Below are 57671 nucleotides of genomic sequence, written 5' to 3'. Positions count from 1 at the left end.
GGCCTTTACGTAATCAAATTGCTATTCAACAGGGTGCTCTTGAACAGTCTAATGTTGATATGGCAAAGGAAATGACCGAATTAATTAACCTCCAACGATCCTATCAATTTCAGTCTAGATCCATTTCAATAGCCGATCAAATGATGGGACTTGTCAACGGAATTCGTTAAAGGGGAAATCGAAATATGGCTTTGAACAATAATAATCAAGAAGCAGCAAAATCGCGTGAGCAATTTAAAAAAGAACAAACCGTTAAAGAAGGGACAAAACGCAATCGCCGTATTCGCGTGCGTTTGATTCCTATTTGGCTGCGGATTATCATTGTTGCTGTATTAATTTCCCTAAGTGCAATTGCGGGAGCCGCTTTCGGATATGGAGTCGTAGGCGACGGGGATGCTAAGGATATTTTTAAAAAATCAACATGGACGCATATCAAGGACCTTGTTGAAAATGAATAAGTGCAAATGTGAAGGAAGGGGAGACCCTTCCTTTTTTTTAGCTAAAAGGAAAGATAAAGTTTATTAATGTACTAAAGTAAAGTGTGTGTTCAATTAAATATCTGCTAATAAGATCGCATAAGAAAAACTAAGGCATTCGTCATAACGAACTTGGCGAATGCCAAGTTTTTCTAATTAAAGAATGTGCAGCATGATAGCTTCCGTTAGATCAGGGCTACAGAAATCAGGATTTCCTGCACAATTCCATTTACGGTAGGCGGAGATATTGCGATTTTCTAGTTGTCAATCTCTTCGATTGAGATTATAATTATGCTAGTTTTTACATAGAAAATAATTACATCATAACCTATTTTTAGAAAAGGTGGAGCAGCAGATGGAGAAAAAAATGAGTAAGGCTGTCCAAATAATAGCGGCAACAACCGTTGCTACTTCAGGCTTTGTTGCATTTAGCCCAGTTCAAACGGAGGCAGCAACTTCAGCAGAAACACTTGTAAAAAAATCAGAAGAAAGTAAAGTTGCTTTGATGCGTGCTATTTCAGTTGACTACAGCGCAAGTGTAAAGATTCAGCCTATTAAAGAATATAACAAGGCAAAAGACGATTATTTAGCTGCAAAGAAAGCGGTTAATCAGTTATCAGGAAAGCAAAAGCAAATCCTGAGTGCCCGTCTTGACGTCGTAAAGCAATGGTTGGATCGCGGCGCAGGTTACATCGATGCGATCTCCTCAGGAAAAAAATTGATTACGCTTCAAGCTGCTCTGCAAAAGCACCTAAAAGCAGGAAATCCGAAAGAAGCAACCGAAGCTTACCACAAACTTTCTAATGAAATAAATAAGCAAGCAAAAATTCTTTACCGTGTACATGGAAAATCAACCCGTCAAGCCATGCTAGAATACTATAAGGTACCAGCAGAAGAAGCGAAAGAAAAAGCTCGTTTCCCAGTCAGCATTCATATTGAGCTAGAACGGCTAGCAAAAGAGCTTGAAAAAGGCGACGACAGCAAGTATATGCAACGCATGTCTAATATTGAAGAATGGTTCGAATTCGTAGAAGAGGATGCACTTTTTGATGCATTATTGGAACGATATTATGAGGTTGATAGTTTATATGTTCCAGAGGTTGCCGAAGTTACTCTTGCCAATGTAGTCATTCCTACTGATGCTAACGACCTTGACATATTTTTAGCATTTTTATTTTTTGATAAGCATGGAAATGAGCTAGACATTGATCCTTATAAATACGGATATATTATCAAAGATGATAAAGGCTACTTCAAAGAAGATGGTACCCTTGTTGATGCTTATGTAAAGACAGGTTTAACGAAATTTGAAAAGGTGAAAATAGAGCTTATTGATGCAAAGACAAAAAAAGTTGTAAAAGAAGCGAATCTTGATGTAATTGATGGAAATAAACTATATTATCTCGATCAAGGCAATCTGACAGATGAATCAGGTAAAGATCCAGAAAACCTTATCGTCGGAAAAACATACCAATTTAAACCAACATTGGCCGTAACCTATAATGGAAAAGAAATTGGCAATGATCCAGGAGAAAGTGTCTCTTTAGCCGATCTGCCAGGAATAACATTTAGCTCCACTAATGAAAAGGTATTTACAGTAAGTCCAACAGGAAAAGTTACAGCAGTTGGTGCCGGTGAAGCGTCTCTAATCGTTTCTTGGAATGGTTATGAACTTGATTACTATTATGAAGTAAAAGCAAAATAATCGGTTTGATTTTTTTTTAAAAGGGCTAGGTCGTGAACTGCAATTGTTGTATGCTATTGCAATTCAGATGACCTAAGCTTTTTTTATTTATAAGGAAAATAATATATTTTTGTCGCTTTTTCACTACCTACCCAATAACCCTTTTTCGCGAATATCTTTAAATTTGGAAACTAACGAATCTTTGTTTCCGCTTTTCCACGATTTTTTTTAAAAATGGGAAACTAGGCGGCTATTATTTCCATTATTTTGCTAATATCTTTAAATTTGGAAACTAACGAATCTTTGTTTCCGCTTTTCCATGATTTTTTAAAAAAATGGGAAACTAAGCGGCTCTTGTTTCCATTATTTTCGCGAATATCTTTAAATTTGGAAACTAACGAGTCTTTGTTTCCACTTTTCCATGATTTTTTAAAAAAATGGGAAACTAAGCGGCAATTATTTCCATTATTTTCGCGAATATCTTTAAATTTGGAAACTAACGAATCTTTGTTTTCACTTTTCCACGATTTTTTAAAAAAATGGGAAACTAGGCAGCTCTTATTTCCATTATTTTTGCGAATATCTTTAAATTTGGAAACTAACGAATCTTTGTTTTCACTTTTCCATGATTTTTTTAAAAAAATGGGAAACTAGGCAGCTCTTGCCTCCATTTTTTTCACGAATATCTTTAAATTTGGAAACTAACGAATCTTTGTTTCCACTTTTCCATGATTTTTTAAAAAAATGGGAAACTAAGCGGCTCTTGTTTCCATTTTTTTTTGCGAATATCTTTAAATTTGGAAACTAACGAGTCTTTGTTTCCACTTTTCCATGATTTTTTTAGAAAATGGGAAGCTATGTGGCTCTAGTTTCCATTTTTTTTTTGTGAATATCTTTAAATATGGAAACTAACGAATCATTGTTTCCACTTTTCCATGATTTTTTAAAAAAATGGGAAACTAAGTGGCTCTTGTTTCCATCATTTTCGCGAATATTTTTTAATTTGGAAACTAACGAATCTTTGTTTCCGCTTTTCCACTATTTTTTTAAAAAAATGGGAAACAAGGCGGCTCTTGTTTCCACTTTGTAAAACTTTAATTTAATATAATTTGAAATATATAGGAAATTTATGCGTAATTCGTTTTATGCTTTTCTCGATAGACAGTGATGATGGAGTTCTAACAAACCTACCTATGTTCTCATGTGTATCCAGCTTCTCATAAAGAAGTATGGGATAGAGTATAAGTTAACGAATAAAAGGACAAGGTGAGGTTTGATATATTTCCTACTTTTGAAAGAAGTTTTTGACGAAAATGAAATCCCTTTGCGAATGCCGATTTTTTTAGTAAAATAATAATATTACACCTAATATTAGGAGGAGGTACTAAATATGTTGGATATTCAGCAAATTAAAGAAATCATTCCCCACCGTTATCCATTTTTACTTATTGATAGAATTCTTGAAGTTGAGGAAGGGCACAAAGCAATTGGCATCAAAAATGTAACCGCGAATGAGGAATTTTTTAACGGTCATTTTCCAGATTATCCTGTAATGCCAGGGGTGCTTATCGTCGAAGCATTAGCGCAAGTTGGTGCAGTCGCCATGTTAAAAAAGGAAGAAAACCGAGGCCGCCTAGCCTTTTTTACTGGAATTGATAAATGCCGATTTAAAAGGCAGGTAAAGCCTGGAGATCAGCTCCGTCTTGAAGTTGAGATGATTCGAATTAAAGGACCAATTGGTAAAGGTAAAGGCATTGCAACTGTTGATGGTGAGCTTGTGTGTGAAACGGAAATTATGTTTGCATTACAGTAAACCTTTATCGAAAAATATTTAGTGAAAGCCAGCATATAAATTGCTGGCTTTATTTTTTTGCTAATAGGGTATGCTAATTTTTATTCGATATTTAAGTTAATATGAGGCTTCGATATAGTATCTGCAAAAAAGATCGTATAAAACTAAGGCATTCGTTGGAAAAAGTTGACGAATGCTAAGTTTTTCTAATGCAAGTTGCAAACGAATTAGGGAATTATAACAGAAGACCAAATAAAAAAAGGTCACCATAAATTGATTGAAAGGAGTTATTTCTTATGAGTAAAAAGCTTTTAAGCATCATTGGAGGAACCTTCCTTACAGCAATGCTTTTTGCTGGATGTGCGACAACTGACCAGGAACCGCCTCCGGAAAATAAAAATAATAACGTCAATACCCCAGGAGTAAATGATAATAATGGAAACAATGGAAACAATGGTGTGAATGACGATTTAGACCGAAACAATGATATTCAAAATAACAATAACGACATTAATACGGATAACGATGGGGACATGATGAAAGATCATAACGATCCTGGTGAAGAACCAATTGAAGATAAAAGAGACCGGAATGACAAAGATAATGTAGATAGATAATTTATTTAGATTGGCTGGAAATAACAATTAATAACCATAAAACTCCCAACAGGATGTGGGAGTTTTATTCGTTTTTTGCGGCTGTCATCTGAGGCTTGCTTCGAACAAGAGTTTTAAATTCTTTTAAGAGCTCTTCTCCTGAAAGTCCTTGGCTAATGAGCCTCTTTAAAACAATTTCTGCATAATCATAATTCGTTTTCATAAGCTTTCCTTCAAAAAGAATACTGATATGATCTGTTAGCTGTTTTATTGTAACTATCTTTGTTAGAAATGCAGCGGGGCTGTTTTCCTTTTTTGTAATAACAACTTGAACAGTAATATCATCACCTTTATTACTAAGTTGTTGGAAGTAGTTAAGATAGGAGTTATTAATGTAAGCCTCAAGCAGCCATTTGCTTATATCGTCCTCTTGATTGATAATCAACCCGTCTTCAAGCTCGATATCCACCAATGAATCATCTTCAACAACCTGTAACGAGACCAATTTAAAAGTCTTCATCCTATTCTCCTTTCGAAATTTATCGTTATTGTAAGATCCTAAACGCTTCTCATTACAAAAATTATAACATAGACACGTAAACGAATCGAAATTTCATGTTAAATGTATACATGTCGAAAATTATTTATTGTATTGTCAAAATATGAATTATCTAATCATATTTCATCACCAACAATACCTTTTGCCTATAAAAATTCCATTTTTTATAAATGTAATCCGTTGAAAATTTTGTTTTTCGCTTTTTACGAGTACATCTTGTAGAAGCTATGATAATGGCATCAAGTAGAGAGGAGATATACTCATGATTAATCAAGTAACATTAGTTGGTAGACTGACAAAAGACCCTGAACTAAAAAGAACACCTGAAGGTACTCCCGTAACCAATGTAACCCTAGCTGTGAATCGTCACTTCCGCAATCAGCAAGGGGAAATTGGAGCAGACTTTGTCCAATGCACACTTTGGAAAAAAACCGCGGAAAATACTTCTCGCTATTGCCGAAAGGGCTCATTAATTGGTATCACCGGTCGAATTCAAACGAGACATTATGATAATCCAGAAGGCACAAGAGTCTATGTGACCGAAGTACTGGCAGATTCAGTAAGATTTCTTGATCAAAAAAAGCAAGAAGAAACTTGGATTGCAGCAGGGAGGGAGGCATGACGAATTGAATGTCGGACGAGAGAAGGAATTAGAAAATTTAGTTGAGGCCTTAATAAGAATGCTCGGAAAATCGAATGAAAGGGTGAATGACTTAAATAAACGGGTTAATCAAATGGAAGTTATCCTACGTGAATCGATATTGCAGGGCTGCAACCCAATTCAAGCAGGAGAGGAAGATAGAAATTCTCCTAACTATACTTCATGAAAATATCCTCGGGTTTTTCCATCTCCCTTTCCTACCATAGAGAAAAACAATCGACTCCCCAAACATCCTCATTATTACCGGCGCTATAAGCGCCGGATTTTTATTAATGAAGAAAAAAGACATATAGAGGCTGAACGAAATCAGGACAAATTCACAAGATCCCGCAGCTCATTCGTTGACAATTCAGTAATCCAGCTTTCACTTTGGATGATCTGATCATTAAGCGATTGCTTCTTCTCAAGCATGGCATCAATTTTTTCCTCCAGTGTGCCAGTGCTGATGAATTTATGAACATGGACAAAGCGATTTTGTCCGATACGGTATGCCCGGTCGGTGGCCTGGTTTTCAACAGCCGGATTCCACCAGCGATCATAATGGATAACATGATTAGCTGCTGTTAAATTCAATCCCGTACCCCCGGCTTTTAAGGATAAAAGGAAAATAGGAAATTCTTGATTTTGGAACCGGGTGATCATTTGATCCCGTTCATTTTTTGGTACACTTCCGTTTAAAAATGGAACATCCAGTCCAAATTTCTTTTTAATCGTCTGTCGGATGATATTCCCCATCTCAATATATTGGGTGAAAATCAAACAGCTTTCCCCTTGATCAAGGACAGAATCCACAAGCTCGTTTAGCTTCTCAAGCTTGGCGGACCTCTCGATCGTGTGCGTTGGCTTCTCTTCCTTTAAATAGAGAGCAGGGTGGTTGCAAAGCTGCTTCAAACGGCTCAGCATTTGCAGAATTAAGCCTTTGCGCTCAAAGGCGGACAGCTTTTCAATTTGCTCAAATGTATCCTTCACAAGCTGCTCATAAAGGGAAGCTTGTTCTGCTGTTAATGGGCAGTATTCCTTCTGCTCGAGCTTATCTGGGAGATTGAGCGCGACTTCTTCGTCCTTTTTCGTGCGGCGCAGAAGGAAAGGGCGAATAAAGGCTTGGAGCTGCTGAACCTTTTCCTTATCATCATCCTTTTCAATCGGCAGGACAAACCGCTTTTGAAATTGGCCCATACTGCCGAGATAGCCATGGTTTGTAAAATCAAAAATCGACCAAAGCTCCGATAAGCGGTTTTCCATTGGTGTTCCGGTTAGGGCGATATGGTGCTTTCCCTTCAATTTCCGGACAGCCTTTGACTGCTTCGTTTGTGCATTTTTAATATTTTGTGCTTCATCGATGCTGATGGAGCTCCATTCGATGCCCTCGAAATGCTCCGCATCCAAGTGGGTAAGTCCGAATGAAGTGAGGACAATATCACTGGCTGTTGCCTTTTGTGAAAATTCATCACCCTTAGACCGATTTCCTCCGTAATGGAGATACACATTAAGATCGGGAGCAAACCGCTCAATTTCCTTTTGCCAATTGCCTAGAACAGAGGTTGGACAAATAATAAGAGCGGGGCCACCGTCTTTCTCTAGCTCTCTCACTTTTAATAGATAGCTTAGGAGCTGAATCGTTTTCCCAAGTCCCATATCATCTGCCAGGCAAGCCCCGAATCCGTACTGACGTAAGAATAACATCCAGCTCATACCAAGTTGTTGATACGGACGAAGCTCACCTTGAAACGTGTCAGGAACCTCTACAAGAGGGATATCCTTAATATCTCGAAGTTGCTTCACCATTTGCTTCCATTGGCGGTTCAATTCAATTTGAATGCGGGCAAACGCCTTCGGATTCTCTAGTTCATCTTCCGAGGAGGATTCCTCTGAAAGAAGCTCTTGTTCAATTAAATCACGGACATGAAGTCCTTCTTTTTCGGCCTTTTTCATTAAATCTTGAATTTGGCGGACGAAGGCAGGATCCAGCTTAATCCATCTGCCGCGGATATAAACAAGCCGTCTTTTTTCTTCGACCATGCTGCGGAACTCATCCTCTGATAAATCCACGCCGTTCATGGATATCCGCCAGTCATAATCAAGCATCGCCTGCAGCCCGACGAATGACGGTCGATGGCTTGCAGATTGCCCTTTTACACGTGCCTTTACCTTCAAGCTGGCGTTTTTCATCGCCTGCCACCAGGAAGGCAGCAATATTTCCACTCCGAGAGAGAGAAGGGTTTCACTCGCTTCTGTCAAAAAGGTCCATGCCTCATCCTCTGTCAGACGAGTGGCCATTCCTTTATCTCCAGCAAGCCAAGGAAAAACCTTAAGCCATCTCTGCTGTTCCTTTAAAATCGCTTCATCATATTTCTTCCAACCGCGAGGGTAATTAGCAAAATCATTCACATCAATGAGCAAATCAGGCTGATTTTTCCCACGAAGGAAGATTCCCAGATCCCATAATCCGTCTAAATCAGCAGGCTCTTCCAATTTAAGGCCGATCGTAAAAGGAACTTCACTTTCCTTAAGTCCGATCCATTCCTGAAAGCTTTCCTCATCGAAGTATGCTGCAAGATCACGTGGTGAGAGCTGTTCATTCCGTAAAGTGTTCAATTTACTGCTTAAATCCTTTTTCAACTTGCTGTTTCGGAGGAAAAAGCCGTCGAGTGCATGATGAAACCACTCGTGGATAAAGTCTTTTACAGACGTGTCCCCAATCATTTGCTCCCAAAAGGAAGAATTGAATTCATAAAGGACGCTGTCAGGCAATGCCCAGCGAAATTGCCCTTTTTCCCATGCTGAAAAGTCAGGAATCCATTCCTTTTCCGTGATCGCCTCGTAAATGGGAAGGGAGGACGCTAAACACACCTGCGCTAATTCATCCCAATCCCAATCGATAAGCTGGTTGAATCGTTCTTTCGCAAGCAAGGTGACAAGCTGCCAGCCGTTAAGAGGGATCTCCGTTTTATCCACAGACTTATCTGCATGAAAAAGAGTTCCGTAGAAGCTTTCCTCATGGTGATGGAAAAGAAGCTTGCTCCAGAAATCCGTATCTAAATAATCCCCATCCTCATCAAGGGCAGAGATACAATAAAGATCAGAATGTAGATGTCGTATGTTAATTTTTATATATCTAGTATCAAGCATCGATCAGCTTTCCCCTTTTACATTCTTCCTGAAAGGCGCGAAGCCGCTTTGTTTTTTCCATCAAGGCTTCTAAGAAAAACTCCCAGTCCTCTTGTCGTTTCAGCTTTTTATATAAAGTGCGGAGCTTTTTCAGTTTCCGAACTGCCTCTCGGTAATGGTCCCTGCCTTTATGAGCAATATGGCTGTGAATGGAATGATGGTAGAGCGGCAGCAGCAGCGTAGGCTCTCTTTTTTCGATTGCTTTAATGCGTTCATTCGACAGCATATCAATATCTTGATTCATAAAGGCCTGCAAGTCTGCCCACTTATCATAGGCTTCGTTTTCGAAAAGAATATATTCATATTCACCATAGCTATATGGAAGCGTCTCACTGAGTGCTTTCTCAAATAATTCCTGCCTGCCCGTTTCTGAAAAATAGGGCTTGATGGATCGAATGACTAAATTTGTGTAGTTTCTCTTTGCGTAATAATCATCCGAAACGCTGAGATATTCACGTAGTTTTTTTATAAATTCCTCCACGTATGGGCCCATTCTCTTCCATTCCCTTTGAATAGTAAATAGTTCAATCCAATAAAGGAAATAAGGTGTCATCCACTTATCAGGGAGAGACAAATATTCAAGAGCAGTTTCATCTTCACCTAGAAGGATATGCAGATGTAGAATGCCCACCAAGATGGGACAATTTTTATTATCTATCGCACGAAGCTTTTTAATCTCTTCCGTACACCAAGCCTTTTTTTTGAAAAATTTTGTCCATAATAACCGATATAATTGAGTTCGTTCGTATTCAAGTGCAAAGTCAACTGTCAGTAAGTCGGACGAATCCTCTTTCAATTTCTCAATAAATTCATCAAAGGCAAAGGGGAGAGAGTGGACCGATAGCTTATTCATCACTTCAACGGTATCTTGCATCAAATCCTGAAAGAGGTGAATGTAGTATCGATTAATGATATCTCCTGAATGCCCAAGCTCTATACTTAATTCCATCAATTTTTTAAACGAAAAAAAGGAGGCTACTAGCTGATAAAGGAGCTTCCATTCCTGCTCGAAGGGAGTATTCGCTTTCCAGCGCCTTGTGTATACATGATAGAGCTCAGGGATGACGTAAGGCTTTGGCGCTCCGTTCCCAGTCATTATGGTGTCAAAGCTTTCATTAAAAGCTGCAATCCATCGATCATAATCTGGCTTTTGCCGGCCTGCTGTCTTTAATAAATCTTTGGCTCTTTGTATTCCTAATTGTTTGGCAACCTTCTTCTCCTTCAATGGCTGTCTCCATTCTTCTACCCACGCCGTCACACTTTTAGCATGTGAAAGGAGCTGGAAAAACACGGCAAGCTGATGGCGACAAAATCCATCTGCTGGACACGAGCATTCGCTTAAATGGATGAAATCAAGATTTAGCTGAACCTTTACAGGTGTTACATCCTGAACAGCGGCCGTAATCTTGTCCCCATCAAACCGCACTTGATAAACAAGCCTCTGCCGAAAAAGCAGCAGGCCCTTCTGTACAAGCCGCTCATCCTCCTCCACATCCGCACGTAATAACCCCATCAACTCCTTCGCCGCGAACTCCAATGGCTCAAGAAACCGCTCCGGGATCGTAGACATACAAAGACCTCCTTAATTTATTGGTGTCATTTTTCGGTGATTAGCGGTGTTAGGCACCGCTTGTGGACATTTGTATTTCAGCGGTGTCAGACACCGCGCGTGGACACTTCAGGTGTATTTGTTCGTTTGGTAACGGACAAATAGGCTTTGTTGCCTTTTACACCGCGTAATCATCTATTGAACATCTATAAAATTTCTTCGTGTTTATATCTGAAAAATACATTCCTTTATTATACCATTTGTGTAGGGATCATTGTAGGGCAACAGCGAATAGGGTATTAGCTTACATCTGAATTCGAGGAAAGTCGAAATGAAAAAGAAAGGACCTTGAAGAAAAAAGATCTTCAAGGTCCTTCAAGTAAAACATTATTTATATACTTTTATCTTAATGGTCTTGTTGCCCCATTGTAATGCTTGCTGTTTAGATGGGATAAATACATCAATTTTGTTCCCTTTCACAGCACCACCTGTGTCAGCGGCAATGGCTTCCCCATATCCAGGTACAAACACTTTTGAACCAAGTGGAATCACTTTTGGATCGACCGAGATGACCTTCGCTTTTGGATTCTTTTTTAAGTTGACGCCTGTATATGTAATACCGCTGCAACTTTTACAGTTTGCCGTATAAGCAGTGGCTTTGACAGTAATTTCTTTAAAGCTGGCAGTTTTTACAGGAGGTGCAGGTTTGTTTTCTGTCTTAGTAGCTGATGCTACCTTTAACACTTGATTAGTTTTAATGGTATCTGATTTTAAGTTGTTCCAAGACTTTAATTGTTGAACAGAAATATGGTTCTCTTTAGCAATTGACCAAAGAGTATCTCCTTTTTTTACTTGATATGTATTCGCAGCTGCAAAAGTATTGTTAGAGTATCCGAATAGTAGAAAAACACAAGTGCTTACAAATAGTAGTATTTTTTTCAAAATAGTATTCTCCTTTAAGTTGCTTGTACAAAGTATGATAGCAGAGGAAGATAACAAGAATGTTTCAGAGATTTACTATTTGTATTACAAAATAAATTGATATTGTAATATAAGTGGCTTCATTATCACAGCTAGCACGGTAGAATGATTGAGCTATAGTGATGACAAAACAATCTGAATCGAAAAAAGAGACCGGCTGCATTTGTGCAAGCCGATCTCTTTAAGATTATCGTAGATTAACGGGCTGTGAGTCTCACGCTAATTGTAGTTTTACTTTATCGCAGATTAACGGGCAGTAAGACCCCCACTTCAAGGATTCGCGTATACAAAGAAGAGTAAGTGGGGATCAACTGCCCGTAAATGCCCGATTGGTTCAACTAACCATCAGTGGGGGATGAAGGCCGACTAAGAACGCCACGTCCTGTGGCAACGTCGGCACTAGCACGTCCTGTGCGTCGAAAAACCCCCACTGATGGAAGTTTCACTTTATGCTAATGCATATTCAGTCACATTTCGTTCAATGACCCTTGCTTCCTTTGCTGAAGCAAAACTGCCGTTATTCGTTTGAAAAATATCAGCAGCGACGATTTGATCCATTGCCAGTTTAACAGCAGCTGGATCAATCGGTTCCTTCGGGTTATCGATAGAAATTCTCGATAACTTTCCCATATCTGTTAAAAACGTCAGCTCCAAAGATTTTGTCATCGATTTCATCCTCCTTTTATTTGATTTAATCTTTACTCATTGTTTGAGGCTAATCAGCTTTTAGCTTCAAATTAACCAACAATATCAAAGCTATCGTTCCTTACAACTGCTGCTAATGGGTCATTGCTAAGTGCTGCTATTGCCTGTGCCACTTGGTGAAGCTGATCAGCAGTAGCCGTATTCTTCACATTTCCGAAAGTTTTTGATTTGAAAATCGGTTCACCCTTTTCGTTTAAACCCGTTTCAAAGCTAAGACGAAGCTTCGTATCAAACATCCGCGCTTGTGCCATTCTGTTCACCTCCCTTCACTCCCTATATATAAAGAAAGGGAGGGAAAGGACAGGGGTGGGGGAAAAAACTTTGAGGAGTGCTTTCATAGAATAATCTTGTTTCACATGAGGGTTTACTTGAAGAGGAGCGGGGGATTTGCCGTTATATATGGCAAAAAATCGATAAGAAAATGCACAAAAAAAGCGGGTGACTATGTAATCACCCGCTTTTTATTAATTAATGTTGAGTAGGGTATCCTAATAATTCAACGCCATGCTGAGTAGGATATCCTTGTAATTCAACACCGTGCTGAGTAGGATATCCTTGTAATTCAACACCATGTTGAGTAGGGTATCCTTGTAATTCAACACCATGTTGAGTAGGGTATCCAGCTAAGTCAGTAGAATTTGAGCTAAATGCGCTCATACCAAGAATAGTTAGTGCTAGAGCCGTACCAGCTAGTAACTTTTTCATTTTTTCACCAACTTTCTCAAAATTTTATAATTTCTGTAATTTATTGTATCAAGAATTTAGTAGTTTTTCAATCTCTCCCTCTATAATCTTTTGAATTTTTGTTTTTCTTTCTAACTTTAAGAGGTGGAGGCACTCCTCTAAGTATTCTTTTCCTTTTTCAATTTCACCCATTTTGATGTTGTTTTCACCAATTTGATAATGAAATTCATTTAAAAGATAAAGTAATTCCTCATTAATACAAAGATTAAGCCCCTTATGGCAATAAGTAAGTGATTCTTTATATTCCCCTATTTCTGTTAATGCTTGTGATAACCCAAATAATATTCTTAATTTCCCTTTCATATTTTTGATGTATGGCAGCTTCTCTATGTTATTTAATGCTTCCAAAAAAATGGTAATTGCACTTCGGTAATTTTGTGTTTCATAAAAGATAATTCCGATACTAATCAATATCTCTATCTCCCTTTCTGAAAGGGAACTTCTTCTAGGATTCGTTATGGCTATTGCCTTGCTTAGGGTATCAAATGCTTTATCTGGATTTCCATCTAAATAAAATGCACAAATCCCTTGATTCCACATCAAATACTGCTTTAATGGTTTTTGATTGAATAGAGGATTGCTCTTCTCTTGCTGAACGATCGTGTTGATAGCTTCATAATTGCGTTCTCTTTTATATTTTTCAATGATTTGGATAACGGCATTTGGATAGCTAACCGTTGATTTTGATGCAATATCAAGGAAGTGTGTTAACTCCACCTCGAGCTTGATAGCAATTTTGTAAAGAACATCGAGAGTTGGATATGCTCTCTCTTTCTCAAAAGATATTAATTCTTCCTCTGTACAAATACCTTCTGCTAATTCTTCTACAGTCAAATTTTTAAACTGGCGAAAGGATTGAAGCATCTCACCGAATAAATATCCATCTAGTTTCATAATATCCCTCTTTTCAACTCTCTCTACAATGATATTATCACAAATAATTTATTTAGGTGAAATTGCATGAGTTTTCAAAAAACTACGATTTTAACGATATTTATTATTAATAAATTCGCATTATTTTTCGAATATCCTCTATAAAATCAAAAATTTTCTTAATTGAATCAGCCACACTTATTCATCATGCACATTGAGCAGTAGGTGTCCAATGTACGCAGGGCTTTACTCTACAGTTACTTCATCTACTATTATTATTTGATTGGAAGAATAATATATGAGGAGGTTTAATTGTACAAGCAATCCTACATTATTATGTAAAAGTAGAACAAGCTCCTCAGGCCTTTGGTGAATAATTCTTTGTATGAGTCTTATAATATAATCTGTTACAGATAACCTTCTTTGTTCAAAGAATTAGGTTCAACTCCTAATTCTATATGGCTAAGGAGGTTTTATTTTTGTGTAAAAAAATTTGTCGTCGGAAATGATCTTTTCATCAGTCCATTGAAATTGAAGTGAAAAAGAGATAATGTAAGTAAAGTAATTATCAAAATTATAAAAAAACAAAATGAGACTTATAAATAGATGGACGGCGGTGGAGAACCAAATGCAAAAGGACAAAATATTAACTATCTTAGAAAAAGAGTTAGTAGTGGCACTTGGCTGTACGGAGCCAGTAGCGATTGCGCTAGCAGCTGCGACAGCGAAGAGCTATGTGAGCGGAGTCATACAAGAAATTCAAGTAAAGGCAAGCGGGAATATTATTAAAAACGCAAAATCAGTCGGCATTCCTGGGATGACTGGTAAAGGCTTAGATTTCTCTGCTGCACTTGGAGCAGTTGCAGGCAACTCGGAGAAAAAACTAGAAGTGCTGCATGGTCTTACAAAGGAAGATGAGCTTTTAGCCTTTAAGTTGATTGAAGAGGGAAAGGTTAAAGCAAGTCAAGCGGATTCACCGAAAAGGCTTTATATTGAGGTGATCGTTCAGACGGACCAACAGAATGCGAAGGTTGTGATCTCTGATAATCATAGTAATATCACATTAATTGAAGTGGATGGCAAAGCTATTTTCCTCGGTGGATGCGAGAATATTGGCATTCAAACGGCTGAGGAAGATTTGGAGCAACTCACCATTGATGAAATTTATGAATGGGTTCTGCAGACAGATGTAAAGAATTTCGGCCTTGTTAAAAGAAGCATTGAGTTAAATCGTGTAATCGGAATGGAAGGACTTTCAGGCGATTACGGCTTAAATGTTGGAAAAACCATACAGGACAATGTGAAAAAGGGGATCTTATCAGATGATTTAGCAACGGCTGCTATGTCATTAGCTGCTGCTGGTTCAGATGCAAGAATGGCAGGCTCAACGCTGCCGGTTATGGCCAATACAGGAAGCGGCAATCAAGGAATAGCGGTCACCCTTCCTGTCGTCGCTGCGGCAGAGAAGCTCCAGGTGTCTGAAGAAAAAATGCTTCGTGCCGTCGCACTAAGCCACCTTGTCACGATTCATATTAAATCTAAATTTGGCCGTCTGTCAGCTTTATGTGGCGTCACGGCAGCGGGAATGGGGGCAAGTGCGGCTATTGTCTATTTGCTGGATGGTTCCCTTCAACAAGTAAAGGCAGCAGTTCAAAATACAATTGGCAATGTGTCCGGAATGATCTGTGATGGTGCGAAGGCTGGCTGTGCCATGAAGGTTTCAACCTGTTCAAACGTAGCAGTCCAATCGGCTTTACTGGCATTGAACCATAAAGAAATACAATCCACAGACGGATTTATTCACGATGACGTAGAAAAAAGCATCGAAGCCTTCTGCCAGCTAGGAAATGAAGGAACAAGGCAAACCGATGAATTGATCTTGAAATTAATGATGGAAAAATAGTTTCTTAAGAGAATATAGAGCAATGGAAAAGGCCATCACGATGAGTGTTGGCCTTTTATGCTATGTCGCACCTTGTTATTTTTGTTCGACATGGGCCGTCGCATAAATCGGTTTATAATTCAAATTAGGGGATAGCTCTCTTTGTAATGAAGCCAAGGAGAGGGGAAAATCCCACCTCCGTGTCCACATTGAGCCCGAAAGAAGCCAAGGAAAGAAGGAAATTCTGCCCCCGTGTCCACATTGAGCCCGAAAGAAGCCAAGGAAAGAAGAAAATCCCACCTCCGTGTCCACATTGAGCCCGAAAGAAGCCAAGGAAGAAGGAAATTCTGCCCCTGTGTCCACATTGACCTCGAAAGAAGCCAAGGAAAGGAGGAAATCCTGCCCCCGTGTCCACATTCGCTCATAATGAAGCCAAGAATAAGGAGAACCCACATAAATCCGTCTCTATAGCCCTGTAAAAAGAGAAAAAATCAAAATCAAGTTTTCAAAAAAAACCTAACTAACAACCAAGCCCTTATACACCACATCCCCAAGAATTTGATAGACATGAACATTCGGCAAATGAATCGCGTACACTGTTTCTTCAGGTGCTTTAACTAATAAAACATTTGGATGAATTCTTTCGATTACTTGAATAGGTGTGGGTAAGATGGAGGCATTCACATCCCCGCCGATTGCCCAAAAGGACACAGTGGATGCCTCATCTCCATCTGGCTTCTGTTCGGTAAATATAGGAGATACGCTTTTTCGATTAATATGAACTAAGTCCTCTAGAATGGCACTTGCGGTCGGAAACATTCCTGCACCCGGTCCTTGTAAGCTGATATTTCCAACAATATCGCCATCAATGGACACGGCATTTTGAACTCCTTCTACATGGTAAAATGGATGCTGTTCATTCACAAGCACTGGCTTAACGGCGCATTGAACACCATCAGCAGTTCGTTCTATCGAAGCTACATGCTTAAATCGGAATCCTAATGATGAAAAGATTTCAATCTGTTCAGGCGTAATTCCCCGAATACCTTCTCTAATCGACTCACCCCAGTTCGGCGATTCCCCAAATGCAAGCTCACTTAAGATCACGGCTTTGTAAAAGGCGTCATATCCCTCGACGTCATTGGTCGGATCAGCTTCTGCATAGCCTTTTTCCTGAGCGAGCTTTAAGGCTGACGAAAATGGTACGTTTTCTTCCCTCATCTTTGTCAAAATAAAATTAGAAGTTCCGTTAAGAATGCCTTGTACTTTTTTGATATTGTTGACATTAAGTAATTGTTTTAGCGTTTGGATGACAGGAATCCCACCGGCGACAGTTGCCTCAAAGCTGAGTGTAACGCCATGCTCGTTAGCTAACCGTTTTAATTGACTTCCATAATGGGCAAACATTTCTTTATTCGCCGTGATCACATGACAGCCCCGCTTAATGGCCCTCTGTAAATAGGAAAAGCACGGCTCTTTTCCAACAATCGCATCAATGACGATATCAAGCTTTTCCAATGAAAAAATCTTATCAAAATCATCTGTTAAAATAACATCATCATCTGGCGAGTGGTGCTTTTCTAAATTTTTTACGAGAATCGCAGAAATCTTCACTTCTTTTCCAAAAATAGCTTGAAGCTTTTTCTGATGGGATTGAACGGTCTGATACACACCCTTCCCAACAGTACCGTATCCTAATAAGGCAATATGAATAGCTGACATAACTCATTCCTCCTGTTTTTGTTTGAAAAATAAAAATGGAAAAACAAAAAACCCCCTCTGCATAGAAAGACAGAAGGGGAGGATGAATAACATTACAGTATCCGTTCCACCTTCTCATCTTCGGAATTGTGATCATTCCTCTGAAATTGGCACCGTGGCATATGGATGCTGGTTGCCGAGGCTTCACAGGGTCAGTCCCTCCACCTCTCTTGATAAGAAGATTTGCAATTATGAAATTATTTATTATCATATCTTTTTCATAGGGTCTCGTCAATACAAAAGTTGAAATGGATAACTAATCATCATCCCTCTTCATTTTGTCAAAATTATAATGGCCCTTTTCTTTTTTAATGACGACTGGCTCTTTTTTTGCTTCCAGAATCATGGTCATGGTGAGTCTGCCTCTATTGTGGGTGATTTTTCTGTATTGATGGGCAACCTGAAGTTTATTGTTAAAAGTGGTTAATGTTAAGTTGACTCGAATGATAACGCCATTACTTAATTCTACATCTGTCTTACTGCCATAGGGGAAGGTTTGTACAATATGATCGGGGTTAAACCAAATGTTGTCGTGCTTATCAGGAGAATTAATTGGGAACATACAAATGCCTAATGCTTGGTTCAGAACAATCGGGCACATACTGTTTTTTCGAAGAATTGATTTCGCGCCAATCGTAGCACCCTTGTAATCGAAGCCATTGAATTTTAATGTTTCATCAAGCAATTTGATTGGCGAACACTCGACTAGAAATGTCTTTCTCCCTTCCAATATCCTCGAACAAAGCTTCCCGTACTGATTGTACTCACCCTTAATCAATGATGTCTCCTGATTGACAAGATAATGCTTTAATAAATACATTTCCCTACACCTCATTTTTAAAATTTAATATGAAGTAGGACAAAAGATGTAGTTAATTTGATCTAAATCCATCATACCAGAAATATTTAAAGAAATATATTACAATTATGTGAACAATTGGAAAATTTAAATTTTGATTTAAATTGCACGTTTTTTTGCGAATTTCCCTTTTTTTTGATCTGTACAGAGAGATTTGAGGCAAATTTTGCGAAAATCGACCATGAAAAGGCGAATATTCACGTATTCGACTGTTAGCCTGGATTCCTCCGTCTCGGTTATGTTTAAGGCACCCGGGAATACAATAGCAAGCGCGCTCTACGAAAGGATTTTTTTAAAATGGAGGGCTTTGAGCAATTAGTAAAACAATACGGACCAATGATTCATAAAATCATGAACAGGCTGCATATTTACAAGAACAAGGATGAATTTTTCCAAATTGGGAGGATTGCTCTATGGGAGGCTAATGAACGATTCGATCCAGAAAAAGGAGAGTTTACTAGCTTTGCCTACGCCTATATTAAGGGCAGATTTTTGTCCGAGATGACGAGGCAAAATAAACACGATGAAAGAAGTGTATACGCTAAGGAGGAGTATTGGGAGGGAATCGAGGACAACTCTCTTGAACAGCCCTTCGAAGTGAAATTTCTTCTATCCTATTGCGAGGGGTTAACGGATAATCAGAAGAAATGGGTTTTGTACACTTGTATTTATCAATTAACAGTAAAGGAAATCGCCCTTAAGGAAGGTGTATCCGTATCGGCCGTCAAAGCATGGAGGAAGGGTGCAAAGGAGAAGCTGAAGGGAAGCTTAGAGATAAGGGATTAAGAAGCAGCCAGACAGATTCTTTCTAAACAAAAAAAGGCCACCTCATAATTGAGATGACAAATAGAGATTTGAAAGGCTATTGTACTTAAAAAAGTAAAATAGCTTGGGTTGAAACTAGAACTGCTTAATTCTATTAAAGCATAATGTTAATTTCCCTGTTTTCGCCGAAAATCGGGAAATTTTGAGGGAAACCCTATCTTTTCTCCTGTTTTCGCCAAAACTGATAGAGCAATATTACTTTAGTAATATTTTGGGGAAAAATTTCACTTTAATTTACGACTATTTACTTTTTTAGGTATATTTTTAATGGTAGAATAGGTATCCATTTTGGAATTGGCTGATAAACGATTGATTTTGGCCTACCAATCTATCAATCTTTCTATAACTGAAAAAGAAAAAGGAGGAAACCGATGAAACGAATTATAATAGAAACAGCCCCGGCAAATGTAAAGGTTAAGCTGGACAACCGCCCTATTAATCTACCATCTGAAATTCGACAACAACATCATTATTATTGGGAACAACAAATAGGAAAGAACCCCTCTCTACGAAACGGAGAAGTTTTTACAATAACGAAAGTAAACAAAGCACCTGACGAGCTTGAAGTAACTGTCGCAAAGACTGACTACAAACACTATCTATACACCCTCCACCATGAAGATTGCGCTTCTCCTTGTAAAGTCATCTATACATGTGCATCTGTCATCACAAGCGATCACCATATAGCCATTGGACGAATGAATAAATCAACCTCCACACCTGGACGCCTGCAATTCACAGGAGGTGGGCTAGATGAATCAGATCTAGTAGGATCCATTTTTGATTTAGAAAAAAATATCTGTAAAGAGATAAAGGAAGAGATGGGGTTGAATATTCATTCCTCATCCACACGCTCTTTCCTTCCTAAGTTCATTAAGCATAAAGGAACACATGGTTTTTGGGCAGTTATGTATGAGCTATCCGTCCATTGCACCGTTGAAGCACTGCACGCTCAATTCTTAAAGCATAACCAGCAATTAATAGACAACGGACAGGAGCCAGAATTCGATGAGCTTCTATTCATCCCACTAGAAAAAGCAGCCATAGAAGCCTATATTAAAAATGAGACATCACCAATGGTAGATTACTTGGCCCCAGTTCTCGAAAAATATGTTTAAAAAGAACTATCACCTCATCAATATATATACTAAAATAGAAATAAATAACATGTCATTTTCTACCACAACGCAATCCGTAGTGGTGCTTGACACTGTAGGAGGCCATCTATGCATAACTTGAAAAAGTATTTTAGTTTTTTACTAGTTTTATTACTTTTGTCGAATGTGACGGCTGTTTCGGCAGCTGAGCCGATTAATGAAATACGAGATTTAATTAAGGAATATTACATAGAGGATGTGCCTGCTTCCGTATTAGCGAAGCCAACTGCAAAGGAAATCACGAAGCATTTGGACCCTTATTCTGTCTATATGACCGCTGAGGAATTCGCCCAGTTCTCAAATGGAATCGAGCAGCAACTAGTTGGAGTTGGAATCGTTCTTGATGAGGATGAAAAGGGAATCAAAATCATGTCAGTGATCAAAGGGGGTCCAGCAGATCGAGGTGGCATGAAGGCAGGAGATATTATTGTCAGCGTCAATGGTGTAAGCCTAATTGGACAACCTGTGCAAAAAGCCGTCTCACTCATAAGCGGCAAGGCTAATACATCGGTCACACTACACTATATATCAGTCGATACGAATGAAACCGTAACAAAAAAACTGACGAGAGAATTAATCAAGCTTCCAAATGTCGAATATCAAATGCTCGGTGGAGAAATCGGATATATTCGCCTGAATAGCTTTTCCAAAGATGCTACGAAGGAAATCACAAACGCAATTGGAAAATTAAACGGAGCCAAAGGCTGGATTTTCGATCTTAGAAACAATGGAGGAGGCTATGTATCCACTGCTCAAGAAGTAGCCGGACTTTTTCCAAACGTGAATAAAGCTTTTCAGATTCGAGATAAAACAAAGCAGCCAGAAATTTATGCAGCTATTCCACAAAAAGTGAAATTTACAAGCCCGACACATATACTGATCAATGAATACAGTGCAAGTGCTTCAGAAATGATCGCAGTATCGGTAAAAGAACAAAAAGGCGCGACACTATATGGGCAAACCTCCTTCGGGAAAGGCTCCATGCAGTCATTATTCCCATTAAGCGACAACAGCATGTTAAAATTAACAACAGCCCGTTTCTATTCACCAAAGGGAGTGCCAGTCCATGAAACAGGTGTCACTCCGAATATTGATACAGCTGTAGGTGAAGAAATCATTACGTCCCACAGAGACCAATTAATAGCAAAACACGCTACTTATCAGAAGCTTCCTGCTCTTAATGGTGTTCCTGTTACAAAAACATTCAACGTTGAAATGAACATGGAAATGGATTGGTCAAAGCTAAGCCCACAGGATGTTCAGCTCATCCAATTAGGCGGGAATGAAGTGCCTGTTGAGGTGAAGGCAGAAGACCATTCCAAAATGACGATCAAACCAAAAGCAAATCTTCAATCAAAAGGAAAATACATGCTCATTATCCATCCAAAATGGACGAGCAAAAACGCTAACCGTATGCAAAAGGGCATTTACCTTGAAGTAACAGTTCAATAAGCATAATACCTAGCCACATCATAAAATTTACGTGAAAATCTCCTTTAGTCATCAAGACTAGAGGAGATTTTTCTGTCAACTGCATTGCCTGGCGATTAGCTATTTGTGTCCATATTACAGGGGATGGGTATTACATTGAATAACAATGGTTCCCCAAATGATCGTTTTCAAAGGAAAACGTAACCGAAGTATGATGCCCGAAAAGTAAGTTTTTCGAGTTAACCGATAACCTAAAACGAAGAGAAACAGACCACACTTCAGGATTTTTTTGAAACTGGGAAACTAGTCGTCTTTTGTTTCCACTTTTTACGCGAGTATCTTTAAATTTGGAAACTACCGAAGCTTTGTTTCCACATTTCCACGATTATTTTAAAAAATGGGAAACTAGTCGTCTTTTGTTTCCACCTTTTTCGCGAATATCTTTAAATTTGGAAACTAACGAAGCTTTGTTTCCGCTTTTCCACGATTTTTTTTAAAAATGGGAAACTAGTCGTCTTTTGTTTCCACCTTTTTCGCGAATATCTTTAAATTTGGAAACTAACGAAGCTTTGTTTCCCCTTTTCCACGATTTTTTCAAAAAATGGGAAACTAGTCGTCTTTTGTTTCCACCTTTTTCGCGAGTATCTTTAAATTTGGAGACTACCGAAGCTTTGTTTCCACATTTCCACGATTTTTTAAAAAATGGGAAACTAGTCGTCTTTTGTTTCCACTTTTTTCGCGAGTATCTTTAAATTTGGAAACTAAGGAGCTTTGTTTCCACATTTCCACGATTTTTTCAAAAAATGGGAAACTAGTCGTCATTTGTTTCCACCTTTTTTGCGAATATCTTTAAATTTTGAAACTACGGAAGCTTTGTTTCCACTTTTCCGCGATTTTTTCAAAAAATGGGAAACTAGTCGTCTTATGTTTCTACCTTTTTCGCGAGTATCTTTAAATTTGGAAACTAACAAAGCTTTGTTTCCAATTTTCCACGAAAAATCAAAGCTATGTGGTCATAACCGAAGAGAAATAGACCATATTTCAGGAAAAATCGAAGCCCCAAAATAGCCCTTTTATGCATAAAAAGCTAGATTTTCGTGATCAACGATAACCAAGAGAGGTATCTATGATTCCCAATATTTTTTTATTGTAGAATAACAATTACTACTTGAAGCAGCCTTTAAGTTTCTTTCACTTCGCTCCATGCTTTGCATCACCAATTCTCTTATGTGGTACCTAGCATTTTATCTCTCATTTGTTATTCAGAATGCATTTTCCCACTAGTTGTAAAAAGAAAAACACACTCCGATTCTTGTAATCGATTTCATTTTAAATCACAAAAATCCCTTATTTGGAAGGTTAATACTAGTATGGTTTTAATTTGTAAAAAAGGTGATTTTTTAATACGATCGTAGTGAAAAAAAGTTATTTCAAGCTATTAATGAACATTATTTTCTTCCGATGATAATAGAGTGATAGGACTTTTTTACTGGAGGAAATGGACAGATGAGACGAACAAAAAGTATTGCGTGGAAGTTGTCGGGACTAATTATTGGGTTATTTTTAATTTTGTTTTTATTATACTCCGTTTTGACGAATGTCATTTTGTATAATAAAAGTATGAAAGATTCAGAGAATTATGCGAATGAGCTGACAAAAGTATACGCTGCAGAAATGGGTGATCGTTTCAAGCAGACGAATGAGACTTTAACAACAAGTAAGAATATAATTGAAGCACTTAGCGACAATGAAATGCTGACAGCCCAAGCCGTTTTAAAGATTATTGAAAACAACCTTGCTAAAAATGATCATATTAGCGGAATGGGGGCTGTTTTGGAGAGTGGCATTCTGCCAGAGGATACCTCTATTGATCCAAGCTTATTAGATAAGCAAAAACGCTTTATTCCTTACGCGTATAAAGAAGGAGAGAAGATTCATACAGAAGCAGTTAGCGGGTATGAAACAGAAGGTGAAGGAGATTGGTACCTTATACCTAAAAAAGAGAAGAAGGCTATTTTATCAGAGCCATATGAGTATCAAATTGGTAATCAAACAATTGCGATGGCTACCATAGCTGTTCCATTGCTTTCGAAAGACGATCAATTTATCGGCGTTATAACAGCTGATTTCTCAGTAGATTATTTAAATGAGTTAGTGAAGAAAATAAAAATAGAAGGCGGCTATGCAAGCATTATTACGGATCAAGGCCTTATAGTAGCAAACAGCAAGAATGAAAAATTAATTGGAACGAATATGAAGGAACAAATTGATTGGGAAACAGTTAAGTCTGATTTAAACGATAGAAAAGTATCCAATTTATATAGGGATTCAAAAACGCTAAATGAAGAGGCATTTAATGCATTTGCTCCTGTCTCGATTGAAGGAATCGATGAAGTCTGGTCTGTACAGGCGGCCGTTCCAAAATCAAGTATTCTTGAAACATATAGAACGATTTTATATATAACGATTGCAGTTGTGGTGTTAATCATTTTAATAATGGCAATTGCTTCGTCCTGGTTTATTCATCGACAATTAAAGCCTCTTGCTTATTTAAGAAAGTCTATTGAAACAGCTGCAACAGGTGACTTAACAGAAAAGGTGGCAGAATCGCAATTTCGCCAAGATGAAATTGGGGTCGTGGCAACGGCTTTTAACGATATGTTAGAGAAGACCAATGAGGCTATTAATATTGTAAAAGAATCATCTGTTCAATTAAATCGATCTTCTAATGAAGTGCATCATACATTTGAGGAAGTCTCTGCTTCTAGCGAAGAAGTAGCAGCAGCAGTGGATGAAATTGCTCAAGGAGCCTCACAGCAGTCGGAAGATGCAGAGCATACAAGTAAACAGATGGTCGATCTTGCACAACAAATTGATGTGTTAGCGATTCTATCGGATGAAATGAATCAATTATCCCAAAAAGCTGGTCAGTCAACCGAACAAGGGATAGAACAGGTGAATCTACTTCGTGAACATAATGAAGCCACAAATGAAATGAATGAAAAAGTTCAGCAGCAAATTCAAACACTTGCCCAAAAAATCGCTGATATTGATTCCGTTATTGCTTCTATCAATGGCATCACCGCACAGACGAACTTGCTTGCACTAAACGCAAGTATTGAAGCGGCCCGCGCAGGAGAACATGGAAAAGGCTTTGCCGTCGTTGCAGAAGAAGTACGGAAGCTAGCGGAGGAGTCACGTAGGGAAACAGATATTATTCAAAAAACAGTTCAGGAAATATTGGATGAGTCGAAACAAACGGTGGATATGATCACACAAAACATTGAACTAATGGAAAAGAATAATCAGTCCGTTTCCGACACTGAATCTACATTTAAACAAAATGCCAATATAGCCAAACAGCTAGGCGAATCAGTTAGTCATTTATCTGCAAAATTAAATGAAATGATTAATTATAAAAATCAGGCAGTAGATGCGATTCAAAGTGTATCCGCCATTTCGGAGGAAACCGCAGCATCCGCTGAAGAGGTAAGTGCTTCCGCTGCACAGCAACAGCTAGAAATGGAACGAGCTGCTGCCTTAACCGAGCAAATGAACAATATTGCCGGAGAATTGCAGGAAGTTGTGAATCGATTCAAATTAAGTTAATTAAAAAAGAAAGCCAGATTTTTGGCTTTCTTTTTTCATGCTTTTGGTAGTTGTACCTTGTTTACTTTCAACCGCATCGTTCTTTATTAAGAAATTTTCTTTATTTTCCTGTTTTAATCTATCAAGTTGTGTTGTATAATGTGTAATATAATCCATTTGTCACATTGTTCAGCATATTTTTTTGCTCCAAATGTTCTATATAACGAATAAAAAAGGGAGGACGTGACCGTGGTACCAAGGTCTTCAAGATATAAAAAACGGAAGAAAATGCAGCGAAAAAAAATGCTGAAGAACTTCGCAACAAGTGTAGCGATATCATCTATACTATTAGGAAGCGCACAGATCACAAGACCAACGTATGGGGAATTCAATTCCCAAAATGATCAAGATTCAGATATTCAAGCCTGCTTTATCTTTCCTAGAACGGTCGAAGAGTATCGAGATCGTACATATGAACTCCAGCAAGAAACAGAAATATTAATAAACGATGCATTAGCGAAATTGACCGAACTGAATATTTCGGCTATGACTGAAAAATTAGACGCCTTAAATGAGGAAAAAGCGGATGAAGAAGGCGTCACACCCCCAGATTTCCAAGCGGATACAAGTACGATTGAAGGACTACAAGCACTCCAGAGCCAATTACAATCAGAAATTACCACAATCCAAAGCACCATTGCTGCTAATGAACAACAAATAGCCGAACTCCAAGAGATCATCACAGAGGTTCAAGAATTGATTACACAATTGGAAGAAATTGTTTCAACTGTTTTCCCAGAGGCAAAGGAACAAGCCCAATTAAAATTTGACGAAATGATTGAAATCATTCAATTTATCGAAGAGATCAAGGATCGCGCTATTCAAGAGTGCAAATTTGATCCAGAGTTTTTCATTAATATATTGGAGCAAATGAATATGTATAAAGCTGAAACGGAAGAATTAATTCTAAAGCTGGATGAAGAATTGGTTAAAACGGAAGAACTCATTCAGGAGATGAATGAGAAAGCAACAGAGCTCAATGATAATATTGAAACGCTGCAAACTGAAAACGAAGGCTTGTTAGCAAAAATTGTGGAGATCGAAACCCAAATTGCAGCCATTGATCAACAAATTGCGACCTTTAAAGCACTCCAAGCACAAAAGAATGGTTTAAAGGAAGGAACGGCCTCGTTAATTCAAAAGCTTAAAGAGTCCACATCTTTAACAGAGGAACAAATCCAACAATTAATAGAAAAACTAACTGGTGTAATAGGGGAAATAGATAAAATTAATCTAGATAACCAAGATGTGTCTGCGATCGAAAAGGCCATAGCAAAAATTGAGCAGGAAATGAAGCAAAAAGAAGAGGAAGCTAGATTAGAAAAAGAGAGACTTGAAAAAGAAAGACTTGAAAAAGAAAGATTAGAAAAAGAACGCTTAGAACAAGAAGAGAAGGAAAAGCTAGAGCAGGAACAGAAAGAAAATGAGGAATTAGAGCAAGAGGAGCAACAAGAAGGTGAAGAGGGTCTAGAGGAAGGGAAAGAAGAAGGAGAAGATGAAGAAGCTCCTGCGGAAGAAGAGAAAGAAGACGGTGAAGATTTAGAGGAAGAAAATAAAGAGGATCAAGAGAAAGAAGAGGGCGGGTCAGAAAAGGACGAACAAGATGAAGAAGGTCAAAACGAGGATGAGCAAGGAAAGGATCAAGAAGATCAAGATCAACCAGGGAAAGAAGATCCTGTAAAAGAAGATCCTAAGAATCCAAATCCAGATGATCCCAAAAAGGATAATCAAGAAAAACCAAAGCAAAATGATCCTGTAAAGCAAGAACCAAAAGCATCAGAGCCGAAAGATCATAAACAGAATAAAGATGTGGATACAGGAAACAAAGGGAAAGAGAAGGATGCCATTAATAGTTCAGCAGCAGCTGCTAAATTTATGGGCATGCTAAGCACTCCATATTCAGTCCCATCTATTCATAAGAACGAGGAACAAAGAGAAAGCAATAACCTTACGATCGCAAACAGCAAGCTAGATATAAGGATTGAAGGGGAGTCAACTGAACAAGCAAGAGAAGTGGTACCAGGTCCTACAATAAGCCCAGTTTAATATGAACCAGACACATGTAATACTCCGGTAAGTCTTCATAGCAATAAAGAAGCTGCCGGAGTTTTTTTGCTATAAGCTTATTGATGTACTAAAGTAAAGTGTATGTTCAATTAAATATCTGCTAATAGGATCGCCCAGAAAAACAAAAAAAGTCAGTATCCTCATTTGGAATACTGACAAATCATTTGGCAGTCGCACTGCCTTAGTTAGGTAAGCACTACCAATGGAGTTACCCGTTGCTAGTGTCCACCTATAAGACGAGGTGAAGGCCAAAAAGGTTTCATTCAATCTTAAGAATTTTAAAAGTATTTTTCTCCGATGGTTTCACTTGAGGAGAATCGGCATTTTCTTCAGCCGTGACAGATGAATCTTCTGCTTCTGTCTCTGCTATTTCCGTTTCAGACTTCACCGACTGTTCCGGTGTTTCCTGATCAACACTTGCTTCCCCAGAGTCCTCCTTTAAATCCATGAAGAGGGAAGGCCAGATGATGAGGTTAATGATAATGAGTGTGAATATAATTGTGTTTACGAAAGCTTTCTTAGCCATTTACGGAATCACGATCTCCTTTGTTTCCAGCACCTTATTTGAGATGCTGTATCCTTTTACCGTAAGCTTTTCGCCTTTTTTAAGGTCTGGTTTATAGAGCACGAATAGATTATTGCCCTTATACTCAAACTCATCACTGCCGGCCTTTACCTTTACTACCTGCTCACTTACATTGACTGTAATCTCAACGAAATGGGAATGGCGCTCTGTTTGCACACTTGTTAAGTTTTTTGTTTTATTCTTTTGATTTGGCTTAGGGCCTGAGTTCGTTTCGCTCTTACCGGTATTAGTTTCACTCTTTCCGGTATTTGATGAAACCTGTTTTTTGTCGGTTCCTGACGTCTTATTCGTTCCTTTATTCGAGCTTTTTTGAGTTTCCAGCTTAAACGGTAAAATCGTATGCTCGTTCAAAAACGTCTTGCCAGATTTCACATTCCCTTTAATATGTAAATAATATTGAACGTCATCCTTGTAAGGGGATTCCGGCGTAATCGTCACTTTACTTTCATCTTCCGAAACACGGAGCTTTGTTTTCAGCTCTCGATTTCTTTCATCTATAATATAGAAGTTTTGCTTTTTAATCGTTCCTTTATTAACCGGCTGGGTAAAAGTAACAGACCAACTCTTTAATGGATCCTGAATCGTTCGATCCTCCAGAACCACCTTTTCAATCGACGCCTGTCCGACAAGAATGCCTGGAACTAGAACAATGGAGACAAGCATCATAAGGAGAATAAAAGGCTTTCTCATCTACTTATCCTCAACCTGTACTTTGATGTCCGTCAGCGAACTTTCTGCTAGGAAATCCGAGAAAAGCGATTCCTTGGATAGAAGCTCGTGCAGGGTGTAACCTTTCCCCTCTGTCTTATATTTAAAAGATTCTTTATAAGTGTTCATGATTTTGCCCTCTTCTGTTGCAAATTTAAGAATCTTAGAATCAATAATTTTTTGAGAGCTATCGAGTGCGGTTACATGCACATCAAAAAAGTCAGGCATCTTGGAAAAACCAATGTCAAATTTTAATGTATTTTTTTGTCCCTTTTCATCATTTAATGGATGGGCATACCCTTTCTGAAGGAGCTTGCCATTTTTCAAAATTTCGACATGCACATTTTTAACATCTTCGCTCTTCGTTGTAATATCGATGTTTGTAATGCCGCTTATCGATGTTTGGTCTTCTTTAAAGGCACCAGGTTTTTTATGAGTAACATTTATTTCATTTATATATCTCTTTGGAGCGAAGGCTTTAATTTCCCTCGGCGTATATTGTGTAAGTAAATTTTCTAGGCGCAGCTCGTTAATAACCATTAGCTCATAAAAATCAATATAGTTTGTTGAGAATTCGTATGAAAGAGACTGGCTATAAGTGCCGTTCTCTAAATCAATCGCAGGTCCATTAATCTGAACGAGATAATCCTTGTTAAATTCAAGGGATTGCTCAGGAATAATGTTTAATACATTTCGATCCTTACGAATGGTTTTAATCGGCAGATCGGTATAGGTTCCATTTGTTTTGACAAATAGTTTAATATAATTCGCAGATATTTTTAGGATATTGCTATTAAATTGAATGCGGATATCAGTGTCAATCGGCACATGTTGATCACCGGCTGCAGGGATCGTCTTTTCGATTTTCGGATAATTTGATGCCTGTACTGGATGATTGATTGCAGGAACGAGTATCGAAAGGAGCAAAAGGAAAACAACTCCCAATATCTTTACTTTTCTCATTTGGTAACTAACCACCTTCGTATATAATGACGCTCTAGTCTTAATATACTACGAAATTCGACATTTCTCCATAAAAAAAGGAAAAAGCCGCCAAAATTGGCGACCCTTCCTGAACGCTGAAGCGAAGGTTAGTACATGTGTACTATACAAGTTAAAGAAAGCATCCATTTGGGAGAAAACCTTCTTAACCATAGTGTACCAAAAAAATCAAAAAAATACATGTAAAATTTTCTAATATAGCCAATTTTTTATTTCGGCATGCATCTTTACGAAACTTCTGAATAGAATGAAAAAGTGTGCATTTCAATACAATTATCATATGCTTTCTAGAGTTAGAGAATTGTCAGCTCCACAAGGGAGGTTTCTAAGGGGTTTACGCTTTTCTATAAAATAGTAAATATATTACAAAATTAATAAAAATATGATAAAAATTGTAGAAATTTAGCAAGCTTTATATTATGATATGATATATAAACCAAAGTTGGAAAACCTATGTCCACTTGCCAAAAAAATTATACATTGGTAACTATTGCATAAAAGTTAATAGTTTGGTATACTTTTTTACTAGTTAGGTAAGCGGTGGATATAGAGGAAAACACAACCATTGGTTTATTCATTGCTAACAAATAAAAATGCACTACATAGCATGAAGGGAGAATACAAGTTTATGAAAAAGAAAGCTATTAAAATCGCAGCTTCTACAGCAGTAGCAGCTTCAGCATTCGTTGCTGCAGCACCAGTGAACAAAGCTGATGCAGCGGTAAACCTTGATCAAATCGTTCAAGATGCACAAAACGCAGGTACAGTTCTTAAGTGGGCTATCTCAGTTGAGGGTTCTGCTGATTATGTAACACGTCCTTACGCTCAGTACAATGCAGCTAAGAAAGCAATTGACGCTGCTGATAAAGCTCTTAAAGGTGCTAGTGCTTCTGACAAACTTAAGTACGAAGCTCGTTTAACTGATCCAAAAATCCAAGTGAAACGTGCACAAGCTTACATTGATGCAATCACTTCAAGCGAAAAGATTAAAGAATTAACTGCTAACTTAAATGCTGCAGTTAAATCTGATGATATTGAAAAAGTAGAAACTGCTTACCACAAAGCAACTGCTGAGTACCGTAAGCAATCTGCATTATTAGACCGCGTATATGGTCAATCTACTCGTGACGGTATCCGTAACGCAGTAAAACCAGCTCTTGAAAAATTAGTTGCTGAATTGAAAAATGACGTAACTGTTAACATGCTTGCTAAAGGCGCTGCAGCTGATGTGAAAGCTGGTAAAACTGCAGAAGCAGGTAAAAAGATTGCAGAAGCTCAAGCTATTCTTGATGCTAATGTTCTTAAATGGGAAACTTCTTTACAAAAATCAGTTGATGATGTGTTAACTTCTTTACCATTAGGTGTTACTTCTGTTTCACGTGTAAATGACACTTCAGTTGTTGTTTCATTAAATAAACCAGTAGTAGCAGTAGCTGCATCTGAATTTACTTTTGACAACGGTTTAGTTGCAACAAGTGCAGTATTAGGTGCTGATAAAAAGACTGTTACATTAACAACTACTAAACAAGCTGCTGGAAAAACATATACAGTAACATACAAAGGAACAACAGCTCAGTTTGTTACTCCTGTAGATCCTGCTGGTAATGTTTCAATTGACCAAGCAGAAGTACATGCTGAAACTACACAAGGCATTGCTTTAGTAGCGACTTTCAAAACTAAGCAAGGCACAGCAAATAACAACCCAGTTGATGTTACAGTTCCAGCTGGTTACAAAGTAACTAGTGTTAATGGAGCCACTAAAGCAATTGCTTCAGGTACGACTGAACAAGTATCACCAGTAGATGGACAAATCGTTGTAGTTGTTACTGCAGATGACGTAGATACTCCTGCTACTGGCAAAAAAGTTAAGTTTGAACAATTAACTGGTGCTACTGGTACTGTAGTTGAAACTAAAGAATCTGGAAAACTTAATTTCTATAAGTTAGATGATGTTGAGGATTTAACTGCTACTACTGGTAAGGTTGAGTATGTAGATGCTGCAAATAATTACTTTGTTGCTAATACTGGACATAAGTATTTACTAAAATCAAGCGGTAATATCTATCAAGATACTAATAATACAGTAATTACTTTAGATGCTTTAAAAGCAAAATTATCTAAAGGTGACGTTGTAACTGGACAATATGCTAAAGACAGTAGCTCTGTGTTAAAATTAGCTTTAGATCTTGTTGCAACAGCTGAGTTTGAATTGGACCAAGAGCTTGAAGAAAATACAACTGCTTTCCGTGTGGCAGGTAATACTATTACATTCTCTGGTTCTGGTGAAGCTGGAAAAACAATTTCAATTTATGATGTAACTAAATTACGTCCTGTTGCACAAACAAAAGTAAATTCAAATAATAAATGGGAAGTAACTGTTCCTGTTGATCCAACAATTGTTGCTGGCGTAGATTTTTCTGTGCGTCAAGCAGCTAGTGTAAATGAAATTGCTCCTGATTACGCTGCTGGATTAGCTGGTGCTACTACACCTCTTAAAGTAATTGCGGGTACATTCAAGACTAACGGTGTAGCTCCAGTTGCAGCACTTTCTGGTGCAGCAGATGCTTCTTTAAATGGTGATAAGTTTACTTACACTATTGACCCTGCATTAGGAGACAAGGTAGTAGTCGATGGTACATCATCTATTACTTTAACTGATGGTGACTTAACAAAAGCTACATTTACTAATGGAGTAAATAATACTAAGATTGAAAAAGTTACTGATACTACATTCTCTATTACTTTTGGTGGACCAGTTTCTATCGGTGGTGGAGATGGTAAACTTACAGGTTCTCTAACTGTTTCTGATGTAGTAGGAGTTAAGAATGAGTACAACTTAAAATTAAGCACATCTGGAATGGTTAATATTTTCGGATATTAATCCGTAGGAGAAGGGAATGGGAAAGGTTTCTGTCCCTTCCTGAAGATTGTCGAATGAATATGTTTGACAAGGTAGAAAGCTCTGTGGAGATAAGTCTCTGCGGGGCTTTTTATTTTATTTTCAGAATAGGAATATGAAGGAGAAGGTAATATCAGTCCGCTGTGAGGGAGAGATAATGGCAAGAAAACCAAGAATCTGGATTCCAAATCATTTCTATCATGTCGTTTGCCGCGGCAATCGTCGAGATCCTCTATTCCGAAATACTACGGATTTCTTCGCTTTTTTCCACATCCTTCAACAGCTTTATGAAAAGACTCCATTTGAACTAGCATCCTATTATTTAATGACCAACCACTTCCATCTGCAGCTGCGTCCACACGAAGTGCCAATATCCAATGTGATGTCATTGTTAAATAAGCGATATGCAAACTATTATAATACCCGTTATCGCTTAACCGGTCATGTTTTTGAAAAACGATTTTTTGATAATATCATTGAGGGAAAAGAGGGAATGATTGAAGTGAGTCGCTATATCCATCTTGAAGCGAAGATGGTAAAGAAACCAGAACATTATCCGTGGAGTAGTTTTCATCTTTTCAAATACCCAAATGCAGTTCAACAAAGCTATATGGATATTCATCATTCTGGACTATTATTGTGGCTCGATAGAAGAAAAAAGAGAAAGATACTGTCGAGGAATTGAAGAATACTTAACGAATAAGGTGGTGAATTCAAAAGAATAAAATACAAAAAGGAAAGCCCTGTGATTTTTATTATCTTACACAGGGCTTTCCTTTTTATTTTATTGGAAATTGATAGACTGCTTTAATCCTTATGAAACATTATGTGAAACAAGAAAATTTGGGTGGTGACAGGCACCGCCCTACCACTTATTTTTCTGCCATAACCCCAACCTTTACCGTATTTCCTGCACTATCTTTAATCCCGGTAGCGGCTGTTGTTTCGATAGAAATTTTCCCCGGAATAAACAATCCTGCAACTTTTGGAGTAATAATTAATTCCCTTTGATTAGAACTAATTCCAACAGTGTATTGATCATCTGTTACTAGTTGGTCATCAAGTTTAATAATAAGGTTGGCTTTCCCGATTAGATTAATATTTTCTGAAAATGTTAATTTAATATTGTCGTTGATGTCACGTGTAACACTTTCTAATTCAGGCTGGGTATTGTCTTGAATTGTAACGTTATTAACATAAGAATTCATGACATTATCAGAAAGGTCTGTTACTCCTCTAACAGTAATGGAGTATAAGGCTGTTGAACGAATTTGTCCTTCTGGTAAAGTAATCGTAACGATATTTTTATCGTTATTAAGTGAAAATAAGGTATTAGACGGAAGGCTAACCCCATTTATCATATAGTTAGACGCTGATGTTGCAGTTTCAGCAGTAACTGCTTCACTAAAATGAACTTTAAATTGCCCGTTTACAGTTGATGTTACTAAAGTGTTAACAGTTGGCTTTATCGTATCTGCTTTTTTCAAAACGGTTGTTGAGAATGGGCGGTTATCATTTTGAGCGCTCGTATTATCCTTTACTGTTCCTGCTTCAACATCAAGAATATACATACCATCTGCTAAGTTTTTAGCGTCGATAATCATTTTGCTGCCTGAGTTTGCTTTAAATGCTGGTTTAACTTCATTACTATCAGGACCGTACATTTTAATTTTACTTGCTAGCGGCGTACCAGTTTTTAATGCTTTGTTAAAGGTTATCTGAAATTCATTTGTTTTTTCATCATAAACAGCACTCACAAAAGTAGGCGCGTTTAAATCTTTAGCAAGCGATATGGCCTGATCAACAGTTCGTCCAATATTATTAGCAAGATCCTTATATGATTTCACTTGTACATTCAACCAAGCAGTAGTTTCATTCGTTCCATATATGGTTGCTGGCAGTTCTACTTCGAATGTTGTCTTGCTTCCACTTGAAACGTCTTTTACAGATGTTGGTCTGATCGTTGTAGTTCCTTTTGTGATCACAAGGTTACTTGCAGAGAAATCAGCTAAAGCTTCGTTAAATTCAATTGTAATTGTTTTTTCGTCCTTTGTTTGAATCCTTTTTACTTCTGGAATCCCCGTGTCAGCAGTAGAGTTGTAGAAGAAAGTGCCACTATATGTATTCATCGTATTAGGCGTATAGACAACAAGATCTCTTGCTCCTGAAACAACAATGGAATACGACTTTCCTTTTTGCAAGCCAATTCGATCCAATTCTGCTTTCTTGATGACAACCGTGTCAGTATCCGAGAATGAGGAATAACTAACAGTTTTCCCATCAATCGTAATGGCTAATGGTGAATTATAATCAATTAGCTCCGAAAATTTAACTTCAAGATTTCCGTTGCTATCGGTCGTTACAAATGTAACGGTTGGTTTTGCTATGTCAGAAAAATTAAAGGAAGTTACATAATCATTCGTGCTTAATGTTACATAGTCAGCTGTTTGAATATTCTTCTTCACAGTTACTGTATAAGCTGAATTTGTGTAAAGTGGTTCATTTAACTCGATTAGCGCAGACTTTTTATCATCTGCCAGCTTAACGCTTTTTATCGTTCTGCCAGAAACTGAGTAATTAGAAGTGTTTTCAGCTCCGTTTGTTCCACTTCCAGTAAGCATAGCTTTGTTAAATTCAACCTTAATCCGCTTTGGTTCGACAGCACTCACCTTAATAACCTTAGGCGTAAAATTTGTTTCAATTGTGCTTAAGCGGTCAGTTAAACTCTTGTTAATGACAGCATTGTCTACATACTTTAAGTATTTTTTAGCTTCTGCGATATGTTTTTCAGCTGTACTGGAATTATTAGCTGCTAATGCTTTTGTAGCTAAATCAATTTCGATTTTCACAGTAACAGGATACATTGCCTTGTCACGGACCTTTTCTGCGGATTGCTTATATTGAGAACGAATAAGGTCACGTGTGGATTGACCGTACACACGATCTAGAAGGATCGCTTGCTTACGGATCTCAGTTGAAAGCTCATGATAGGCTTTTTCTGTTTGATCATTTATCGTATTTAGATCCAGCAGATAAGCTAATGTCTGTTGTTTTTCTTTAATCTTTTCCCCAGCAGTAATCGCATCGATATAACGCATAGTACGATCAATATGGATTTTTACTTCTGCTTCGAGTTGAGCCATATATTTATTCTTTTGGGCTGCAGGTAGAGTATTAACCGCTTTAACAGCATTGTTGTAAGCTGTTTTGGCATTGTTATAAGCCGTCCACGGACGTGTTTTGCCATCAGCTGTTCCTTCTATAGAAATGGCCCATTTTAATATAGTACCAGCATCTTTAGCTGTTTGGACAAGCTTCTCTACCTGACTGACTGTAGCTGCCTTAGCCTCGATCGATACGGTTGATACAAAAGCTGAAGCAGCTATGACAGAAGCGCTCATCACTTTTATAGCTTTTTTATTTTTCATAATTAAACCTCCTGATATGAAATAAGTGGAATATGTGGGAACATAATGAATTTACCATAATCCTATTGTAAAAGATTATTTAATATAGTGAAATAGATAAGATCACTTTTAGAAAAAGATTCATATATTAATAGAATTTTCAATTTATTACTAACGCCCTATGGAGATAAATCTCTATAGGGCTTTTTCATTGTATTTAATGATACTCATAAAGAGTCGAGGAAAAACCTGCCTATTGGTGTAATATTTGCTATAATGTAAAGAAGAAAGGAGAAGATTGGATGAGAAGAAAGATATTTATGCTGCTAATGATTCTTCCTCTATTCTTGTCACTTGGACAAACAACGGGATTTGCTAAGGACGAAAATTACGATGAAATCGTGGATGAAGAAATTTTTGGTGAAGAATTTGTTGATGGAGAAATTGATGAGAAGGAAAAGAAAAAGGCAGATTTAATTGGCCCACAGGTATTTCAAACATCTGCTTTGACTGCGGCTACTGGTAAGGATGATAAAGGGAATTCCTATATGTATTTTGTCATGCACGGCACACCGTCTGCTTTAGCGGTTGTTGACTTAAATAGTAATGAGTTAAAGAATACGTATACTTTGTCCAATTCTACAAGTGCTTGGGGTCTGGATGTGGATAAAGATGGAACCGTTTGGGTTGGTGGAACAACGGACGGCAATTTGTACAGCTATAACCCGAATACGGAAGAGTTTCGTGATCATGGGAATAAGCTGACGCTGCCAAAGGATACAGCCATTCAAGATATTGATGCAGTAGACGGTGTTGTTTATGGTTCGACAGCATACGGCGGCTCTGTATTTAAATATGATTCTCATAACGATGAACTCGTGAATTTTGGTCAAGTTTTATACAAAAAGGAATTTGCTAAGTCGCTTGCATTCGACGAAGAGAAGGATACTTTGTATATAGGTGTTGGATCAAAGGCTGACTTAGTGAAGTTTGATTTAAAGACAAAGAAGAAAACAGCATTTCTTCCAGATGACTACAAGAATGATAAGTACGTTCGAGATATCCGTTTAATTGGGAACGAAATCTATGCTCGAATGGATCCTTCTAATCGATTAGTCGTCTTTAATAAGGAGACATTAGAGAAGGTTGATGAAGTTGAGTTAAATTCAAGAACCGTTTCTTTAAAGTCACCAAATGAGGATGCGATCTATTTTACGAAGCAAAACAGTCTATACAAGTACGATTTAACAACGAAAGAACAGATCGATTTACAAGTTCCATTATTAAAGGGAACAGAAATGCTTACGCTCGATTATGTAGAATTAAATGATCCAAATTATCCAGGCTACACGCTAGTTGGCCTGATCGATAATGCTGGAAATGTATTAAAGTATAACTTAGAAACAGGATTTAACGAGATTGTTAAGATGAACTTACCTCCACAGCCAGTAACTTTGTATACCATGATTCAAGATGAAAAAAGAGAGAATATATTCATTAATGGTTACATGTCTGGCGGATTGGCGATTTATAATACAAAAACGAACCAATCTGTTCTGCATCAAGATATAAGCCAAATTGAGTCCATGACAATCATAGGGGATAAGCTTTACATTGGTGCCTATCCAAAATCTCGTGTGCTAGAGCTTGACTTAACGCAGCCTTGGAGCTCGACGAATCCAAGAGAGCTTATGCGACTAGGTGATTATGGTCAAGAACGTTCCACTGCGATCACAGCTGTTCCTAAGCTAAATAAAGTGTTTGTTGGAACCTACCCTGAAACAAGCATTGGCGGTGGTGCTTTAGCCGTGTATGATTTGAAGGAGAATAAACAAGAGGTTTATGAAAACTATATTTACAACCAAAGCCTTGTTTCCTTCTTACATCATGATGAGTATATTTATGGTGGCACTTCCATTCATGCCAACTATCAGGTGAATGAACGTGGCGCGAGATTTTTCCGATTTAGACCAGACTACCCAGAAGAGAAAGAGTATATTCATTTGCCTTTCCAAGCAAGTATGATTACAAGTCTAATCGCTGATAAGGAAGGCACCATTTGGGGTATGGCCGATGGAACGCTTTTCTCCTATAATCCTAAGACAAAGGAAATTAGATCGCAGCAGATTTTAGAATTAGTCTCAGGCCGTTTCCGTAATGCGAAGATCATTGAAGGAATTGACAGAAATATTTATGGAACTGTGGAAGGAAAAATGTTTAAAGCAGATCCGAAGACAATGGAAGTAGAGATTCTGTTAGAAGAAGGTGCTTACGAAATTGCACAAGATTCTGAAGGGAATCTATATTTCCGAAATCAAGCAGACCTTTGGAAATATCCAATGAAAGAATAATAAAAAACAACCTACATTTTTGTAGGTTGTTTTTTTGTCCCATATATATAGTAGAAACTCGATTTTATCTTCAAAAAATATCCTATACATCCAATATAATAATTGATTGGTATATTTTAAGCGTTTAACTAAATTTCAATATAAATTAACATAATCATTGTAGGGGGGAAAAAACTTCCTTACATACCTATTAATTATTCATAACTATTTACTATAAGGGGGATTTACCTTGAATAAGAAGAAAGCAATTAAAGTACTTAGTGCAACAGCTATCGCAGCATCTGCATTTGTTGCAACTGCACCTGCTCAAGCAGCAACTACAAACAGCAGCGTAGAAAGCTTAGTGAAACAAGCAAAAGACGCTGGTACTGTTTTAAAATGGGCTATTTCAACAGAAGGTTCTGCTGATGGAAAAACTCGTCCATATGCACAATACAATGCAGCAAAAGTAGCTCGCGATAAAGCGGTTGCAGCAGTTAACAAATTACCAGCTGCACAAAAGAATAAATATTTAGCCGACATCGAGCAAAATGTAACTCTACATATCAACCGTACAATGGCTTACATCGATGCGATTACAGCTGGTGAAAAGATTACTGTTAAGAAACAAGCTCTTGAAGCACAAATTGCGAAAAACCTTATCGATGACAAAACGGTAGCTGCTTATCATGATCTTTCTACAGAAATCCGTAAACAAGCTATCCTTTTAGATCGTGTATACGGTCAATCAACACGTGATGCAATCCGTGCTCAATACAAAAAAACTGCTGAAACAGTTCGTGACAGCGTAAAATACGAAGTAACTGTAAAAATCGAACTTGACGCTGCGCAAAAAGCTTTAGCAGAAAACAAACAAGAAGAAGCAGAAAAGCACTTAGCTGAAGCTTCAAAATATATGAATGAAGTAAAAAATGAAACTATGAAAGCAACTTTAGCAAAATCTTTAGAAGAGTTAGAGGCTCAATTAACTCCTAAAGTGAAATCTGTAAGTGCAATTAATGCGAAAGAAATCGTTGTTAATTTTACTACAGCATTAGCTAAAGGAACGACAGAAGAGCAACTAAAAGCAGCATTCACATTAGAAGGTAAAACGGATACAGCTGCTAAATTATCTGAAGATAGAAAAACAGTTACGTATACTGTAAATAGCACTGAAGTAACAAATGCTAAATTAACTGTTTTAGCTCTAGATACAGACAAGAAAGATGCAGCTAATAATGCAATCCAAACGAAAGAATACAACACTGTGTTCTCATTTGAAGATGCTGTAGGACCAGCAGTGGCTAAAACAGAATTCACACACACTTCTGATACAGCTGCAGATTTAACATTAAAGTTCTCTGAAGAGCTAACTTCTTATGGAACAATCTCTGTAAACGGTGTTGAAGTTGCTCCTAAATCAAGCGACTTAGCTAAAGGTGAAGTTGTTTTAGGCGACTTAGAAGTAGGTAAAAACATTACAATTGACATCGTAGGTGCAACAGATGCGGCTGTTAAAGCAAATAAAGCTGAGCACATTACTCTTTCTCTAACAGTTCCATCTAAAGTAGTAGATTCTACAGTTCCTACAGTTTCTACTTCTACAAATGGTAACAAATTAACTTTAACATTCTCTGAAGAAGTGACGAAAGGCAATGTATCAATTGGCGGAGTAGCAGTTGCTGCAAATGATATTACGACAACTGATAATAAAACTTTCGTTGTAGATGTTCAAAAAGCAAATAACGGTGCATTCTTTGCTAACAACACAAACTTCTTTACTTCAGAAGTAATTGTGAATGGTTTTGCTGATAAAGCATCTACTCCTAATACAATGAAGGAAGTAAAATTCAACTCAACTTTTACTGCTGATACAAAAGCAGCTTCATTAGTAAGCGCAGAAGCAAAAGCTGATGGCAAACTAGTACTTGAGTTTAACGAAGATGTAGTATCTCCTGCTACTATTTCTTCATTAGTTGTTAAGTCAATTGATGGAATCTACCAAAGTGCAAGCAATGTAACTGTTTCTTCTGCAAAACACCCAGTTGTAGATGGAAAAGCAGTCACTAACAAACTTGAACTTACACTTGATGCTGGAACTCAACTTGTAGCTGGCAAAAACTATGTTCTTGAGTTAGCTGCTAATACAGTAGAAGATAGCTACAAAAACAAAAATGACAAAGCGATCACGCTTAATGTTGTAAGACCTGAAGCTGCTGGACAACAACCAGCTAAAGTAGTAACAACTACTATTAGCGAAGATAAAAACGTTGTTACGATCACATTCGCTAACACAGATGCAAAAGGAATGACTGATTCTGTACTAGCTCCATCTAACTACACAATTGGTGGAAAAGCTCTTCCTGCAAACACAGACATTAAATTCGTTGATAACAAAAATAAAGTTGTTATCACATTACCAGAAAGCTTTGTTTCAGTGAACGGCACATACACATTCACTGCATCTAACTTAAAAGATGCATTTGGAAACACTTTAGCTGACGGTGAAAACACAGCACAATTAGCATTAACTGAAAACATTGCTCCTACAGTGAACTCTGCATTAACTGTAAACGGCAGTAACGCTGCAGTAGTAAGCTTCTCTGAAGCAATTCAATCAGCTGATCTTGATGGAGATGGTAAGTCCTTCGAAGGTATCACTGTAAAAGTAAATGGCACTGATGCTGCATTTACACCACAAGTAAGCAATGGCAAGTTAACAGTAACATTAACGAACGCTATTACACTTACTGATAAAGTAACAGTTGATTTCAAAGAAGCTGAACTAACAGATGCTAATGGAAACCAAGTGAAAAATGGTGTAGCATCTAACTAATACCAATATCAGGTATCATCCCTTAGTCAACTGACATATGTGGATGGACATGAATAATGAGGAGTTACCGTATATGGCGGTAGCTCCTTTTTTTTTACCTAAATAGAGAGGTAGTTTTTTAGTTTAATTTATTATTAAGGAATGATTTTAAAACCTCAAACAAGCATAACCCGCTCTAAATGTAGGACGGGGTTAAAATATAGTTGTTTAATCTTTGATGTAATACTTCACTTTACTTAATAAACATAACAATAAAGACGTTTAAATTAATATGTTACTCCATAATAGTGCCCTTTTCTTGAATAAGAGTAATCAAATGTAATTGATTAAGAATGTTTATAAGATCTATGGAATTTGATAAGGTTATTGTTAGTTCCATTTGTAAAGTACTGACTCATTTTATCTAATTTTATAAGGTAAATAAACGGCTGTTACCGAATATTATTCGTTGCCATTTGCATTATGGTTTAAGCATAAGATTTGCTTCCTAAACTACTAGGCAAAAAAATAAACCTAGTACTCGGAGTACTAGGTCTATGAAATGTATTATTCGTTTCCTTTACCATGGTCTTTCTTATTTTCAGCGCCTTTATTTTGGCCGTTTTGTTTCTTTTCATTTACTTGTTGTTGTTTATCAACTTGCTTTTCTTGAGCTTCTTGCTTTTTAGCAGCACCTGTTGCCTGACCTTCAGCACGCTTTTCTGCAGCCTTAGCCTTTGCTTCTTCTTTCTTAGCTAATCCTGGAGCAACAACAGTAGTTTCTTTCGTTTCTTCTGCAACTTCAGTCTCAGCTTGTTCGTCTGTTACTGTTTCTTTTACCGCTGATTCCTCTGTTACTTCTTCTACTACTGTTTCTTTAGTTACTACTTCCTCAACTACTGTTTCCTTTGTTGCTTCTTCTACTGGGGTTTCTTCTGTTGCCGCAGTTTCAGTATCTACTGCTGCTTCTTCCTCAACTACTTTATCATCATCAGTAGTTTCAACTGCGAATTTTTCTGCTTTAGCTTCAAGCTTTGCAAGTTTTTTGTCTAATTTCGCAAAAGACTTTTGAATATTTTTCATTAATGCTAATTGAGCTTTAGGATTTTTAACATGTGATAATGCTGCAGCTAATGCATCAATGTTTTGAGCAAGTTTCGCTTCTACTTCATCTTCTGTCTTTTCATCTTCTGCTGCAACTTCTTCGCCTTCCGCTGTATCTGCTGTCGCTTCAGTGTCTTCAGCTGCCTGATCTTCAGTTACTTCAGTTTCATCAGCAGCTTCCTCTGTCGCTTCTGTATCCTTACCAGCAATTTCTTCTGATTCTGCTAAACTGTCAGTAGCTTCCTTTTGAGTAGCGATTGCCTCTTCTAAAAGTGCTGTTGCCTCATCTGTTTTTCCCTCTGTAAGCAATGCATTTGCTTCAGCAATACGCTCTGCAGCAAAATCAGCTAAAAGACGAGCTTCCTTGTAATCATCAACTGTGACAGCAAGTCTTACCTTTTCCATCATAATTTTTACAAAGTAGAAGAAATCTCCAGGAACCAAAGCCGGTGCATCTTCTTGCTTCTGATCCGTTTCTTCTGTTGTTTCTGTGTCATCTGCTTCTTCTTCAGTAGCAGAATTTTCTTCAGTTACCTCTTCCTCTGTTGCAACTTCCTCATCCGTAGTCACTTCTTCTGAAGCCTTATCTTCTGCTGCAGCTTCATCGTTTACATCAACTTCAACTGCTTCTTCCGTAACTGGTGTGGTTGTTTCAACTGTATCCTCATTTGCATATGCAGCGCCTGTTCCTAAAGAAGAAAGAAGAAGTGCTGATGCTGCTGCACCGCTTAATAGTGATTTTTTAATTTTCATAGATTGTTTCCTCCTAATCTGATTTTCATTATACCCTTCGACAAAAGCAGACAGGTTTGTGGAGGTAAATCTGAAAAAAGTTTATATAATTTTTCGAAATTTGGAATGTAAATTATTTTACAGCAAGACAAAACCTATGTACAAAGTAATCAGCAATACAAAAATATTAAGAAGTTTTCCCGTTTTTATTATCGTTAATTGGCAATTAAGTTAATCAATTTTAAAACCTCTAACAGCATAACCCCATGCTGATTAGCATGGGGTTAAAAATAATTGACGTAGATATCTCACTGCACTAAAAAATATTACAGTAAAGTTGTTTAAATCTTAAAGTTATTCTATAATCGCGCCCGATCGTAATATAAGGTTAGCCAGATATTCCTGGTTGACCTGTTTTATATGTTCTTATTATAACGGTAGTCGGGGTAGAACGTAGCGCCCGTGGGACTTGATCCCTTCCGCAAAACTGTTCACCCCCTACTTGTATAAACATGTTTCAGGTTGGTTGGGACAACGATCCCGTTTAACAAGCGAACCTATGATATTATAAGCAGCTTTAGAGGGTATATACGATATTTTTAAAACTTACTACATAATTAAGAAAAGGTGTTTCAAAATGGGAACAGCACCACAGTCACCCATCGAACCTTGCCAAATGAATAGTCTAGTATGAAGGAAGTCCTGTAGGGTAATCGCCTGCAGGGTTTTTCTTTTGGAAAAAATTTTAGGAATATGTTCTCTATTTGATGCATTTTATTTATCTATAAGAATTATTTATTTTACAATGAGAGCTTTTGAATTTAATCAAACGTTTGATTAATGTATAAAAAATCATAAAATTCTCTTCGGAAATCTAATTTTATTAGTATAATAGGTATAAAGTTGTGTGTGTTAATAGCTGTTTGATATACGATATGCATCCATTGAACTGGTTAAGTGGTATGGATAAATTCCCATATGAAAGGTCATGATTAATAAGGGGAAAGATGAAATGAAAACACTAGACACAGAAAAAATTAGGGGACTAATCATGAAGAAAAAAATGGTGTACGTAGCATCTCTATTTCTCTTGATAATAGCAATGATGTATGTATTAAATACGAAAAAAACTACTAGAACACCATTAGAAGAGTATGTTTATAATGTGAATGATTTTCAAAGCATCCAGGCTGCCATAACGTATGTATCTAAAAAGTCCGGCGGGAAAATTTATTTTCCTCCTAATAAGTATGAAATTAAGGAAGAACTTGATATCAGAGAGGGAGTTGAATTGATAGGTGCTGGACGAAATCAGACAACGATTTCTGTTTCAACTCCAAGTGGATATTTAAATCGTGAAGGATCTGCTGTAAAGTTCTCTGATATTAAGGTTAATGGAAAGGTGAGAAATTGTTTAAATTCCCCGATTTCACCTGAAGACTTTGGAGCGCTGGGAGATGCAAAGACGGATGATAGTCTAGCCTTTCAGAATGCAGCCAACAGTGGAAATGGGAGTGTCCTTGAGTTAGAAGAAGGTAAGCGATATTTAATCAAAGATACTGTAACGATTGATATCGAAAAGATTAAAATGATTAACGGAAATAATAGCTATCTTGTATTAGAAGAAGACATTATTGGACTAAAGTTATTAGGATCAAAAGAAACGAAGGGTGCATCACCTAATAGTGAACAAAATAATTTAATAGCAGAGAAAGAATTTATGCCGATTGTGTCTAATCTGCAAATTTATTCTAAGTCTGACTCTTACGTTGGAACAGGGATTCAAGCTGAGGGTACTTTTGGGCTAATCATTAAGAACAATCATTTATATAATTTAAAAACAGGAATTGAATTTATAGGCTATAACCGGAATGTCATCATTGAAAATAATCAAATATGGAATATAAGGAACTATGGTATCCATTGGAATAAAGTGAATCTTCATCAACAAATAATTGAAAATAACCATATTTCTTTTACCAAAAAGAATTTATTCTTTGAAGATAGCGATGTTCATAATATACATATTATTGGAAATGACTTAGAAGGCGGCGGGGGAGAGCAGGAAGGGAACGAAAATAGTATTCATTTCTTACTAACAGACAATTCCTTAGGCGATATGTCGCAAATTCAAATTATAGGGAATAGCATTGAAGAACATTTAGCAGCTACGTCCTCATTAATTAAGTTTGAGAATCATACGGATGATACATCAAAAATGCAAATAATTGAGATAACCGGAAATGAATTAAGCGGCAGTAAAAGCAATGCAATAGAATTTTGGAATAGTAGTAATGTAACCATTAACGGGAACAATTTTTATGGAAATCAAGATGATAATATTAAGATTTTACATAAGGCAACAGGGTTTAATATTATGGGTAACAGCTTTTCAGGTAACCTAGAAGCAGCAAGCAATAAGGGGTTCCTATTCCTTAAATCAGGATTAGAAGTCAACAATATTATCATTTACGCAAATACAATTGATAATTTGCATGGACCGGTAATTCAAATGAAGGACAATCCAGATGATCCAAATGCAAAGTTCAGAGGGCGATTATTCATAGATGGGATGAATATCTCGAATAACATCTTTACCATAGCGGAGGATTATCAAAGCAATGGCGAATATCTTGTAGATATAGAAGCCCATTCTATTGCCGGCTTGGTTTATACAAATAACCAATTAAAAGGCTGTTCAACGTGTGAAAATGGGACACGAATTACGGCTAATTCCATCAATCATTCGATTATTAATAAAAACATGATTTACAACGTAAAAGAAGGGGCGAACAAATATAAGTTACCTGAAAGCACTCAAGATGTAATTGTTTCTGAAAATCGATAAGAGTATTGTGATTTTTGCTCCAAATTAGTTGGAGCGGTAAGTCTTTAAGTTAGGGAGAAACTTTTTAATAGATTGATGATATCGCATTCGGATAATTATGTGAACAGTATAGAGTTTTTAAATGAAACTAAATTGCCCTTGGAACGTATTCGTCATTATTATGGATAATCATGGAGGAATTTTGATGCGTGAAATAGATTTATTAAGCTTTTTAGATTTGTTCTCATCTAAAGTAAAAGGAAGTCTATTCTTAAGAGGTATGAAGACTAATATAGAAACTTTAAGGATGGACAACAGTTTCATTGAAGAAATAAAAAATGAATGTGGGATATACTATTTTATTCAAGATGAGCAAATAGTATATGTTGGACGAGCATTACCTTCTGTAGGATTAAAATCAAGAATACTCAATCAAATAAATGCTTTCGGTGATACAAAATGGGATACAGTGATTAATGATAATAAAACTGAAATCGGAGTAATAATATTTGAGGATTTTGATCAGTGGTATTTCATTTCTGCACTTGAACATTTCCTAATTGAGAAACTTGAAAGACCAATATTCAATAAGAGATGTTAGGAGCCTTTTGGCTCTTTTTTTTTGCTTCAAATTCGAATAAAAATGTGCAATAAGAAAAGAAATGTACCTATGTTGGCACTGAAATAAATTAATCAAACGTTTGATTGATAGGTGTGTTCGTATTTTAGAACCGTGCCTGGTACTTTAGATAACGTCTTTATTAAGGTAAGAGTATAAACATAAATGGAGGCATCTCTAAGCCGAGTTTTCGACTTAGAGATGCCTCTTTAGTATTTAAAAAATGTTTATTTAGCGCATTTTCTATTTTTCTCTGGGCAGTATCTCTCACATTATTTCTAACTATCTAGCATTAGGTTAAATTCTCACTAATACGTTTGAAACAGCAAATACTCAACCAATTCAATGGTACTTAAAGAATGAGGAATTGGGGCAAATGATTAGTGAAAAGTATCAAGAATATTTTAATAAACAATGTATATAGATGATAAGAACGATTAACTACGATTCTCTTACACTTTCAAAATTTATATTCACCGATAGTAAAATATTAGTAATTAAGAGGTGAACCTAAACGTGGTAAAGAAAATTAAGGTCATGACAATTTTCGGAACTAGGCCAGAGGCGATAAAAATGGCTCCGTTAGTTTTAGAGTTGAAAAAATACCAAAATCAAATTGAATCAATCGTTACAGTAACTGCTCAACATAGGCAGATGCTTGATCAAGTCCTTGAGGTATTTAATATACAACCCGATTTTGACCTTAATATTATGAAAGAACGCCAAACGCTTATTGGGATTACGACGAAAGCCTTGGAAGGATTAGATAAAGTTATGAAGGAAGTGCAACCAGATCTTGTACTCGTTCATGGAGATACCTCAACAACTTTTGTTGCCAGTCTAGCAGCATATTATAATCAAATATCTGTAGGACATGTTGAAGCTGGATTAAGGACATGGAATAAATACTCACCATATCCTGAAGAAATGAATAGACAGCTAACTGGAGTGATAGCGGATTTGCACTTTTCTCCAACGATAAAGTCTCAAAGAAATTTATTAAATGAGAATAAGAGCTCAAAGTCAATCTATATAACCGGAAATACGGCTATTGACGCACTATCTACAACTGTTTCTAGAAATTATAGTCATAGTGTATTGGATAAAATAGGAAATAACAAAATGATATTATTAACAGCACACCGTCGTGAAAATATTGGTCAGCCGATGAGAAATATGTTTAAAGCGATCAAGAGGTTAGTGAATGAGCACAACGATATTGAAGTTGTTTATCCTGTGCATTTAAATCCGATAGTACGAGAAATAGCAGATAATATACTTGGGAATGATCCCAGAATACATTTAATTGAGCCACTTGATGTAGTTGATTTTCATAACTTTGCATCAAAAGCCTATATCATTTTAACAGATTCGGGAGGAGTACAGGAGGAAGCGCCTTCATTAGGGGTTCCGGTACTTGTACTACGTGACACAACGGAAAGACCAGAAGGAATTAAAGCTGGAACTTTGAAGCTTGCTGGCACAGAAGAGGATAGAGTCTATGATCTAGCAAAGGAATTATTAACTAATATAGAAGAATACGAGCGGATGTCAAAGGCATCGAATCCGTATGGGGATGGAAAAGCCTCTCATAGGATTGTACAAGGTATATTACATTATTACGGATTTGTTGACAGTCCACCTGAAGCGTTTATATAGGTGTTTCTAGGTTGGAAAAGCATGGAATCATGAAAAAAACCTCTCTCAAGTGAAAGAGGTTTTTCATATTATTTAATTTCTAGATGACCTTTCAATTCATCTTGTACTCGCTGCTTTTCCTCATCAGGTACAATGAGATAGTATATACGATCAATCTTCGTGCCTTTTCCTTCTATCGATATTTGATCAACCTTCTTGGCCGCTGCTCGATAATTTTTCTGAATCTCAACCATTTCGTTAAAGTTTAGGTTGGTTTTTATATTATTGCCTAACGCATTAAAAACTTGATTGTAATTGGTTAAAGAGGAAAGGCTTGCCCCTTCTTTAATGATGGCTTGAATGATTTGGCGCTGTCTGAGCTGACGACCAGCATCTCCCCGTGGATCTTCATGCCTCATTCGAGAAAACAATAATGCTTTATCTCCATTTAATGTGATTTCTCCTTTAGGAAAATGGACACCACCATACGAAAAGTCAAAATCATTATTGACAGTAATCCCGCCTACAGCATCAACAATATCTTTGAAACCTTCCATGTTAATTTGTATGTAATAGTCGATGGGGATATCGAGGAAATTTTCCACTGTCGCCATTGCCATTTCGATCCCGCCAAACGCATAGGCATGATTAATTTTATCTTCTTTTCCGTATCCTACGATTTCCGTTCTAGTGTCGCGTGGAATGCTAAGCATTTTGACTGAGTTTTGATTTGAATTGATGGTTAATACTATGATGGAATCAGAGCGGCCGCGGTCATCCTCTCGTTCATCTACACCGAGCATAAGAACAGAGAATGGTTCTTGCTTCTCTAAAGTTATTTCTTCAACTCGTTTCTCTGACATTTTTCTATCAATAGGATGATGCATTGTTTCGGCTGCATTTGTTAATGACTTATATATTGAATAGGCATAGGCACCTGCACCTAGCACAATGAATAAAACAACGATTCCTATTACGCGGAGCCAAGTTCTTTTTTTCTTTTTTTCCTTCATTCTTGTGACCCCCACAAAATGACATGTAATTTATTGTAAGCTAAATGATAGCAGAAAATTCCTAAAAAAGATATGAAGATATTTAGAAGATTTTAGGGATAAAGGACTACGGGTTTGATAGCAAGAGGATGTTATGGGAGATAAATAATGATTTTGAAAAGATTCGAAGATTAACAGGACATAGTTGTATTGTAACAACTAGTAAATACTTAAAGGATTCAGATACTTTTATATAAAAAACACCGTTCGAAAAGGGAACGGTGGTAATAAAGAAGAACTGAAGTAATAGCTATTTTTTTTAAGAACGTTAATTGTAAATGGCTGTGCGGTATATGACATCAACCCATTCACTGCCTATATAAGCAATAGCTTCAATTTTAATCAGTACATTTTTTGGCAATGCACTAACCTCAACTTATAGAAACACAAAAGCTAAGAGAAAGGTTTCTTAGCTTCGTGTTTTACAGTTAAGGAAATTAATCAAACGTTTGATTAATAGGTTTGTTCTATATTGCTAATAGGAAAACTATTACAATTTCTTTACTCTTGCGACTTCTTCAATCGGCCAGCCTTTTTAGCTGCTTCACGAAGGAGAAACTCAATATGGCTGTTTACACTTCTAAAATCATCAGCCGCCCACTTTTGCAAAATCTCATACAATTCAGGGTCTAATCGTAATGGAAAACTTTTTTTCTTAGACATAGAGACCACTCATTAATATAATGTCCCCGTATTAATAACAGGCTGGGCTGGTTTTTCAGCAACGATGGCCACTAGTAAATTATTAACCATTTGTACTTTGCGTTCATCATCTAAATCAATCGTATTATCTGCTTCTAATTGTTTAATGGCCATTTGTGCCATTCCAACAGCCCCTTCAACAATTTTTTGACGGGCAGAGATGATGGCAGTTGCTTGTTGACGCTGCAGCATCGCTTGAGCAATCTCAGTTGAGTAAGCAAGGTGAGTAAGTCTGGCTTCAATTACTTCAACCCCAGCTACATTTAGGCGTGCCTGTAAATCGGCTGTTAATTCATTGGAAACTTCCTCTGCATTCCCTCTTAAGGTAAGATCTGCATCCTCAAACGTATCGTAAGGGTATTTCGTTGCCACATGACGAATAGCCGTTTCACTTTGAATTTCAACAAATTCCTCATAATTGTCTACATCAAACACAGCTTTAGCTGAATCGACAACTTTAAAAACAATCACTGCTGCAATTTCAATGGGATTTCCTTCAACATCATTTACCTTCAGGCGCTTGCTATTAAAGTTTCGAACCCTAAGTGACACATTTCGTCGCAGTGAAAGCGGCACAGTCAAGTATAGTCCATTATTACGAATAGTACCTAAGTATTTTCCAAAAAAAGTAACGACAGCTGCCTTATTTGGCTGAACAATCGTAATTCCGCTAGCCAAAAGAACGGCTACAGCAAGTAAAGGAATAGCAACGGAAAATAGCTCATTAATTAAAAGCCATACACTAAGTCCGAGTAGAGCCACTATTGCTAAAATGCCAATAAAACCATTTACCTGAAAGACGTTTTTTTCTTTCATTTTGTTCACTCCTTGTAATATTTAATTTATATTATTATGATATCACTTTTAGGAAATATTGTAAATTAAAAACTTCTTGCATTGAGGAAATTAAATTAACAGCCTTGGTGATGCATGAATTCTCTGAATAATGGAAGGACACTCGTCTCGGAATTTTTTGTAAGGCATTGTATAGAACAATGATAGTAAAAGGTTTAGCAAAGGAGAGTGGGGACCCTTGCGGAAATTACGGATTATTAATAGAATAGGTAATAATTAGCATTTTTAATTTTATAAAGGAGTTGAAAAAATGATAGTGAAGTTTCGCTCTGAATCAAAAGAACTGAAGCTGTTGAGGAGCTTAGATAGTCGAATGAAACTTTCAGTGAAAGACAAAAATCATTTCGAAAACCTTGAAAAGGGATTTAAGGGGGAGAAAAAGTTTGATGATTGGATAGAAGAATTTTTCCATAATGATTGCCTTATTTTAAATGACCTCCTGTTCGATATGAACAATACTATTTTTCAAGTAGATTCATTGCTCATGTCATCTGATAAAGCACTTTTAATCGAAGTGAAAAATTTCGAAGGTGACCATTATATTGAGGCGGAACGCTGGTATATGTCAAATGGAATTGAAATTCAGAACCCTTTGCACCAGGTAAAGCGAGCAGAAACGAACCTTCGTAGAATTTTTCAAGCAATTGGATGCAATGTCCCGATTGAATCTTATCTTCTCTTCATCAATCCTAATTTCCACTTATATCAAGCGCCGCGGAACACACCAATTATTTTTCCCACACAGCTCAATCGCTTCATGAAAAAATTAAACAAGCCCTCTCCACCATTAAAAGAAATCCATCACAAATTTGCAGAAAGACTAGTTTCCTTGCATTTAAACGATCCGCCTTATAAGCGGCTGCCCATTTATAGCTATGACCAGCTAGAAAAGGGAATCGTTTGCGGAAGCTGCTTTTCATTTTTTGAAGATTTTCAGACAAATAGAAAGGACGTCATTTGTAAAGAATGCGGCTACAAAGAGAATGTGAAAAGTGCCATTTTACGGAGCGTGGATGAATTCCGCCTTCTATTTCCAAAGGAGAATATTACTACTCATGCTATCCATGACTGGTGTAAAGTGATTAAGGCTAAAAAAGTAATTTGGCGGATTCTTACGAACAATTTTAAAGTGATAGGGCAGTCACGATCTACCTATTTTGTTGATTTATAGGGAGATGTCGTTTAGGGAGAGAGAATTACCCCGGGTTACGGGAGGGGTGGTGGGTGAAAATGGAAAACAATCTTTGATAGTTTCTAAATTTTATAGATATTCTAGAAAAAAATAGAAACAAGAGCCTCGTAGTTTCCAAATTTAAAGATATTCGCAGAAAAAATGGAAACAAGAGCCGCGAAATTTCCTATTTTTAAAAAAAATCGTGGAAAAGTGGAAACAAAGCTTCGTTAGTTTCCAAATTTAAAGATATTCGCGAAAAAGGTGGAAAGAAGAGCCGCAAAGTTTCCCATTTTTAAGAAAAATCGTGGAAAAGTGGAAACAAAGCTTCATTAGTTTCCAAATTTAAAGATATTCGCAGAAAAAATGGAAACAAGAGCCACAAAGTTTCCTGTTTTTAAAAAAAATCGTAGAAAAGAGGAAACAAAGCTACGTTAGTTTCCAAATTTTAAAGATATTCGCCGAAAAAATGGAAACAAGAGCCACAAAGTTTCCCATTTTTAAAAAAAGAATATGAAAAAAATGGAAACAATATTGTCGAAGTGTCCAAATTTTATAGAAATTTATTAAAAATCGGAATAAATAAGACTAGAATCCTTAGCAACCAATTTTCTGAGAAAAATACTCCAAACTCTTTGTCCGTTTAAGGCAAGGGGTTAAAAGTAAATAACCGTTTGGGTAGCTTTGGACAGATATAGGGGTGCGAATGTATTTTCACAGTAACGCCCGAATTTCTTTTCTACAGAAAAAGCTTTTTTAGACATAAAAAAATACTCCTAATAAGTGACAGAATTTCATTTTTTACTCTGTTTACCTTATGGGGAGCATATCTTATGTTTGGTAGCTACTTCTTTTCATAAACTGCTATATAGATCAGCCGTTATTCACGGGACATGTAGTTCTACTCATTTTTATTAAAAATCTCCCCGGCGATACCCATTGCCTGAACGGCCTTTGGGAATCCGACATAGCCGGCACAGTGGATGATGAGTTCGATAATTTCTTCTTTTGTTAGCCCCACGTTCAGGGCTGCCTGCAGGTGAACTTTCAGCTGCTCAAAAGCTCCTTGTGTGATGAGTGACGTGAGTGTGATGATTTCCCGTTGTGAGAGGGAAAGACTTTCTCTTGAGTAGAGATCCCCAAAGCCAAAGGATACAATCATATCCCAGAAGTCAGGTGACACTTTTTTTATTCCTTCCATGCCATTCCGTACTTCTTGGGAAAATAATTCCTCCATTGCTCGAATGCCGGCTTCGTATCGCTTGTTATTTTCCATATTATTGCCTCCCCATCGTTGGTGGTATTTCGTTTTCATCCACTAATGCTTCAATGACAATTGGTTTGTTCGTTTCTTTCATCATATGTAGGGCATCTTTAATCATATCGGTTAAATCGTAAGGGTTTTGACATGTATATGCTTTCAGTCCCATCGACTCTGCAAATCGGGCTGCATCAAGCGGAGTCTCATAAATGCCGCCGATGGATGTACCGATCATTTTCCGCATCCCTTTTTCTACCATGTCTAATCGTCCATTATTTAACACAATAAATAGGACAGGGGAGTCATAATTGTACGCAGTTGAAATCTCCGTACCATGCATGAACATACAGCCATCCCCAACTAAGCAGACGATGGTCTTCTCAGGGGCTGCTAGTTTCGCACCTATGGAATAGCCAATTCCATTTCCCATCGCCCCGAAAATATCGTCGAAAAAGAAGGTTCCTGGCTTGTAAATGTCAAAGTGCTTGATGCCGTAGAAGGAGTGGCTTCCATCATCTCCAAAAATAACGGCGTCATCTGGGAGTGCGTTACGCATGGCTCGTAATACTTGAACTGCCGACATTCGCTCACCTGGATTATTTTCATCAAGCGGGATCATCTCAGGTGTTGATAAAAATCCTTCACTATTTGTCTCCGGTAAATCCTTTAAAATTGTTTTCAAATTCGATTTGATATCGCCCAACACTGCTGTCGTTGGTACTTGGATGGATTTTCCGATAAACGTTGGGTCATAATCAAAATGGATGAGGTGCTCTGGATGCATCGCTTCGGATAAGCCAGCGGTCGACATATCACTTAATTTGGACCCGATGACGATTAATAGGTCAACCTTTTGATGGAAATATTCGGTCGCTTCCGGGGTACCGCCCAATCCAAATGCTCCTAATGAGAGCTTATGGTTGGATGGAAATGTTCCTTTTCCTCCCGGGGTGGTGATGACAGGGATGTTCCAAAGCTCAGCAAGATGCTGTACTTCCTCATATGCTTTGCTGGAATGAACGCCTTTTCCTAGGAATAGAAGGGGACGAGTGGCCTTATTCAATTTTTCTATCACTTCCCCTGTGTTAGGTGAAATCATTTCATACGTAGCTGGAAAATCCAGCTGGAATGGTTCGATTTCTTCTAATAAAATATCAAACGGGATGGACAGATGCACTGGTCCTTTTACACCTGATAAGGCTTTCTCAAGGGCATGCTGCAAGTAGGGTTTTAGCATATCCCCACGCTCTACCCGTGCGCTGAACTTCGTGACGTGTTTGAACATATTCACTAGATCGGTACCAAATATGCTGGAGTCCTGGCCCATTGCCTTACCTGTATCTTTCATTGAAGGGTGACCTGTGATAATTAATAGCGGCAGATGGGAGGCGGACGCTTGACCAGCAGCTGTAAGCAGGTTCGTCCCACCAGGCCCAGATGTACCAATTGCGACCCCGATGTTCTGATTCATTAAGGCGTAGCCGGAAGCTTCAAACCCGGCAGCTGCCTCATGTTTACTTAATACAAAATGAATATCCTGGTTTAATAACTCAAAAAGAATAGGGGATATGGATTTTCCTGGAATGCCGAAAATATGATGAAGTCCCCAATGTTTAAAGTTTGCTGCTAATACGGAAGCGGTAGTTTTCATTCTAATAATCTCACTCTCTATCATTTTTGCTGAACTAAATATTTTTTTTCTATTTCGTTAGCTGGAAGTGGTTTGCTGAAAAAATAGCCCTGTATTAAATCGCATTGTTGATTGATAAGAAAGTCAAGCTGTTCCTTTGTTTCAACACCTTCTGCGATTACTTGCATTTGAAGGTTGTGTGCTAGTGTGATGATTGCTTTTACAATAAAGGCATTATTATGATCAATCATGATTTCATCGACGAATGATTTATCGATTTTGATATAATCGATTGGAAAATTTTTAAGATAATTAAGCGAACTATAGCCAGTCCCAAAATCATCAATACTGATGCCAATACCAATTGCTTTTAACTGTTTCAAAACATTAAGGGAGTATTCATACTCCATCGCCATATACTCAGTGATTTCCACTACGATATATTGTGGATCGAGTGCTGTACGTTCTATTGTATCCTTCATAAATGTAATGAGATCTTTCGTAAGAAATTGCTGTGTGGATAGATTAACGGACACTTTAATCGGTGCCATTCCAGCATCCTGCCATTTTTTATTTTGGGAGCATGCCTCATAGATAACCCACTTTCCAATTTGGGTAATCAATCCGTTTTCTTCAGCCAATTTGATAAATTTACCCGGAGGCAGCAAACCTAGCGAAGGATGTTGCCAGCGAATTAACGCTTCTAGTCCAACTATTTCACCGGTTTGAGGTTGAATCTGTGGCTGATAGTGGAGGACAAATTCATCATTCTCTAATGCTTTTCTTAAATCGGCCTCTAGCCTGTATTCGTACACCATATCCACTAATAATTCGGGAGTATAAACACTATAGCGATTTTTACCAAGTTCTTTTGCCTGATACATTGCATTATCCGCATAAATCAAGAGCTTTTCCATTGTAATTGGGTAGTCGGGATAAATCGCTATTCCGATACTCGCTGTCGTATGTAATTCGTCACTGCCGATATAAAAAGAATCATGAAATAGATTAAGGACTTCTTCAGCCTTTTTCGTAACATATTCGGGATCATCAAAATCCTTAAGTAGGAATATAAATTCATCGCCGCCCATTCTGGCGAGTATATCCTTTTCTCCGAGGCAACTGGATAAACGTTTGCTTACCTTCTTGAGGAGAATATCTCCGCATGAATGACTAAAGTTATCGTTAATAATTTTAAAACGGTCCAGATCAATGTATAGAAGGGCCAACGTCCTCTTATGACCTGCGTTTATTTCCTTGATGATGGTTTCAATTTCCTTGTTAATATATCGTCTATTTGGGAGATTTGTTAAGTCGTCATGATAGGCTAAATAGTTATATTTTTCTTGAAGAAAGTAACGGTCTGAAATGTCCCTGAACTGTCCAAAGGTACCTATCATTTTATCCTCTTCATAAATCGGCTGAGCATCGAACAGGCAGACTACAAGTTTTCCGTTGTCATCTATAAACTGAATTTCTTCGTTAGTAAATATTTTTCCTTTTTTCAGTACTTCCTTAAAATATGTTCCTGTAATTGTTGATTCACAAATATTTCTTCCTAACACGGACTCACTGTGGTTATTCGAGATTTTTTGGGCAAAATCGTTAAACTTAGTAGTGATTCCGTTTTCATCTGTGATGACAATTCCATTTCTTGTTCGGCTTAACATAATCTGATTCATAATATTTAGCTGCTTATTCTGTTTCCTTAATAATAGTTCTCTTTCAATCGAATCAACCGCTTGGGTTAGCATCGTTAAGAAAAGTGGGTTCTGAAACTGGATGGGCATCATAATGGACACACTGCCAAGCAGGTTATTTTCATCTGTATAGTGAAATGCCGTACCATAACAGGCAATCTCATGAAGAAACGTATGATAATGCTGTGTGCCGACAATACTGATGGGGTGTTTTTGCTGCAAGGCTAGACTGACCACATTCGTTCCTGTATCTTCCTGGGTGAACAGGCTGCCAGGTCTAATCCCGAATTGCTGGATGGTAGCTATTATTGATTCATCCCCTTCAATATCAAGTAGGTAACCAACAGCATCCGAAACGACAACCAGTATTGGGGTGCCTCTTAAAGAGTCTAATAGCTTATTAGAGAAAAAACTTACAACTGATAGGATTTCACTATATGATTTTCTTTTCTCAGCTAGATCCTTTCCTCTTAAAAAATGTTTCGGTCTGGATACCTTATTTGGATCCATTCCAGCCTCTTTGCAAAATCTATTCGACTCTAATATATAAGAAGCGTCATTTTTATTCATATTTACCTCCAAAATTTTTCCATTATTATTGCTGTTAAATTTCAGTTGGTTGAAGAAATCATTAAAGAAAAAAAGTAACCGTCCTCACCACGACCAATGGATAGGATAGTTACTTTTTATTCGTTTTTGCTTGGTCAGACTGTCATATGCTGTGTCTGGGATGACAGAGGTGATCACGCTATTCTTTTTTATAAAATTATTATAAATTTTATAACAGTAGAATTCAATTTGTTATTGAAACTTGGGGCCTTGTACATGGTCAAAGTGACGCCTGAATAAATATTGCGGGACTAATGAACTGTTTTAACTGTTGTATCTAAATTTGTAAGAGCAAGAATGAACGCAAAAACGCATGGATCTTTGTTTGAGAAAGTCCATGCATTTTAAAATGAATAAGCTGAAAGAAGAGAAAAAGCGGTCTCATAGAGGGTTCATGAGACAATCTCAAGCTGAAAAAAGAGAAAAAGCGGTCTCATGGGAAGTTCATGAGAACCAATTTCATCTTTCTCGCCTCCTTTCATTATCGGAATCTTCAATATAACCATAAAACAGAATTGATTTAATTGACATGTCTTTAATATGTCTTTAAATCACAGGACGGGAGGGGGATATGTCGAAAGAAGAAAGAAGTAAAAGAAGGTAAAA

Annotated in this window: 42 protein-coding genes and 1 riboswitch (1 of these 43 only partly in view); of the genes, 21 read left to right on the top strand and 21 right to left on the bottom strand. The window is 37.3% G+C overall.

Features of this window, described 5'->3' with window-relative positions:
- From FSZ17_RS21825 to FSZ17_RS21805, 5 genes are all read left to right on the top strand, one after another.
- Positions 1-170, top strand: the end of a protein-coding gene (locus FSZ17_RS21825) for a flagellar hook-basal body protein (RefSeq protein ID WP_057772894.1). It extends 673 nt beyond the left edge of the window; the window shows 170 of its 843 coding nt (coding positions 674-843); its start codon lies off the left edge, out of view; its stop codon occupies positions 168-170.
- A 15-nt stretch (positions 171-185) separates the two neighbouring features.
- Positions 186-458 (top strand): DNA-directed RNA polymerase subunit beta, encoded by a 273-nt coding sequence (locus FSZ17_RS21820; RefSeq protein WP_057772896.1) that lies wholly within the window; start codon positions 186-188, stop codon positions 456-458.
- Positions 459-831: 373 nt separating this feature from the next.
- Positions 832-2181 (top strand): hypothetical protein, encoded by a 1350-nt coding sequence (locus FSZ17_RS21815; RefSeq protein ID WP_057772898.1) that lies wholly within the window; start codon positions 832-834, stop codon positions 2179-2181.
- A 1369-nt stretch (positions 2182-3550) separates the two neighbouring features.
- Positions 3551-3973, top strand: coding sequence for a 3-hydroxyacyl-ACP dehydratase FabZ (gene fabZ, locus FSZ17_RS21810; protein ID WP_057772902.1), 423 nt, complete (start codon positions 3551-3553; stop codon positions 3971-3973).
- Positions 3974-4248: 275 nt separating this feature from the next.
- Positions 4249-4569: a hypothetical protein gene (locus FSZ17_RS21805; RefSeq protein WP_057772904.1), complete on the top strand. Its 321-nt coding sequence runs from the start codon at positions 4249-4251 to the stop codon at positions 4567-4569.
- A gap of 64 nt (positions 4570-4633) precedes the next feature.
- Here the strand turns inward: FSZ17_RS21805 and FSZ17_RS21800 are convergent, their stop codons facing one another.
- On the bottom strand, positions 4634-5068 hold the full coding sequence (locus FSZ17_RS21800) for a YwpF-like family protein (protein ID WP_057772906.1): 435 nt from the start codon (positions 5066-5068) through the stop codon (positions 4634-4636).
- A gap of 301 nt (positions 5069-5369) precedes the next feature.
- On the opposite strand from FSZ17_RS21800, the gene ssb reads away from it, so the two are divergent.
- Positions 5370-5729, top strand: a complete 360-nt coding sequence (gene ssb / locus FSZ17_RS21795) for a single-stranded DNA-binding protein (RefSeq protein ID WP_057772908.1) — start codon at positions 5370-5372, stop codon at positions 5727-5729.
- Positions 5730-5733: 4 nt separating this feature from the next.
- Positions 5734-5934, top strand: coding sequence for a hypothetical protein (locus FSZ17_RS21790; RefSeq protein WP_228460253.1), 201 nt, complete (start codon positions 5734-5736; stop codon positions 5932-5934).
- 140 nt (positions 5935-6074) lie between these two features.
- Here FSZ17_RS21790 and FSZ17_RS21785 read toward each other — a convergent pair whose 3' ends face one another.
- The 7 genes from FSZ17_RS21785 to FSZ17_RS21755 all read right to left on the bottom strand — a co-directional run bounded on the left by FSZ17_RS21785 (position 6075) and on the right by FSZ17_RS21755 (position 13809).
- A complete protein-coding gene (locus FSZ17_RS21785; RefSeq protein ID WP_057772912.1) occupies positions 6075-8897 on the bottom strand; it encodes a DEAD/DEAH box helicase in 2823 nt (940 codons plus the stop codon).
- Positions 8890-10506: an SWIM zinc finger family protein gene (locus FSZ17_RS21780; protein WP_057772914.1), complete on the bottom strand. Its 1617-nt coding sequence runs from the start codon at positions 10504-10506 to the stop codon at positions 8890-8892. Before FSZ17_RS21780 ends, FSZ17_RS21785 begins: the two co-directional genes overlap by 8 nt.
- A 366-nt stretch (positions 10507-10872) precedes the next feature.
- Positions 10873-11427, bottom strand: a complete 555-nt coding sequence (locus FSZ17_RS21775; protein ID WP_057772916.1) for a 3D domain-containing protein — start codon at positions 11425-11427, stop codon at positions 10873-10875.
- Positions 11428-11913: 486 nt separating this feature from the next.
- Entirely contained in the window at positions 11914-12132 is a 219-nt protein-coding gene (locus FSZ17_RS21770; protein WP_146846562.1) for a DUF2922 domain-containing protein, read from the bottom strand.
- A 71-nt stretch (positions 12133-12203) separates the two neighbouring features.
- Complete coding sequence (locus FSZ17_RS21765; RefSeq protein WP_057772918.1) at positions 12204-12422, bottom strand: DUF1659 domain-containing protein; 219 nt, start codon at positions 12420-12422, stop codon at positions 12204-12206.
- A 217-nt stretch (positions 12423-12639) separates the two neighbouring features.
- Positions 12640-12876, bottom strand: a complete 237-nt coding sequence (locus FSZ17_RS21760) for a hypothetical protein (protein WP_057772920.1) — start codon at positions 12874-12876, stop codon at positions 12640-12642.
- Between the two features lie 48 nt (positions 12877-12924).
- Complete coding sequence (locus tag FSZ17_RS21755; RefSeq protein ID WP_057772922.1) at positions 12925-13809, bottom strand: helix-turn-helix domain-containing protein; 885 nt, start codon at positions 13807-13809, stop codon at positions 12925-12927.
- A gap of 607 nt (positions 13810-14416) precedes the next feature.
- On the opposite strand from FSZ17_RS21755, the gene FSZ17_RS21750 reads away from it, so the two are divergent.
- Entirely contained in the window at positions 14417-15691 is a 1275-nt protein-coding gene (locus FSZ17_RS21750) for an L-cysteine desulfidase family protein (RefSeq protein ID WP_057772924.1), read from the top strand.
- Positions 15692-16186: 495 nt separating this feature from the next.
- Here FSZ17_RS21750 and FSZ17_RS21745 read toward each other — a convergent pair whose 3' ends face one another.
- Both FSZ17_RS21745 and FSZ17_RS21740 read right to left on the bottom strand, forming a co-directional pair.
- Entirely contained in the window at positions 16187-17392 is a 1206-nt protein-coding gene (locus FSZ17_RS21745) for a homoserine dehydrogenase (protein WP_057772928.1), read from the bottom strand.
- A 111-nt stretch (positions 17393-17503) separates the two neighbouring features.
- Positions 17504-17611: riboswitch (SAM riboswitch) on the bottom strand.
- A 76-nt stretch (positions 17612-17687) separates the two neighbouring features.
- Positions 17688-18251 (bottom strand): competence protein ComK, encoded by a 564-nt coding sequence (locus FSZ17_RS21740; RefSeq protein WP_057772929.1) that lies wholly within the window; start codon positions 18249-18251, stop codon positions 17688-17690.
- A gap of 336 nt (positions 18252-18587) precedes the next feature.
- On the opposite strand from FSZ17_RS21740, the gene FSZ17_RS21735 reads away from it, so the two are divergent.
- From FSZ17_RS21735 to FSZ17_RS21715, 5 genes are all read left to right on the top strand, one after another.
- Positions 18588-19076, top strand: a complete 489-nt coding sequence (locus FSZ17_RS21735; protein ID WP_057772931.1) for a sigma-70 family RNA polymerase sigma factor — start codon at positions 18588-18590, stop codon at positions 19074-19076.
- Between the two features lie 410 nt (positions 19077-19486).
- Entirely contained in the window at positions 19487-20233 is a 747-nt protein-coding gene (locus tag FSZ17_RS21730) for a hypothetical protein (RefSeq protein WP_057772933.1), read from the top strand.
- 108 nt (positions 20234-20341) lie between these two features.
- Positions 20342-21724, top strand: a complete 1383-nt coding sequence (locus FSZ17_RS21725) for a S41 family peptidase (protein WP_057772935.1) — start codon at positions 20342-20344, stop codon at positions 21722-21724.
- A 1485-nt stretch (positions 21725-23209) separates the two neighbouring features.
- A complete protein-coding gene (locus FSZ17_RS21720) occupies positions 23210-25312 on the top strand; it encodes a methyl-accepting chemotaxis protein (RefSeq protein ID WP_057772941.1) in 2103 nt (700 codons plus the stop codon).
- A 228-nt stretch (positions 25313-25540) separates the two neighbouring features.
- Positions 25541-27397: a hypothetical protein gene (locus FSZ17_RS21715; protein WP_057772942.1), complete on the top strand. Its 1857-nt coding sequence runs from the start codon at positions 25541-25543 to the stop codon at positions 27395-27397.
- Between the two features lie 280 nt (positions 27398-27677).
- On the opposite strand, the gene FSZ17_RS21710 is transcribed toward FSZ17_RS21715, so the two are convergent.
- The 3 genes from FSZ17_RS21710 to FSZ17_RS21700 are packed head-to-tail and all read right to left on the bottom strand — an operon-like array spanning position 27678 to position 29675.
- Positions 27678-27944, bottom strand: a complete 267-nt coding sequence (locus FSZ17_RS21710) for a hypothetical protein (RefSeq protein ID WP_057772945.1) — start codon at positions 27942-27944, stop codon at positions 27678-27680.
- Positions 27945-28694, bottom strand: a complete 750-nt coding sequence (locus FSZ17_RS21705) for an Ig-like domain-containing protein (RefSeq protein ID WP_057772947.1) — start codon at positions 28692-28694, stop codon at positions 27945-27947. It abuts the gene before it with no gap.
- Positions 28695-29675 (bottom strand): Ig-like domain-containing domain, encoded by a 981-nt coding sequence (locus FSZ17_RS21700; RefSeq protein ID WP_057772949.1) that lies wholly within the window; start codon positions 29673-29675, stop codon positions 28695-28697.
- A gap of 667 nt (positions 29676-30342) precedes the next feature.
- Here FSZ17_RS21700 and FSZ17_RS21695 point away from each other — a divergent pair.
- Entirely contained in the window at positions 30343-32595 is a 2253-nt protein-coding gene (locus FSZ17_RS21695) for a hypothetical protein (protein ID WP_057772952.1), read from the top strand.
- A gap of 175 nt (positions 32596-32770) precedes the next feature.
- On the top strand, positions 32771-33298 hold the full coding sequence (locus FSZ17_RS21690) for a transposase (protein ID WP_228460252.1): 528 nt from the start codon (positions 32771-32773) through the stop codon (positions 33296-33298).
- Positions 33299-33485: 187 nt separating this feature from the next.
- Here FSZ17_RS21690 and FSZ17_RS21685 read toward each other — a convergent pair whose 3' ends face one another.
- The gene (locus tag FSZ17_RS21685; RefSeq protein ID WP_057772954.1) at positions 33486-36041 is read right to left on the bottom strand and encodes an Ig-like domain-containing protein; all 2556 of its coding nucleotides are present in this window, start codon (positions 36039-36041) and stop codon (positions 33486-33488) included.
- Between the two features lie 281 nt (positions 36042-36322).
- Between FSZ17_RS21685 and FSZ17_RS21680 the strand changes: the two genes are divergently transcribed.
- Together FSZ17_RS21680 and FSZ17_RS21675 are read left to right on the top strand one after the other, a co-directional pair.
- Complete coding sequence (locus FSZ17_RS21680; RefSeq protein WP_057772956.1) at positions 36323-38371, top strand: ligand-binding sensor domain-containing protein; 2049 nt, start codon at positions 36323-36325, stop codon at positions 38369-38371.
- Positions 38372-38600: 229 nt separating this feature from the next.
- Positions 38601-41186: a hypothetical protein gene (locus tag FSZ17_RS21675; protein WP_057772959.1), complete on the top strand. Its 2586-nt coding sequence runs from the start codon at positions 38601-38603 to the stop codon at positions 41184-41186.
- A gap of 546 nt (positions 41187-41732) precedes the next feature.
- Here the strand turns inward: FSZ17_RS21675 and FSZ17_RS21670 are convergent.
- A complete protein-coding gene (locus tag FSZ17_RS21670) occupies positions 41733-43022 on the bottom strand; it encodes a DUF5667 domain-containing protein (RefSeq protein WP_057772962.1) in 1290 nt (429 codons plus the stop codon).
- 991 nt (positions 43023-44013) lie between these two features.
- Here FSZ17_RS21670 and FSZ17_RS21665 point away from each other — a divergent pair.
- From FSZ17_RS21665 to wecB, 3 genes are all read left to right on the top strand, one after another.
- Positions 44014-45849: a glycosyl hydrolase family 28-related protein gene (locus tag FSZ17_RS21665; protein ID WP_057772964.1), complete on the top strand. Its 1836-nt coding sequence runs from the start codon at positions 44014-44016 to the stop codon at positions 45847-45849.
- 184 nt (positions 45850-46033) lie between these two features.
- The gene (locus FSZ17_RS21660; protein WP_057772965.1) at positions 46034-46429 is read left to right on the top strand and encodes a hypothetical protein; all 396 of its coding nucleotides are present in this window, start codon (positions 46034-46036) and stop codon (positions 46427-46429) included.
- Positions 46430-46963: 534 nt separating this feature from the next.
- The gene (gene wecB, locus FSZ17_RS21655; RefSeq protein ID WP_146846559.1) at positions 46964-48106 is read left to right on the top strand and encodes a non-hydrolyzing UDP-N-acetylglucosamine 2-epimerase; all 1143 of its coding nucleotides are present in this window, start codon (positions 46964-46966) and stop codon (positions 48104-48106) included.
- A 68-nt stretch (positions 48107-48174) separates the two neighbouring features.
- Here the strand turns inward: wecB and tagU are convergent, their stop codons facing one another.
- From tagU to FSZ17_RS21640, 3 genes are all read right to left on the bottom strand, one after another.
- Positions 48175-49098: a polyisoprenyl-teichoic acid--peptidoglycan teichoic acid transferase TagU gene (gene tagU, locus FSZ17_RS21650; RefSeq protein ID WP_057772967.1), complete on the bottom strand. Its 924-nt coding sequence runs from the start codon at positions 49096-49098 to the stop codon at positions 48175-48177.
- 540 nt (positions 49099-49638) lie between these two features.
- Positions 49639-49800, bottom strand: coding sequence for a type II toxin-antitoxin system antitoxin (locus FSZ17_RS21645; protein ID WP_082625274.1), 162 nt, complete (start codon positions 49798-49800; stop codon positions 49639-49641).
- Positions 49801-49812: 12 nt separating this feature from the next.
- On the bottom strand, positions 49813-50655 hold the full coding sequence (locus FSZ17_RS21640) for an SPFH domain-containing protein (RefSeq protein WP_057772969.1): 843 nt from the start codon (positions 50653-50655) through the stop codon (positions 49813-49815).
- Positions 50656-50944: 289 nt separating this feature from the next.
- Here FSZ17_RS21640 and FSZ17_RS21635 point away from each other — a divergent pair, with 289 nt between their 5' ends.
- Positions 50945-51865 carry a nuclease-related domain-containing protein gene (locus FSZ17_RS21635; protein WP_057772971.1) on the top strand — a complete coding sequence of 307 codons (921 nt, stop codon included), beginning with the start codon at positions 50945-50947 and terminating at the stop codon, positions 51863-51865.
- Between the two features lie 901 nt (positions 51866-52766).
- Here FSZ17_RS21635 and FSZ17_RS21630 read toward each other — a convergent pair.
- Genes FSZ17_RS21630 through FSZ17_RS21620 form a run of 3 tightly spaced genes read right to left on the bottom strand, consistent with a single transcriptional unit; the run spans position 52767 to position 57026 of the window.
- Positions 52767-53141, bottom strand: a complete 375-nt coding sequence (locus tag FSZ17_RS21630) for a carboxymuconolactone decarboxylase family protein (RefSeq protein WP_057772973.1) — start codon at positions 53139-53141, stop codon at positions 52767-52769.
- 1 nt (position 53142) lies between these two features.
- Entirely contained in the window at positions 53143-54777 is a 1635-nt protein-coding gene (locus FSZ17_RS21625; protein WP_057772975.1) for a thiamine pyrophosphate-binding protein, read from the bottom strand.
- A 20-nt stretch (positions 54778-54797) separates the two neighbouring features.
- Positions 54798-57026, bottom strand: a complete 2229-nt coding sequence (locus tag FSZ17_RS21620; RefSeq protein ID WP_057772977.1) for an EAL domain-containing protein — start codon at positions 57024-57026, stop codon at positions 54798-54800.
- Positions 57027-57671 lie beyond the last annotated feature (645 nt).

This window comes from Cytobacillus dafuensis (assembly GCF_007995155.1).
GTDB lineage: Bacteria > Bacillota > Bacilli > Bacillales > Cytobacillaceae > Cytobacillus > Cytobacillus dafuensis.
Note: the sequence above shows the minus strand (reverse complement) of the source record. Positions and strands in the feature narration are given on the sequence as shown.

Coding starts and splice junctions, on each gene's coding strand:
- FSZ17_RS21680 (WP_057772956.1), top strand. CDS start 36,323: ATGAGAAGAAAGATATTTATGCTGCTAATGATTCTTCCTCTATTCTTG.
- FSZ17_RS21725 (WP_057772935.1), top strand. CDS start 20,342: ATGCATAACTTGAAAAAGTATTTTAGTTTTTTACTAGTTTTATTACTT.
- FSZ17_RS21640 (WP_057772969.1), bottom strand. CDS start 50,655: ATGAAAGAAAAAAACGTCTTTCAGGTAAATGGTTTTATTGGCATTTTA.
- FSZ17_RS21805 (WP_057772904.1), top strand. CDS start 4,249: ATGAGTAAAAAGCTTTTAAGCATCATTGGAGGAACCTTCCTTACAGCA.
- FSZ17_RS21685 (WP_057772954.1), bottom strand. CDS start 36,041: ATGAAAAATAAAAAAGCTATAAAAGTGATGAGCGCTTCTGTCATAGCT.
- FSZ17_RS21785 (WP_057772912.1), bottom strand. CDS start 8,897: ATGCTTGATACTAGATATATAAAAATTAACATACGACATCTACATTCT.
- FSZ17_RS21625 (WP_057772975.1), bottom strand. CDS start 54,777: ATGAAAACTACCGCTTCCGTATTAGCAGCAAACTTTAAACATTGGGGA.
- FSZ17_RS21760 (WP_057772920.1), bottom strand. CDS start 12,876: ATGAAAAAGTTACTAGCTGGTACGGCTCTAGCACTAACTATTCTTGGT.
- FSZ17_RS21665 (WP_057772964.1), top strand. CDS start 44,014: ATGAAAACACTAGACACAGAAAAAATTAGGGGACTAATCATGAAGAAA.
- FSZ17_RS21780 (WP_057772914.1), bottom strand. CDS start 10,506: ATGTCTACGATCCCGGAGCGGTTTCTTGAGCCATTGGAGTTCGCGGCG.
- FSZ17_RS21670 (WP_057772962.1), bottom strand. CDS start 43,022: ATGAAAATTAAAAAATCACTATTAAGCGGTGCAGCAGCATCAGCACTT.
- FSZ17_RS21750 (WP_057772924.1), top strand. CDS start 14,417: ATGCAAAAGGACAAAATATTAACTATCTTAGAAAAAGAGTTAGTAGTG.
- FSZ17_RS21740 (WP_057772929.1), bottom strand. CDS start 18,251: ATGTATTTATTAAAGCATTATCTTGTCAATCAGGAGACATCATTGATT.
- fabZ (WP_057772902.1), top strand. CDS start 3,551: ATGTTGGATATTCAGCAAATTAAAGAAATCATTCCCCACCGTTATCCA.
- FSZ17_RS21765 (WP_057772918.1), bottom strand. CDS start 12,422: ATGGCACAAGCGCGGATGTTTGATACGAAGCTTCGTCTTAGCTTTGAA.
- FSZ17_RS21735 (WP_057772931.1), top strand. CDS start 18,588: ATGGAGGGCTTTGAGCAATTAGTAAAACAATACGGACCAATGATTCAT.
- FSZ17_RS21745 (WP_057772928.1), bottom strand. CDS start 17,392: ATGTCAGCTATTCATATTGCCTTATTAGGATACGGTACTGTTGGGAAG.
- FSZ17_RS21645 (WP_082625274.1), bottom strand. CDS start 49,800: ATGTCTAAGAAAAAAAGTTTTCCATTACGATTAGACCCTGAATTGTAT.
- FSZ17_RS21730 (WP_057772933.1), top strand. CDS start 19,487: ATGAAACGAATTATAATAGAAACAGCCCCGGCAAATGTAAAGGTTAAG.
- FSZ17_RS21755 (WP_057772922.1), bottom strand. CDS start 13,809: ATGAAACTAGATGGATATTTATTCGGTGAGATGCTTCAATCCTTTCGC.
- FSZ17_RS21660 (WP_057772965.1), top strand. CDS start 46,034: ATGCGTGAAATAGATTTATTAAGCTTTTTAGATTTGTTCTCATCTAAA.
- FSZ17_RS21720 (WP_057772941.1), top strand. CDS start 23,210: ATGAGACGAACAAAAAGTATTGCGTGGAAGTTGTCGGGACTAATTATT.
- FSZ17_RS21770 (WP_146846562.1), bottom strand. CDS start 12,132: ATGACAAAATCTTTGGAGCTGACGTTTTTAACAGATATGGGAAAGTTA.
- FSZ17_RS21705 (WP_057772947.1), bottom strand. CDS start 28,694: ATGAGAAAGCCTTTTATTCTCCTTATGATGCTTGTCTCCATTGTTCTA.
- FSZ17_RS21620 (WP_057772977.1), bottom strand. CDS start 57,026: ATGAATAAAAATGACGCTTCTTATATATTAGAGTCGAATAGATTTTGC.
- ssb (WP_057772908.1), top strand. CDS start 5,370: ATGATTAATCAAGTAACATTAGTTGGTAGACTGACAAAAGACCCTGAA.
- FSZ17_RS21630 (WP_057772973.1), bottom strand. CDS start 53,141: ATGGAAAATAACAAGCGATACGAAGCCGGCATTCGAGCAATGGAGGAA.
- FSZ17_RS21635 (WP_057772971.1), top strand. CDS start 50,945: ATGATAGTGAAGTTTCGCTCTGAATCAAAAGAACTGAAGCTGTTGAGG.
- FSZ17_RS21820 (WP_057772896.1), top strand. CDS start 186: ATGGCTTTGAACAATAATAATCAAGAAGCAGCAAAATCGCGTGAGCAA.
- FSZ17_RS21800 (WP_057772906.1), bottom strand. CDS start 5,068: ATGAAGACTTTTAAATTGGTCTCGTTACAGGTTGTTGAAGATGATTCA.
- FSZ17_RS21690 (WP_228460252.1), top strand. CDS start 32,771: ATGGCAAGAAAACCAAGAATCTGGATTCCAAATCATTTCTATCATGTC.
- FSZ17_RS21700 (WP_057772949.1), bottom strand. CDS start 29,675: ATGAGAAAAGTAAAGATATTGGGAGTTGTTTTCCTTTTGCTCCTTTCG.
- FSZ17_RS21695 (WP_057772952.1), top strand. CDS start 30,343: ATGAAAAAGAAAGCTATTAAAATCGCAGCTTCTACAGCAGTAGCAGCT.
- FSZ17_RS21710 (WP_057772945.1), bottom strand. CDS start 27,944: ATGGCTAAGAAAGCTTTCGTAAACACAATTATATTCACACTCATTATC.
- FSZ17_RS21815 (WP_057772898.1), top strand. CDS start 832: ATGGAGAAAAAAATGAGTAAGGCTGTCCAAATAATAGCGGCAACAACC.
- tagU (WP_057772967.1), bottom strand. CDS start 49,098: ATGAAGGAAAAAAAGAAAAAAAGAACTTGGCTCCGCGTAATAGGAATC.